The organism is Pseudoalteromonas sp. TAB23 (assembly GCF_000498075.1).
GTDB lineage: Bacteria > Pseudomonadota > Gammaproteobacteria > Enterobacterales > Alteromonadaceae > Pseudoalteromonas > Pseudoalteromonas arctica.
The window spans coordinates 1-52,268 of record NZ_AUTP01000128.1 but is presented as its reverse complement, the minus strand read 5'-3'; the positions used below and the strand labels follow the sequence as shown (position 1 = coordinate 52,268).

Sequence of the window (52,268 nt, the reverse complement as noted above, 5' to 3'; positions counted from 1 at the left end):
CCTGCCGCTGTAATTTGTCCGGTAAAAAACCGGCCAAAATGTTGAGCTGCTTCTACAATTGCACGATAGCCTGATATGTTGGCCATTGAGCTGCGGGCATCCATTTTTTGTGCCCGAGAAATACGAGGAATGCTATCTATTGCAATGGCGGTGATACCACGCTGAGTTAAATCTTTTAGCATCTCTGGGTTTTGTGCCGGCCATAAAAAACAGATTAATGTTTGTCCGCTTTTTAGTAATGTATTTTCATCACCTTCAGGTGCTTGTACTTTTAGTACAATATCAGACTGTGCCCATACATCTTGTGCTGAGTTAACTATTTTACAACCAGCTTCACCATACGCATCATCGGCGTAATTAGCCGCCATTCCTGCACCAGTTTCAATGACAACATCAAAACCAAGCTTTGTTAATTTACTTACTACATCAGGGGTCGTCGCGACTCGTCGCTCGCCAGTGTGGATTTCTTTTGGAACACCAATTTTCATTGTCGAACCTCGATTTAAATGCCATGAAGAGGAATTAATATGTATCTAGGCGTTATGGAATTAGCGATACGATGAAATATGTTATTTACTAACATGAATCCACCGTATTTATTACTGTTTAAAGTGTAAAATCAATAACTACACGAGATGGTACTTTGCCATGTTCGAGTCTTTCAAATATTTCATTAATAGCGCTTAAAGGCTGTAATTCAATATCCGCCTTAACTTTGCCTTGTGCCGCAAAAGCGAGCGCTTCGGCCATATCTTTGCGGTTCCCAACAAATGATCCTTTAATAGTGATGCAATTTGCTACTACATCAAATAATGGCGTCGGAAACTCACCAGGCGGTAAGCCAACTAAAACACATGTACCGTGTTTACGGGTCATATTAACCCCTTGCTCAAATGCTGGTAGGGAAGGAGCCGTAATAAGTACGCCATGGGCGCCACCTTGCGTTATTTCTTTGACGGTGTCTGCTGCATTATCTGTTTTAGCATTTACGACTGCATCGGCGCCAAGTAAGGTTGCGTGTTCAAGCTTACCGTCATCAATATCTATCGCACACACTTTAAGACCCATCGCCTTGGCATATTGAATCGCTAAATGACCAAGTCCACCACAACCTGAAATTGCTACCCACTCACCTGGTTTAGCATCGGTTTCTTTAATACCTTTGTAAGTTGTAATACCAGCACAAATTATAGGGGCCGCTTGTACTGCTGATAAGCCATCAGGAATAAGTGCAACGTAATTAGGATCGGCAATAATATACTCGGCAAAACCACCATCTTTAGTGTAGCCACCAAACTCAGCATCAGGACATACTGGTTCATAAGCACTTAAGCAAAATTCACAGTGTCCACAAGCTGAATATAGCCACGGAACACCGACTCTATCGCCTACTTTTACGCTTGTAACACCTTCGCCAATTTTGGTAACTAGCCCAATGCCTTCATGGCCAGGAGTAAATGGTGGAGTTGGTTTTAATGGCCAATCACCGTTTGCTGCATGTAAATCTGTGTGGCATACACCGCAGGCTTCTGTTTTAACTAATATTTGCCCTGCATTAGGTGATGGAATATCTAAATCGCGTAGAACTAAAGGTTTGCCAAATTGCTCAACAACGGCTGCTTTCATTTTGTTATTCATAATCGTTCCTATTAATATTTAAGGGGTTTTTATTAAACTGCGCTATTTAAAATGGCGCATCAATGTCAACAACGTCGATTAGTTTGTGGTTAACAAACTCTTTAATACCCAAGCCAATTAGTTCACGACCATAACCAGAACGGCGAACACCACCAAATGGTAAGTCGGCTTTTACCATCGTTGGATGGTTTACAAACACCATGCCGGTAGATATTTTTTTGGCAACTTCTAAGCCATGATCAGGGTTTGACGTAAATACAGAGCCACCTAAGCCAAATGGAGAGTCGTTCGCAATTCTAATTGCGTCATCTTCATTTTTTGCACGAAATAACATAGACACAGGACCAAAGAATTCCCAGTTGCGAGCCGGATTATCTTCGCTAATATTCGTTAAAATAGTGGGTTGTACAAAGGCGCCTTGACTAGGTACTTTAGGACCCACTTCAGTGGCTATTGCACCAAGCTTGATCGCTTCGTTAATTTTAACTTTTAGTTCATCAGCTGCACCTTGTGATGACAATGGCGCCAAAGTTGTAGTGGGATCAAGCGGATCACCTGCTTGCAACTTAGCAACACCAGCAGTATAAAGTTCAACAAACTCATCATAAACTTCATCTTCGATGATCATTCGTTTAGACGATACACATACTTGCCCACCGTTCCAGTGACGACCAAATACTGCCCAATTAACCGTTTTTTCCATTTCAGCGTCAGCAAGTACAACAAATGCATCTGCACCACCAAGCTCTAATGTAGACTTTTTAAGTGCTTTACCAGCGGTAGAAGCAACGATTGCACCAGCGCTTTCAGAACCGGTAAGTGCAACACCACGAACTAATGGATGAGAAATGATCATTTCTGTTTGGGAATGTGCGGCGTATAGGTTTTTAAAAGCGCCTTTTGGCAGACCAGCTTCGAGCATAAGTGCTTCAAATGCTGCTGCACATTGTGGAACAATACCCGCATGTTTTAGTAGCATAGTGTTACCCGCTGACAATTGCGGCGCAATAATACGAGCAACTTGATAATACGGGAAATTCCATGGCTCAATGGCAAGCAATACACCAAGTGGTTCATGGATAATAATTGCCTCGCCCTCAGCTGAATCTGCAACGGGTAATTTTTCTGATGCGAGAAGTCTCTCAGCATTATTCGCGTAGTACTCTAAAATAGCTGCGGATAATTCAACTTCAGCCTTTGCTTCTGATGTTATTTTACCCATTTCTAAAGTTAATAAGTTGGCGTAACTAACTACATCTTTACGTAATAAGTCAGCCGCTTTTTGCATTATTTTAGCGCGAGAAGAGAAAGGTGTTTTTTTCCATGATTGAAATGCAGAATCGGCATTTTCTATTGCTTGAGTAATTTCAGCATCAGTAGCATCAGGAAAAGTTTTTATAATCTCACCTGTATATGGATTTGTTGTTGCATAGCTCATGATAATATCCTCAGTTAAATTAAATAAGACTCTGATTTTAAAATTAATAACGCTTAGAAGCTGCGTGTATAATTATGGTAAAACAAGTACTAAAGTGAGGCTATTCGTGGTGTTACGTAAATACATGTGGGAATCCACATCTTGAAAGTATAACTGTTTGATTTATTTATTTTTAATCACTTAGTTAATCCTTGACGCGGATGGGAGTGATAACGGATTATAAAATAATGCAGTGCGTAGTGGGTAAACGCATTAGTTATTAATCAACGAGGCGCTAGTTTAAATTCATCATGAATTACAGTGATAAAAAATCGAAAGTATTTTCCTCATCCCAATTAGCTATTTTATTGTACGCAATAATGGTAGGAATACTGGTTACGTGTTTAATGATTTTTATAGTATTTCATATAGATTCCCAAGAGCGAATCCATATTGAACGAGTAACGCAAAATACTGCCCAAGGTATTAAAACACTGCTTAAAGATGATTTGGAAGGGCGAATAACATCACTGTCAGAGTTATCTAAGTTGTCTTCTATATCAAGCGATATGCCACAAGGTGATTGGGAAGTAATCAGTAAAACATTGTACGATTCGCAACATGGCTATCAAGCCATAGGTTGGATTGATAGATCATTACATGTGCGAAGAATAATACCAAAGCAAGGTAATGAGATCGCCATCGATTTTAATTTGGCATTAAATCTGCCTGCATTGTTAGCCGCAATAAAAGCACAAAATACAGAACAAGCAGTCGTCACAACACCTTTGCAATCTATTTATGGTGGAGAGGGTATCGGAATATATATTCCTGTTTTTAACACCAATAAAAAACTAGAGGGTTTTATTGCAAGTGCGTTGATTTTTGAACCTTACATTAAGACAGTTGTACCTGCATTTTTACTTAAGGAATATCATTTTACGCTGTTTATTGATGGGCAAAAAGTATATTCAGATCAAACAAATTCATTTCCTGTTACAAGCATTTGGGATAAAAAAGCATCCTATGATTTACAAGGTCATAAGTGGGAGATAAGCATATCGCCCAGTGATGAGTTTTTGTATATTGCTCACTATAAAATCATGAGAATTTTAATTTCACTTGGTATTTTTATTGCTTTTTTAATTGTGTTGGCTGCTTATACTTATTTATTTGCACGCAGTAAAATAAAAGACGGGCGTTATAAGATTGAATATTTATTAAAAAATCTTCCCGGCATGGCATATCAGTCTTTTAATACTATGAGCTGGCCTATGATACTGGTTAGTGATGGGTGCGAAAGTTTAACTGGTTATTCTCGAGCTGAGTTTAAAAAAAATAGAATGCTGTGGAGGGAAATAATACATTCAGGTGATTATGAGCGAGTACAGGCGTCACTTACAGAGGCTGTCAAAGAAAAACGCTCCTTTGAACTTGAATATAGAATTAATACCAAAAATAGTGGGATCAAATTAGTGTGGGAAAAAGGAGGACCGGTTAGTTCTATTTTTAATGGTGAAGTTATTATTGAAGGATTTATTAATGATATTACCTCTATTAAGCAGGCTGAAGCTGACCTAATTAGTAGTTATGCTTTCTCTGATGCGGTAGTAAATTCAGTTGTTGAAGCCGTTATTACCATTGATCAATACGGGCTTATACAAAGTTTTAATTTTGCTGCGCAAGCTATGTTTGGTTATACCTCAGATGAAGTAAAAGATAAAAACGTAACAATATTAATGCCTACATCATTTAGTAAACACCATGACCAGCATTTAGCTCAATATTTAAAAACGAAGCAGACGCATATTATTGGTGTGGGTCGTGAGCTTGTAGCTAAGCATAAAGATGGCACAACATTTCCAATTCACTTATCTGTAAGTGAAATACAGAATCATGAAAGTACAATGTTTGTAGGTTTGATTCGAGATATTACCAAGCAACGTGCGTCAGAAGACCAAGCCCGGCTTCATACTGAACAATTAGCGCATACCGAAAGGGTCAATGCATTGGGTGAAATGGCAGCAGGAATTGCACATGAAATAAATCAACCTCTGACGGCTATTTCTCTTTTCTCTCAGACGGCAAAAAACTTTTGTGAGAAAGGGAGGTTTGACAAACTCCCCTTAATATTTGAAAAACTAAGTTTACACTCTCGTCGAGCGGGAGCCGTTATTGAGCGTATGCAGTTAATGACCAAAAAAGGGCAACGATCAAAAGAAGTCATTGATTGTATATTTTTAATAAAAGAAGTAACAAACCTAGCAGAATCAGAAGCGCGACTTCGCAATATTACTGTCAGAATAATTACATGTGATGAACAAATTGATGTGTTTGTTGATCGGGTGCAAATAGAGCAGGTTATTCTTAATTTATTACGCAATGGTATGGAAGCTATGCAGTTAAATGCTTATAAAAATGATTCAAAAATAGAGCTCGAAATAAAATTGAATGAAGATAAATATGTTGAGATATCAGTGGCTGATACCGGTGCAGGGTTACCTGAAGAAATGAGAGAGAAGTTATTTAAACCCTTTTCATCAACCAAAGAAAATGGCACAGGCATCGGTCTATCTATATCTAAAAGCATTGTTGAAGAACATGGTGGGCATATTCACTTTTATGACAATAAGCCAACAGGAGCTATTTTTATGTTTACTTTGCCAACACATAATAGAGGAGTCGTTTATGAGCGATAAGCAAAGCGTTTTTATAATTGATGACGATGAAGGTATTCGTGAAGGGCTTGAAATACTACTAGACTCTATTGATATTGACGCTCAGAGCTTTAGTTCAGGCGCTGCGTTTTTGGATGTATATAATGAAACCATGGCTGGTTGCTTAGTATTGGATATACGCATGCCTAAAATGAGTGGTTTAGAGCTACAACAAAAACTTAAAGATTTAAATTGCTCATTACCAATAATATTTATTACCGGGCATGGTGATATCCCGATGGCTGTAGAAGCGATGCGTTTAGGAGCAATTGATTTTATTAGAAAACCATTTAATGAACAGCACTTGATTGACCGTATTAATGAGGCATTGGTACTTGATGAAAAACAACATGAAAAATCACTCGATAAGCATAAAAATAAGATTAATGTTGAATCGTTGTCGAGTCGAGAACGTGAAGTGTTTGAACGAGTGACTGATGGGGCAATGAATAAAGTAATCGCGTGCGATCTTAGTATTAGTGAACGCACAGTTGAAGTTCATCGCTCTCATGTAATGGAAAAATTAGGTGCTAAAACACTCGCTCAATTAGTGCGAAGTAAAATTATGTATGAGCAATTAAATTAATTATCAGTCCATCTATTTAATAATGCTGAAATGACACAGACTTTTAAACAGCCCCCATGTAGGCTTTTATCTAATACCTAACTAATTTAAACTATTATGTCTCGTTTATCCGAGGCTTTTTATTGAATGTAGTAATAAATGTTTAAACTTGCTTTACGACCTTGTACTTCTATAGATATTGAACAACACTTTAGTTAATAATTTAACGAGTGGCAGGCTATGCAAAAGAGTAAACTCTGGCTTTTAAAGTACTTCAAAGGTATCTCTTTTGTCTTATTTTTGATGATACTTATTAGTTTTAATTTTATTTTAAATGATGCATTACATCAAAAAGTTCATGCTTCTGGCCAGCAGTTCGTTAAACAAGTTTACGAGCTGAATTTATCTCCTTCTATAAACAATGAAGTGTTGGCCGCATTAGCTAAAAGTGAAGGTTTTGTGTTGGAAGTGCCAAAGCCTGCAGAGCATTTTAGGCATTTAGTGAATATAGAGCGCGAAGTTTTTTCTTACAAAACATTAAGTTTGAGCCTCTATCACTATCCTGCTTGGGTAACACAAAGTTACTTATTTATATTGCTAAACTTGATCATATTAGGCGCAGCTAGCTGGTCTTATCGCTGGTGGGGGTTATTGAATGTAAGCCGCAAAATTACGCCTAAAAATACAATGATACAACCTACTAAAATTATTAAACAAAAACAAAATAAAATACGATTAATTAAACAAGTAAAAAAATGCGAATTAAGTTCTTTGTATGGGGGTAATACAGCATCACATAGCTTATTTTTACTCATTGAATGTAACTTTGATAAGAAAACCGATAAAGAAGCTATTTTTAAAGTGTTAATCACTAGAAAATTGACTGAATTTAAAGATGTGTCGGTAAAAATACTAAATTCCAGTTACTTGGCCGTAACCTTGCCACACATTCCTATTCCCGAGTTAGATAGCTACGTTGAAAAGCTCCATAAAAGTGTGTTTTTACTATGCCAGAATCATCAAAAAAGTATGACTCATAAAAACATTAAAATAGGTGCGTGCGACTATCGATTAGGCGCAGATAAAATTGCGGTTTATCAGTTAGCAAAATCAGCACTTATGCTATCGCAAAACAGCTTAGTGCAGCATTCTCACCGCTTAGCGTTAAATTACTGTCAAGAAAAACCACTTTCTAGTAAGCAAGTTATCGAAAATATTAAAAAGAATAAATTTATATTATTCTTCCAGCCTTTATTTGAGCTCTCTAGCGGGGAAATTTTAGAACATGAAGCTCTTATCAGAGTTAGGCATAGCCAACTTGGATTACTAGCTGCTCGTTATTTTATTAATCAGGATTATAGTAATCAAGACGCTTTAATATTAGATAAAGCAGTAATAACACAAGTTAAAAAGCTAATGCTGAGTGAATCTTCGGCCTTAACAGTTAGTGTAAATCTACACCCTAAAAATTGGTTTAATAATGTATTTTGGGAATGGTTACCTAGTCAAATAGCAGAGCTTAAATTAAGTGCTAAATTACAATTTGAAATAAGTGAGGTTGAGTTTTTTACTCATAGAGAATCGATAACTAATGCACTAAATATAATTAAAAAAAGCCGTTCACAAGTTGTGATTGATAATGTAAAAAGTAGTGAGAAAATAGCTGTATTAGCTAATTATAACCAAGTATGCGGGCTTAAATTATCATACGAACTAATTCATTTATTAAATGAAAAAACTCAAAATCAAAGGCAAATAAAAAAGATAGTTGAAGCCGCAAACCTTTTAAATTTACCTGTATATGCCGTTGGTGTAGAAACTCAAAAAGAGTTATTTACGCTTGCCAAATTGGGAGTAGTGGGGGCTCAAGGGTTTTACTTTTCCGAGCCACTTCAAGAGTTTACGCAAGCGGTATTTAATTAAATTAATCCTCTATATTTAAGTCCATTTAGCCCCTGAAGCCCGCCAGTATGAACCGCAATAATTTTACTCCCAGGTGGGAAATAATCTTGCTCGATAAGTTGCCACAATGCATACATCATTTTTCCGCTATAAATAGGTTCAAGTGGCAGATTATAGGTGCGGCTCATATCTTGGCAGAACTGCCATAACTCAGGAGAAAACTTACCATAGCCACCACCATGAAACTCGGTGAGTAACTGCCAGTTGTTTTGATTATTAGCTTTAGCGCTCAGCTTTTTTATTTCTTCATTTAAATAATTAGCTTGTTTTAATACTGCTACACCAATCACTTGTGTTGTTGAAGCACTGCCTTCTATTAATCCAGCAAGCGTGCCACCACTACCGGTAGGGCACACTAAGTAGTTATGCTCAGGTAAGCTTTGTACTAACTCTTTACATCCTAATAAGGCGTGCTCGTTTGTACCACCTTCAGGAATAATATAAGCATTTGGAAAGCGCTCTTGCAGAGCATTAAGGTAATCGGTGTCGTGGCGTTTTCGATACTCTATACGATTAACTACATGTAGGTTCATACCACAATGTTTTGCAAATTGGATTGTTGGATTGTTGTTATCCAGTTCAGGTCCGCGAATAATCGCGCGAGTTTTTATATTAAATTCTTTTCCCGCAGCTGCACAGGCGTGAATATGGTTTGAAAACGCACCACCAAAAGTCAGAATTTCTGTTTTATTTATCTTTTGCATGTACGCTAAATTATATTTTAATTTACGCCATTTATTGCCACTTATTAGCGGGTGGAGCAAATCATCACGTTTTATACCTAAATAAATGTTTCTCTTTTTTAGAAACGAGCTATGTATTTGTTGAATATAGTTATTTTCATCTATTATGAATGTTTCATGCATTTTTTTGGTTTTCAATTTGGCAAAGTAGTTAAAATGTACGACACTTATTTCATACACAATTAACAATAGTAGCTATATGAAAGAAAAGCTGTTTTCATGGTTAAATCGTAGTTTAGATCCAAATACAGCTATTGGTGTTGCAACTTACGCAGATACTGTTAACGCAGTATGTTTAAAAAAACAACGCGACCAATGGATGGTTCACAGTTCTCACAGTGTAAATGTGTCTGAGCAAACCGATTATACCGCTGCAATTGTTGCTTGTACAAATGAGGTTTCTACTGATATTTGTGCAGTTAATTTAGTCATACCGCACTACTTTTATCAAATAGTGCAAATGGATAAACCAAACCTTAGTGATGAAGAAATCATTCAGTCACTCCCTTGGACTACAAAAGATTTAGTTGATATAGCGCCTGAAAATATTGTGGCTGATTTTATCGATTATCCAATAACATTACCGATGCAAAGCAGCAAAATGAATGTGTTTATTACGAATAAGCTGCAACTACTTCCGTTTATAGACAGTTTTGAACAAACTAAACCTGTTTTGCGTGCAATGACCTCTGAAGAAATGGTTTTAGTTACCTTGTTTGGCTCATACAAAGAGGCGCATATGCTGATTGTGCAACATGCTAATCATGAACCTCGAATCTTAATTATTCGTGATGGGCAATTAGTATTAGCTAGGCGATTAAATGGTTTTTTAGGTATTTCAGATAAGGATCAAAATCAAGAATTGGTAGAAGCGTTAGGATTAGAAATTCAGCGTTCTATGGACTTTTTTGAAAGCCAGCTCAAGCAACCACCAATTCGCAGCATTCAGTTACAGTGCGATGATTTATCCTCATTAACTCTTAGAGCCGGGCTTGCAGAGTTTTTACAAGTAAAAGTTGTAGATTTTGAGCCTAACTTAGAATTCGCGCAGCAATTAGAGCCAAATTTTTATTATGCGCTTGGGGCAGCCTATCAATTAACAGATCCTGAGTCTGTGCTATGAAAACCCGGATTAACTTTTATCAAAAAACCTTACGCGTACGGCGAGACCCAGTCCCTTTGTCTGGAATGATTACGTTGTGGTTAGGTGCGCTATTAATTATTGCAATCACGTGGGCTTTTTACAGTTATAAAACATATTCTAGTGAGCTTGATTTAGAACAAAATAGGCAATATCTCAAACAAGGAAAAGCTCAGTTAGAAGTTGTAAAACAGCAGTTAGCAGAGAAACAAAATAAAACACTCTTTATTAATGAGCTAAAAACACTTCAGCAAGAGGTTTTGCACAAGCAGCAAATATTTAGCTATTTAGAGCAAAGTTCAGATCAGTCTGCAACCGATTACGCACAGGTAATGCACGATTTAGCTAAGTATCATGAACCTAATATTTGGCTGACCCACATTAAGTTTGTAGGGCAAAGTGTGACGCTTCAAGGTCAAACATCACAATCAAAATTCTTACCAATTTGGTTTGATAATTTAAAACAGTCGCCATTTTTTATTGATAAAGAGTTTTCAGTTTTAGAGTTATCTACGCAAGCAGGTGTGAGTGAATTTAATGTAGCGACAGACCTTAGTGATGAGGGCGATAAACCATGAGCCAAACAACAAGTCGCCAGAATAATAAAAATAAAGGTTGGCCATTATGGGTCAAATACCAAGCTCAGTTTGCATCGCTGCAAAAACGTGAGAAGTATTCCACCTTATTTGTTGGTTTGTTTATAGTGATTTACCTCGGTCTCTGGTTCGTTATTTTTCCACAGCAAGATGAAGTTGCCAACATACGTTCAAAGCACAATACAACGCTGCAAGAGTTACAGCAGATAAATGCGCAACTCTCCATGTTAAACCAAGCACTAAACTACGACTACACTAAGGTTTTACGCGGTCAAATTGCACAAACCAGAGATGAATTAGCCGAAATAAATAATCAACTTAATAGTTTTAGCCAAGGCTTTGTAGCTGCTAAAAATGTACCTGCCGTTTTAAAAGATTTGCTCGTAGATAGTAGCGACGTAAAAGTGAGTAGCTTTAATGTAAAACCAGCACGGGCTATCGATGTAGAAAAACTAGGTGAACATGATACGCAAACATTATTTTTTGAGCATCAGATGGTAGTTACTTTGCAAGGTAGCTACTTTAGCTTACAAAAATATTTAGCCGCATTAAAAAATAATCAAGATAAGTTATTAATACAAGAGTTTAGTTATCAGGTACTAGAGTACCCTCAAGCTGAATTAACTTTACAAATTGCTACAGTGAGCGCTAATGAAAAATTTATCGCATTATAATTTATATTTTTTATTACTTTTGTTCGCTTTAGCACCGAGTGCGCTTGCGCAACTTCGCGATCCGACTCAGCCAAATATGTTCGTGAGTAACAATAGTCCAATTAAGCAAAGTACAGAACTTAAATTGCAATCTATTATTAAAAACAGTACAGCATTTAAGGCCATTATTTCAGGCCATATTTATCGAGTTGGTGATGCTGTAGATAATTTTCGGGTGCTAAGCATTAACTCAAAACAGGTTGTGTTAGCAAATGATGATAAACAAATAAAATTAGAATTATATGACTATGAAATTAAAAAATAATTTATCTCATCCGTGGCTTGTTCTTCTATTGTTACCTACATTTTTAACTGCGTGCCATAGCTTTAAACCAGGCAAAGAGGTTAAAAACCATATAGAGCAAGAATTATCTGAAAGACCTACAGAGCCTAAAGTAATTGCGCCTTTACAAATGCCAAGCGAACTTACACAAAGCTTATTGTCATCTATAAATAATGAGCAAACTATAAGTGATGATTTATCTATCAAGCGTTTTGATGTCGCAGCAAATGATGTCGAAATAGGCGCTTTTTTTGCAGGCTTAACAGACGATACCCCTTTTAGTGTTGCTGTGCATCCTGAGGTAAATGGCACAATTAATTTAAATCTTAAAAGCGTTACGTTTAATGAAGTCATTAATGTTATTAAGCGTATGTATCCTTTAGATATTGTTAATGAAGGACGAATTGTACAAGTACTACCAGCCAAAATGCGCACAGAAACAATACCTGTAAATTATTTAATGATGCAACGCCATGGTCAGTCTACAGTGAGTGTTGTTGCTGGTGGGGTGAGTCAATTTGCACAAAGTGGCAGTGGTTCGAGTGGTTCAAGTTCAGGTAGTAGTAACCAGCAAAATAGTGAGTTTGGCGGCGATAATCAAAGCTTAGATTTAAATGGTTCTCGAATCCAAACAATTAATAAAAACGATTTTTGGAAGGAATTAGAAGTTGCCCTTAAGTCTTTAATTGGCGCAAGCGATGGGCGATATGTTGTTGCAAGCCCACAAGCTAGTTTGGTAACCGTAAATGCATTACCAAGCGAAATTAGTCAGCTAAAAGAGTTTTTACGTCAAAGCCAAGAAAACCTACAACGCCAAGTTATTCTAGAAGCAAAAATAATAGAAGTAACCTTAAAAGATGAGTACCAACAAGGGGTCAACTGGGAGCGCATAGCCAGTGGTTTAGAAGGCGGTATTTCGTTTGCTACAACAGCGGGTTCTACAATTAGTAATAGCATTTCGGCTNGCCATTGGCGGAGCGTCATCGCTGACAATTCAAAAAGGTGACTTTAACGGGGTTATTAATTTGCTAGAAACCCAAGGTGATGTGCAAATGTTATCCAACCCTCGCGTTACGGCTACAAACAATCAAAAAGCAGTTATAAAAGTAGGGCAAGACGAATACTTTGTTACTAATGTATCAAGTACGACGGTAACAGGTACTGCTACAACTACCTCGCCTGAGATTGATTTAACGCCGTTCTTTTCTGGTATTGCCCTTGATGTAACGCCGCAAATTGACAAGTACGGCTCAGTTATTTTGCATGTTCACCCTTCAGTAACTGAAACAGAAGAGCAGCTAAAGGTAATTACTTTAGACGATCAACGTTTTGAGTTGCCTCTAGCGCAAAGCAACATTCGAGAGTCAGATACCGTTATTCGCGCTCAAAGTGGCGAAATAGTGGTTATTGGTGGTTTGATGCAAACGTCAACACAGGATGAAGAATCAAAAACACCCGTGCTGGGTGATATCCCCATATTTGGCAACTTATTCAAAAGTATTCGTAAACGCCAAGAGAAAAAAGAACTAATTATTTTAATCAAACCAACCGTTGTTATGCCCGATACTTGGAAAAAACAACAAGGTGAAAGCCGTCAGCTTTTAAAAACATGGTATGAAAATTAACTATGTATTTAAGCTTTTTTAATTTAAGTGAAATGCCTTTCACGCTAACCCCTAACACACAATTTTTTTGTGCACTTGAACCGCACCACGAAGCGATGCAAGTGCTAACAACAGCCATTGAGATGGGTGAAGGGTTTATTAAAGTCACCGGTGAAGTTGGGACAGGTAAAACGTTGCTTTGTAGAAAGCTATTAAACCAACTTGAGCCAGATTACATTGTGGCTTATTTACCTAACTCTTATTTAAGCCCTGAAGAGCTTAGATGGGCGATTGCAATTGAGCTGGGTATGGATGTGGATAAAGCATTGGATCAACAAGCACTAGGGCAGCTTATAAATCATCACTTACTCGACTTACAAGAAGATAATGAGCGCGTAGTGCTTTTGATTGATGAGGCGCAATGCTTGAGTTGGGAGACTCTAGAGGCGTTGAGATTATTTACAAACTTAGAAACAGAAAGCGAAAAGTTGATTCAAGTTGTGTTATTTGGGCAACCTGAACTTGATGAAAAACTGGCAAATAATAAAGTAAGGCAGTTACGCCAACGTATTAGTTTTTCGTATAAATTACGGGCGATGACTGGCGCTGAGGTTGTTTATTATATAAATCACCGCTTACAAGTTGCAGGATTTAATAGGCCTCCTTTATTTAATAATAGTATGGGGCTTAAGATTGCCAGAGCAAGCCGTGGAATTCCTAGGTTAGTTAATATTTTATGTCACAAAGCACTATTACAAGCTTACGGTGAAGGGTTAAATATAATAACAAATCGCCATATTCAGCTTGCCATAAAAGATACCGAAGACTGCGCAAAATATCGAACAGGCCAATATTGGAGCTACAGCGCGTTAATGTTTAGTGTTTTAGCTATTGCTGCCATATGGGTATGGAGGCAGTGGTTATGAGCGTTATAAATAATATGCTTAAAAATATTGAGCAACGTGAAGCTAAACAAGTGAATATTCAAGAAGGTATAAGCGTAAAGCCAATATATGATGTAAAAAACATTGTATTTAAAGCCGTAATTTTACTTATTATGCTAAGTGTCATTTTTTTAGCATACCTGTATTTACCGACCGCCGACAAAAAAGAAACTCAACGTGAGTCTGTTTTACCACAGCAAAAAATGGTCGCGGTTTTGAGCTCTAATTTATCTGATTCTCAAGATGAAAAAAGCACTGTAGAGCCTTTAGTTGAGCAAGAAGTTGTGAAGAAGGCTGTGCAAGTTGAGCAAATAAAACCAGAAGTGAATGATTTAGCTGAATCCAAGTTGAGTGAAGCAACATTACTGGTTTCTCAACCAACGGCTGAGCCGGTTGTAATTGCCGAGGTTAAACAAAGCCCTGCACTAGCTAAAGATAATGTGTTAGTGGCTAGCAAAGTTATTGTCAGCAAGCCAAAAATTACTTCAGTGACTAAAACTAAGCCACAAAATACTATGATCAAAAGCGCGGCAGAAACTAAGTCACCACAGGCTTTATTAGTCGAGCAATTAGCAGCAGCTAAACAGGCAATACAGTTTGGCTTATACAACGAAGCTATTAGTGATTTAAACATTATTTTAGCGCAATCGCCTTTACATGTTGAGGCTCGAAATTTACTGGCTGCAACTTACTTTAAACAACAAGATATAAATTCGGCAGAGCAGGTTTTGCAAGCGGGTATTCGCCAAAACCCTAACGTAGTTGAATGGCGTGTAATGCTAAGCAAAATACTCATTATGCAACAACAGTATGAAGGAGTATTACTGCTTTTAAGTGATGAATTTGAATCCCAGGCGAATCTTGATTTTTGGGTGCTGCAAGGTACTGCTGCGCAAAGTGCGAGTAAGCACCATAAAGCACTTGAAAGCTTTAAACATCTTACACAGCTCCAGCCTAGTCAAGCCAAGTGGTGGCTTGCACTTGCAACCTCAAAAGATGCACTAGGAGAGTACCTTGATGCTAAACAGCTTTATAAAGTAGCTCTAGATTTAGGTGGGTTAAATACCGCTATGACTCAGCATGCATTACAGCGTTTAGTTGCACTAAAGGAGGCCGTATGAGACCTAGTTTAAAAATGCGCTTAGGCGATTTACTTGTTCACGAACACATGATCACCGAAGCACAGCTAAGTGAAGCATTAAATGTTCAAGCGGCGACTGGTCGTAAATTAGGTTCGACGCTTATTACCCTTGAGTTTATTAGTGAACCACAATTATTACGCTTTTTAGCGCAGCAATTACAGGTACCTTTTTTAGATATATCACAGCGAAAAATATCACACGATGTATCTAAGCTTTTATCTGAGGTATATGCGCGTCGTTACAGAGCACTAGTAATCGAAGACAATGGTGACTCTGTTTTGGTCGGGATGAGCGATCCTGCTGATTTAAGGGGGCTTGATCAACTTGCGACTATGCTTGCTCCTAAACGAATAGATTTAGCTGTTGTACAAGAAAGCCAAATCATGGCTGCGTTTGACAACGTATATCGTCGTACAGATGAAATTACCAACTTTGCAGCACAACTCCATGAAGAATATCAAGACGTAGAAGAGTTTGATTTAAACTCTTTAGGTGATGAGACATCTGATGCAACCGTCGTAAAGTTACTGCAATCAATATTTGAGGATGCTGTGCAAGTTCGCGCATCTGATATTCATATTGAGCCAGATGAAGGTTTGCTTCGCATTCGTCAACGTGTAGATGGAATATTACAAGAGCACACTCTTAACCAAGTAAAAATAGCATCGGCACTAGTGCTACGTTTAAAGCTTATGTCGGGATTAGATATATCTGAAAAACGCCTCCCTCAAGATGGCCGGTTTAATATAAAAGTGCGCAGCCATAGTATTGATGTGCGCCTATCTACCATGCCGGTTCAGCATGGTGAATCAGTTGTAATGCGTTTGCTTGATCAATCTGCAGGATTATTATCGTTAGATGAAACAGGCATGCCGGCGCACATATTAAAACGTGTGCGCAGCATTATAAAACGTCCACATGGCATGGTTTTAGTTACTGGGCCAACAGGCTCGGGTAAAACAACCACACTTTATGGTGCATTAAGTGAGTTAAACCAACAAGAAAGTAAAATTATTACAGTAGAGGATCCCGTTGAGTATCGTATTGGCCGTATTAACCAGGTACAAATAAATAATAAAATAGGGCTAAGTTTTGCCAGTATTTTACGGACCGCTCTAAGGCAAGATCCTGACATCATAATGGTTGGCGAAATGCGTGACCAAGAAACCGTAGATATTGGATTAAGGGCCGCTTTAACAGGCCACCTAGTACTATCAACGTTACATACCAATGATGCAATTACCAGCGCTATGCGCTTAATTGATATGGGCGCACCGGCTTACTTAGTGGCAAGTTCACTGCGAGCGATTATTGCTCAGCGATTAGTAAGGCGAGTATGTAATGACTGTAGAGTACCGTACTTGCCAGATCGCCAAGAAATAAGTTGGTTAAAATATTTAGGCGAAGAGATTACAGATGCTCAATTTTCTAAAGGGCAAGGTTGCACAGCATGTAATCACACTGGTTATAAAGGACGTGTAGGTATTTTTGAGTTGCTCGAAATGGATGATGCAATGATGGATGCATTGCGCGCTAACGACACACAAGGTTTTGCGAAAGCCGCTAAAAATAGCGCAAACTTTTCGCCACTCTCAGCAATGGCATTAAATTACGCTAAGAAAGGTATTACCTCTTTAGATGAAGTATTTAAAGTGGCTGAATATATCCCAGAAATAGTAGGGGATATTGATGCAACTATATAGCTATAAAGCGAAAGACAGCAAAGGTGTTTTGGTAAAAGGCCAATTAGAAGCGAGTAACCAAGCTGGCGTAGCTGATAGTTTAATGAAGCGTCAATTTATACCAATATCAATTTCTTTAGTTGAAACAAAAAATAATATTAAAATTTTTGATAATTTATTTGTCGAAAAAATAACGCTAGACGACATGATTATGTTTTCTAGACAAATGTATTCGCTACTAAAAGCGGGTATTCCAATTATACGAGCAATGATTGGATTGGCAGATACAATACAAAATAAAGAATTTAAAAATGTATTGATGGAAGTTACCAGGCAACTTGAGCAAGGCCGTGACTTATCCAGTGCAATGGCAATTCATAACGAGGTATTTAGCCGCTTAACCGTGTCAATGGTGATGGTTGGTGAAGGTTCTGGCCGATTAGAAGATGCATTTTATCAACTCGCTATTTACTTTGAAAAAGAACAGGAAACTCGCAAACGGATAAAAGCAGCTATGCGCTACCCTACTTTTGTTATTTTGGCTCTTGTAGCAGCTATGGTTATTTTAAATATTTTTGTAATTCCTACCTTTGCTAGCATGTTTGCCAAATTCGATGCCGAATTGCCGTTAATGACTCAAATATTAATTGGTACTAGCAGCTTTTTTGTAAATTACTGGTGGTTATTGTTGGTAATGGGTATTGGAGCGGTATTTGCGTGGAAGCGTTATTTAAATACAGAACCAGGACGTTTTAAGTGGGATCAATATAAATTAAAAATTCCATTTATTGGAGATATTTTAAAACGCACATTGCTTGCGCGCTACAGCCAAAGTTTAGCTATGGTATTGCGCTCTGGTGTACCTATGACCACTGGATTATCGCTAACAGCGCATGCCGTAGATAATAGCTATATGGAAAAAGCGATTATTACTATGCGCCAAGATATAGAAAAAGGCGATAGCTTACTTAGAGCCTCAAAAAGTTCTGAGCTGTTTTCTCAGCTTGTATTACAGATGGTCGCTGTAGGTGAAGAAACCGGTCGGGTTGATGAGTTACTTCAAGAAGCAGCTGATTATTATGAGCGTGAAGTTGATTATGACTTACGAAGCTTAACTGCAAAAATAGAACCTATTTTAACTGTGTTTGTTGCCATTATGGTGCTGATTTTAGCGTTGGGTATTTTTATGCCTATGTGGAACATGATGTCGGCAATTAAAGGGAATTAAGGTGAACACAACCACAGCTTACTCAAAAGGTTTCTCATTATTTGAGTTAGTTATTGTTGTTATTTTACTGGCAGTAATTTTGAGCTTTGCTATACCTCAATATATAGGTATTAAAAATCAAGCGCATAATGCAAGCGTAGATGCTATTGCGGGTAGTTTTTCATCGGCTGTTGGGATGGTTAGAGGTCAATGGGAGTTAGAAGGGAGACCAAATAGTAAGTCAAATAAAACATTTGTTAATTATGGAGGAGTAATAGTTGGTGTTGATGGATCGTTAGGTACACCAACGAGTGACGAAACAGAAAAAAAAGATACTCGTGCAGAGTCTATAAATGCTCATAAATGCCGCCAAGTATTAAATGTAATTTTACAAGATGCACCAAGCAGTACCTTAAGTAGTGAAATATCGATAATAAAAAGTGTAAGTTTTTTAGTTAGGTACAATGCAGAAAGTACGCAATGCGTCTATTATTTAACTCATATCATTGATATTAAAAGTATACCTACCAATACGGGTGAAATATCAGGTTTAACAGGTTTTTCATACTTTGCTAAAACAGGCAAAGTAAAAATATTTAAAAACTAAGTAATTAAAAAGAGGCTTATTTATGAAAACGCAATCGTTAAAAAGTTTACCAATGAATAAACAAGCAGGTTTTACACTTGTTGAATTGATCATCGTAATTGTTATTTTGGGCATTTTAGCTGTTACTGCAGCACCTCGTTTTTTAAACTTGCAAGGTGATGCGAATGCTTCAACACTTGAAGGCTTACAAGGGTCGATTCGCAGTGGTATGAATATTGTAAATGGCAAATCTATTATTGCTAGTGATCACAAAAAGGCAACGGCTACAGTTACTGTAGATACTGGTGTACCAGTACCTACTGTTTATGGTTACCCAGCAGCAACACTTGCTGCATTTGAGGCATTTTTAGATGTTAGCTTTGCTCCATCTACAGCACCAGACACAGATGACTTTAATATTGATGCGACAACAACAGGAACAGTTATTATATACCCTAATAGTTACATTGCTGATGATGAGTGCAGAATTGAATACATACAAGCAACTGCAACTACAGGGCCTGTTGTAGTAACGCCTCCTACAATTAATATTTTTACTGATGAATGTTAATTAATATTAAATGATAAGCAGTAGTAGGCAACGATTGCGTGGCTTCACACTCATTGAGTTAATTATTACTCTAGTGATATTGGGAATACTGTCGGTAACGGCAGTTCCCAAATTTCTGGGCAGCTCAACAGAAGATGCATACTCATATCGAGACCGTACTTTAAATGCACTGAGAACAGTGCAGTTACGTGCAATGCAAAATACAGCGACAACAAGTTGCCATACTCTTTATATAACCTCCACACTTATTGCTCCCCCCACACCTGATACATGTATCGGTGGCGCTGATACCAACAACACCGATCATTTAGTGGTACAAATAAACACGCAAAGAAGTGATATAACATTTAGCGCTTTAGATAGTAACGCGAATATATTTACCCAAATTAGTTTTGATCCTTTAGGTAAATCAAATCAAACCTGTACTTCGCAGTGTCGAATAGATGTTGGATTAGCTGGCGTATGCATAAGTGGTGAAGGGCTTATCTATGCGTGCCCTTAAAGTAAAAGGTTTTACTCTAATAGAGCTTATTATTGGCATAGTGATGTTTGCTATTGCATTAAGCATTATTACCGCGCTCATTGCCCCACAAGCCAAAAAAAGTGCAGAGCCAATTATTGCTTTAAGAGCCTCTGAATTTGGTCAATCATTAATGAACGAAATTCAAAGTAAATCGTTTGATGAGCACAGCGATAGAAGCGCACCTTTTAGACGTTGCGGCGAAACAACCTTAGGTGCAGAGCCTTGTACCGCAGAGGGTGATTTAGGCGTCGATAACTTAGGGGCAGGCCTAGAAACCCGAACCAGTTATAACGATGTAGATGACTATATTGCATTGTCTAACCAGCCTATTACTAATAGCTTAGGTGAGGTGTTAAGCCAATACAGTGACTTTAACTTAGTTATTACAGTTGAGTACGATAGCGACTTTAACGAATTGACCATCAACGATGGCACAACCTTTAAGCGTATTACTATTGAAGTAACATCACCCTTAGGCGAAGTTTACGGATTTAGTGCATATAAAGGGAATTACTAATGCAAAGAGCTAAATACCAAAATGCATTTACCCTTATAGAACTATTACTTGTCATGGTTATTATTGGTATTTTAGCCGTAAGTGCATTTTCATTTATTGGTGCTGGGGTCAGTATTTACTCACAAGGGGTTGAACGCCAAGAAGCAGTAGCCCAGGCCCGTTTTTTAATAACGCGACTTAGTAAAGAATTGCGCCACGCTACGCCAAATTCATTAAGGCTTTCTTGTGATAATAATACTAGCGGGGCCTGTAGTGCTCAGCAGTGTTTAGAATTTACGCCGTTTTTATCGGCCACTCACTATACAAATTACCTACCTACCGTAGCGCCTTTTAATGTTAGCGCTGTTGATTTTGAACTTAATAACTTAACGCAGCCGCAAGCTGGAGATTGGGCAACGATATACCCATTAAGCAGTGCTGATATATACGATGAGAATAATAATAAGCGTTTGCAAGTATCAGCATTTAATAGTTCAGCGAGCGAAATTGATGAGTGGCAATTTAGCAAAGCATTTACCCAAGAGTCGCCGAGTAAACGCCTTTATTTACTTTCAGAACCTGTAAGTTTTTGCGTTGAAGGGCAGTATTTATATAGATATACCAATTACGGTTTTACTATTAATCAATCAGATGCTGTGAGCTTACAAATAAGCAGTGGTGTTAAACGTGATTTATTAGGTATTTACATTGCTAACAATTTAGCGAGCGATTTATTTTTTACTCTTGATTCACTCTCTCTACAAAGAAACGCTGTGCTTAATGTGAATGCGCAAATGCAATTTAACGATACTGAAGTAATGAACTTTAACCATGAGGTACATATTCCTAATGTACCTTAAAAAAAATCCTCACGGAAAAGCCTTACCCAGTAAACAAAAAGGGAACTTAATAATTGTTTCTTTAGTAATTATTGTTGCTTTATTAGCACTAGGATTAGCATTAGTTAAAGTGCTTTCTGGTGCATCTCAACAAAATACGATTGAGTATTATGGGGCTCGCGCTTTTATGGCAGCACAAAGCGGCCTAGAAAGTGGTTTAACGCAACTATTTCCAACAAATAGCTCAGTTCAAAGCTGTACATCAGTTACTACTGATTTAACCTTCCAAACTGCATATTTAGCTAACTGTAAAGTAGTGGTGAGTTGCGATGAATATATAGACTTACCTGATAGCAGTACAACAAACGGGCTTGTGAATATATATTACTTACAAAGCAGTGCAACATGCGCCGCAATTGATTGCCCTGCAGGGAGTAGCTGCAGAAAAGATTATTGGCAAACACAAAGAACGCTCAGTCTGGAGGCTAAAACTTTACCATGATGAAAAATGCATTGGTCACTATATTTTTTAGCTGCGTGTTACTTTGTAATTACGCAAATGCAGTGCCTCCAAAAATCGAAGGCCGTTATATAGAGCTGCAAGATACATATACATCGCCTGTTTGGACAAAAGTTAATTTTCAACAGCAATATATAACGCCTCCTGCTGTTTTTATGCTCTCAACAAACCAAGGCGGAAACCCTGCAATAATAAGAATACGTAATATAACCACAACTAGCTTTGAGGCCTTACCGCTTGAACCTTCAGGAGAGGATGGCGGGCATATTAGTATGGGAGCGCACTATTTAGCTATTGAGTATGGTGTGCATCAATTTCCAGACGGCACAATTATGGAAGTAGGTAATACTGATCTATTACTCGAATTACAGTATGGCTCTAAGTCTGGTTTTGCTCCACTAACACCTAAAAGCTATAAGCCTTTAACATTTGCTGAACCGTTTACTCAAAGGCCAAACTTTTTCCATTCCTTACAAACACTCAATAGCATAGACAGCAAACCACCTTCTGAGGCATTAATTCCGTTTTTAACAGTTGCAGTAGAAAGTAATTCTCTATCTGCCAGCGGCGTTAATATTGCTTTAGAAGCATCTGAAACAGCACTTGGGCTCATAAAAACCGAAACTGTTGCCTATATGGCTGTAGAGCCCGGAAGTAACCGCACATTTTCTGACGATAATGGCGTTGAGGTATCATGGGAAACTTTTTTCACAGGCTTTGAAGTTGACGGCTGGAGCAATGGCTGTAATTACTTTAGTTTTACTAATAATTTTAATGTGGCTCCGTTAGTTGTAGCAAGTAAAAACTCACGCCAAGAAGATGATGGCGGGTGGCTACGCAGCTGTAACCTTAGGACCGACAGGTTAGGGCTTGTTGTTGACGAAGATCGTGATGGCGATAACGAGCGCCGTCACGTAAACGAGGAAGCATCAATACTCGCCATGACCAGTACCTTTGTATTTAATGGTGATATTTTAGATTGTGATACGTTATTCCCGGGCGCTATTTCTACTTATAACAATGGTGAAGTGCAGCTGGTGCAGGGAGTAGAAATAACCGATGGTAATGCGCAGTTTGTCACCACCACAAGTTTAATTTCTACAGCGCTGACGAGCCCTCCTTTGTGTAATGGTCAGGCGTGTGTTGCTGGTGGTTATAACTCTTTAGAACCGAATCAAGCGGCGCAGGTGCCAACGGTTACAAATGATGGTAGCTCAACAGGGCCCGTACCTACTTCTTTAGCTGGCGACTATTATTACGATGAGTTGCAGTTAAGTATGCTGGAAACACAATACAGAGTAACAGCGCCTACACGTATTTTTTTAAAAGACACAACCTCACTTCTATCAACTTCATTTTTGAATATAGGTAAAACAAATATAGTAGTAGAAGCTGGCGCGTACTTGGCTATTTATGTGGATGGTGCGGNCAGCCGATGCAAATATTGCGGGCTATATTGTTGCAACTGGTGAGGTAAGAATCGCTCAAAATGTAACGTATCAGGGATCAATTACATCGGCTACTCAAATTATTACCGAAGGGAGTTCAACGTTTGACGCTCTACCAGTACCCGAAAGTATCCCTGGTTTTTGTGGTATTTATACACCAGAAACACTGGATCATTATCGTTTAACAATAAGCGATAACAAAGGTCTGACGTGTGAAGCTAAAGAAATGACACTAACAGCCTGCGCTAATGATGCCTGCGACTTATTATTTGCTGAGCCGTCTAGTTTAAACCTTTCTCCAGATAATAGTGGTCAGCAAAGTTGGGTTACGGGGGAGAATATTAATTTTACAGGATCAGCGGTTGTCGAATTTGCTAAACGCACCACAGGCAGTGTTACATTTGGATATAACACTGCTGATCCTTCTGCACCTCTTCGTTGTTATATCGGTGGTAATAATGTTGGTTTGAGTGGCTGTAAAGTTACGTTTTCTGATGCTGGATTTATTTTTAATAATGATACAGATGGAAATACTACAATTCCTACTCAGTTATCAGCAAAGCCTTCAAATACTGGATTTAATGCAAAAGCGCTATCTATCCAAGCGGTAAAAACAAATACCACTACGGGCGTATGCGAAGCTGCATTTCCCGCTGGTGGCGATGTAAGCTTAGATTTATCGTATACATGCAGTGCTGGTGCAAGTTGTTCTGATACGGTTTCACTTAGTAACAACAATAATACCTTTGCGGTCGAGCAAGCAGCTAAATCGTTCACGCTAAACTTTGATAGTGAGTCTAAAGCCCCGATTGTTATAAATTACCCCGATGCAGGAAAGTTGAGTTTAAATGTAAATACCAATTTAATTTTAGACCCACTAACTAATTTATCAGTAAATTTAACGGGTAGTTCAAATGAATATGTCGTAAAACCATTTGGATTAGCCATGGAAGTTGCAAGTGATGGTTATGCAGCAGATGCCAATGGGAGCTTATTTAGATTAACGGGCGAAGCATTCGATTTAAAAATGAATGCGGTGCAGTGGCAAACAGGGCAAGACACTAACAACGATGGTTTCCCAGACAACTACAGCAATATTACAAATAACAACATAGCTAAGCATTTTATTACAGAGCAACCGCTTGTAGAGGCATTACTTAAAGCGCCTACGCCAGGCATTCAAGGTACGCTTGAAGCGATGAGTACTGTTGCGTTTAGTGATACAGGTAGTTTGAGTGAATCTATATCGCAATATAATTACGACCAAGTTGGCATAATTGATTTAACAGCAGGCCTTCAAGATGCCGATTATTTTGGTGCGGGAGATGTAAAAGGTGAGCTATATAACGTTGGTCGTTTTGCACCTTCGCAGTTTCAGGTAGTGGGGGTTCAAGCCGCCGCGCAATGCACGCAATACGGCAGTAATTTAACTTATCTTGATCAACCTTTTGAACTTGGCTTTACAGTACAAGCACAAAATCAAAATGGTGAGCTAATGGCTAATTATAAAGAGGGCTTTGATAAGTCCAGTGTAGACGTTAATGCCGAAAATAATGAAGTAGGTAACTATGTACCTGCAACTAATTTTACTAGCCGCTTAGTAAACCTAGGAAATAACAACTGGGGAGATATAAGCGACGGCCAATGGCAAATGAGCCAACTCAACACGACACTTAAAAGATTAGGTGTAGGGCAAGCAGACGGACCGTTCGCTATGGTGAGCTTAATGGCAACGCTTTCTGACATAGAAGGGGCAACACTTATTGATGCAAATGATAAACCTAATACACAAACAGCATGCTCGGGTGGTTGTAATAGCGTACGACTAAATGCATTACCAATAGAGTTTAGATTTGGACGCTTAGTCCTTGGCAATAACGCAGGCTCCGATCTCGACCCTTTACTTATTCCTATGCAGGCTCAGTATTACAACGGCAGTGGATTTGTAAATAACACTGAAGATAACTGTAGTGTATTTGATCATACCCAAATCACTCAAATATCACCTAGCAGCCCACAATTAACCTATAAATATGGGACTGGTGTATCTGGCCAGCTAGAAGCGGGAGTGTATCCGGCAGATAACGGTATTTATGCACAGCCAAATGGTTTGGGTGAATTTACCTTAGAATATAATACTTATGGTTGGTTAAAGTGGGATTGGCAGGGCGATGGAACACAGCTTGATCCTCGTACTATTTTACAATTTGGACGCTTTAGAGGAAATGATCGGGTTATTTACTGGCGTGAAACACGCGAATAGTTGTAAACTAATATAATAATTGAACAAAGCTTGTGTTTTGTGCTGCAAGTACATAGCATAAGGCTTTAATTATAAAAAATAATAACGACCAAATAATTGCCGCTTTTTGGGACTGGAATATATGCGAATTACTCCTTTATCTCTGTTAATTTCAGCTAGTTTGTTAGCTAGTAGTGCATTTGCACAAGACACAGCTACAGTGACTGGAATTGACTCAGAGATTAGTGTTAAACAGACAGAATACGATAACTCGACAAGAATACTTGAAAAACATCTTAAAGAAGAAAGTCAGTTACAAAATCAATTAGAGCTACTTCGTTCTCGTTCTACAGAGCTAGATAAAGAAAAAAACCAAGCGCTCGATGCGATGAACGAAATGTACCGTCGTTTAATTGACGATCCCACAATTAATATTAGTGCGGCTCAATCACGCTATCAAAAAGCGGTGATTGATCATAAGCAAAATAAAGATGACATTTCTATGCAGTTGGCGGCAATTGCATCCCACCGTAAAGATATAGAACAAATTCGTGTTGCTAAGCATACGCTTTTAAATACATTAGAAAGTTTAAAAGAGCAGTTAACTACAGCCCGCGTAGAGCGTTTACGTAACGAGTTTACACGTGAAGGTACGCTTGAGGTTAACCACACTATTAACTGTAAGCGAACAGAAACGCTAGCAGCATGTGAGCAACGCGGTCAGCAAATGGGTCTACAAAAAGCAACTAAACGCTTTGTTGATCAAATTTTTGCAAATCTAACAGAAGAGCGCATTGTTGAGCCAAAACGTAATTTGGCGGGCGCTCAAGTACAAATATTAAGTAGCCATGTAGTTAACAGTGCATTTAGCGGCCAAGGTAATTACAACGTTAACTTAAGTGTAACTATGCGCGGCGAAGTTAATAGCAGCCGTTTATGTAGCTTATTAAGCATAGATAACCGCTATTGTTCTGAGTACGGCACGCCACTTACGGCTGCTTATCAACCAGCGTATAACAATACATTTACTGATAGTCAGTTAACATTCAGTAATAGCGCGGATAATAGCAACACGGTGTCGGTTTCTCGTTTAAATGAGCAGCCAGTACGTGATTATTCAGTTAAACCTGCATCGGTGAAAAAAGATTACCCTTCTATCCTTAATAAGAAGAAGGATCAATCAGTAGAGCTAACATTACGATCAAACGTATACGACGATGAAGTGTTTATCGATGGTGTAAGCTTTGGCTCAACACGCTTGATTACACGTTTACCGCCGGGCATTCATAACATTGAAATACGTAAACTTGGTTATAAACCTTATCAAGCACGTGTTGATTTGAATAAAGCGCAAACAATTAATGCAAATTTAGTAAAAAAGCCTAAGTCGATTGCTGCACCGACCTATACTCGAGAGCAACCAGAAGTAACAACACGCCAGGTTAGTGAAAACGTTAATGTATTAAATGCAAACGTTGAAACGCCGGTTGTCGTTATTCCTGCAGGCAAATTTAAAATGGGCGATATTAACGGCAATGGTTTAGCTAATGAACGTCCAGTAATTGAAAAAGCAATAGCAAATTCTTTCGCTATGCAAAGTAAAGAAGTAACCGTAGGTGCCTACGAAAAATTTGTAGCAAATACAGGTTATAAAACTCAAGCGGAAAAAAATAAAGGGTGTGCGTATTATTTAAATGGCGAACCAGTATGGGAAGCAAATTTAAATTGGCGTAATCCTGGTTTTGAGCAAGGCAGTGACTTTCCTGCTGTATGTTTAACTTATAACGATGCAAAAGCTTACGCTGAGTGGTTATCTGGTCAAACAGGACAGCAATTTCGTTTACCTAACGAAGTTGAGTGGGAATACGCAGCACGTGCAGGAACTGAAACAGAATACCCTTGGGGTAACGAAATTGGTAAAAACCTAGCTAACTGTGGTTGGTGTGGTAGTGAATGGTCAAACAGACGTGCATCACCAGTAGGTTCTTTTTCTCCAAATGCATTTGGATTATACGATACCGTAGGCAATGTATGGGAATGGACCGATAAAGAATCAGGTGAGTCTGATGTAGCAGTAAGAGGCGGAGCGTGGAACTTTGCACCAAGCCTTGCTCGTGCATCTACGCGTTTAATTTTAGCGCCTGATTTTAGATCTAACTACATTGGTTTTCGCTTAGTTCGCGAACGATAAAACTCAATTAAGGAAGCTTTGCTTCCTTTTTTCACAAATTCACAAAGGCGCTGCGCTTTATATTGCTCATATAGTTGAGCATGTTAAAGTGAGGCAGCTAATATAAGAACGTATTTCAAAGGTCATCCAGCCTCATGTTTAAAAAACTCCGTGGTATTTTTTCTAACGATCTATCGATCGACTTGGGTACAGCCAATACCCTAATTTATGTAAAAGACGAAGGCATTGTATTAAATGAACCTTCTGTTGTTGCTATCCGCCAAGAGCGTGCTGGTGGACCTAAAAGTGTTGCATCTGTAGGTACAGAAGCAAAGCTTATGTTAGGTCGTACACCGGGTAATATAAAAGCGATTCGTCCAATGAAAGACGGTGTTATTGCTGACTTTTTTGTAACAGAAAAAATGTTACAACACTTCATTAAACAAGTGCATAACAATAACTTTATGCGTCCAAGTCCACGTGTACTAATTTGTGTACCGTGTGGTGCTACTCAAGTAGAAAAACGTGCAATACGTGAATCTGCAATGGGTGCAGGTGCTCGTGAAGTTTACTTAATTGAAGAACCAATGGCAGCAGCTATTGGCGCAGGCTTACCAGTATCAGAAGCAACCGGTTCTATGGTTGTTGATATTGGTGGCGGTACAACTGAAGTTGCTATTATTTCACTTAACGGCGTTGTTTACTCATCATCTGTTCGTATTGGTGGTGATAAGTTTGACGAAGCTATCATTAATTATGTACGCCGTAACTTTGGTAGCTTAATTGGTGAAGCGACAGCTGAAAATATTAAGCATCAAATTGGTTCTGCGTTTAAAACTGATGAGCCAATCGAAATTGAAGTGCGCGGTCGTAACCTTGCTGAAGGTGTTCCGCGTTCATTCACACTTAACTCACACGAAATCCTAGAAGCTCTACAAGAGCCATTAATGGGTATTGTGAGTGCAGTAATGGTTGCGCTTGAGCAATCACCACCAGAGCTGGCATCAGATATTTCTGCACACGGTATGGTACTTACTGGCGGTGGCGCATTGTTAAAAGATTTAGACCGTTTATTAATGGAAGAAACGGGTATTCCGGTTGTTGTTGCTGATGATCCACTTACATGTGTTGCACGTGGTGGTGGTAAAGCACTTGAAATGATCGATGTTCATGGTGGTGACGTTTTTAGTTACGACTAATGAAATTAATGTTTGGACGCACAGTCTCTTTGCAACTGCGACTTTTTGTCGCAGTGCTTTTGAGTATCGCACTCATTGTTGGAGACAGATATACGCAAGGTGGTACCGTTGTTCGTACCAGCCTCAATACCTTAGTTAGCCCACTAATTTATGTTGCTAATTTACCCTACGAATTATTTAGCTTAAGTGCTAAAAGCCTGCATACACGAGAGCAACTTCTTACTGAAAATGAAGCGCTGAAAAAAAAGCAAATGCTACAAAGTGAGCAACTTCAGCAGTATCAATTTCTAGCCAGAGAAAATCAAAAACTACGCGCCTTATTAGGCTCATCTGCAAAGCAATCAAATCGTAAAATTATTGCTCAAGTACTTTCTGTGCATTCAAACCCGTATAGCCATCAAGTTGTTATAAATCGTGGTACCACCGATGGACTTAGTGAAAGCCAAGCCGTCATTGATGAGATGGGTGTAGTAGGGCAATTAACTAAAGTAGGGTCAACTACGTCACGCGTATTACTCATGACCGACACTACGCATGCCACACCTGTGCGTATACTGCGTAACGATGTGCGAACTGTTGTTGAGGGCATAGGTAAAATTAACGTCGTTAAGCTCTCTCACGTTCCGCACAGCTTAGATGTGCGAATTGGCGATGTACTTGTTACATCAGGATTAGGTGGCACATTCCCAGAGGGATACCCGGTGGCTGTAGTAACCGAAATAAACCGTGATGAAGGCCGCCCGTTTGCACAAGTTTTTGCAGAACCTATTGCGCAATTAGATCGCATTCGTTTGCTGGTTATTTTATGGCGTAATCAACAGGAGCAAATCAGCGATGATTAACCGTTATTCATTGTTAATTGCGCTAAGCATCTTTTTTGCTTTAATAATGGCATTAATGCCGCTCCCTTTTTCGTTTGAACCATTTAGACCTGACTGGGTTTTACTTGTACTTATGTATTGGTCGTTGGCAGTACCGCATCGTTTAAATATTGGTACTGCTTGGGTTGTTGGTTTATTAATAGATTTAGCATCTGGCTCACCGTTAGGTGTGAACTCGCTTACATTTTCAATATGTATATTTGTAACCGCGAGCAACTTTCAAAAAATTCGTAACTTTTCGCTTTGGCAACAGAGCTTATTAATTGGTTTGTTTTTAACGCTGTATCATTTAATGCAGTTTTGGCTAAATCACTTTTTGTTAGGGGTTTACTTTAATCCACAGTATTTATGGCCAGTAGCAACCGGAATGGTTAGTTGGTTTTGGGTGTTTTTACTACTTCGTAAATATCGCAGACATTTTAGGATCAGGTAATGACTACCGCAGTATATTTGGCATCAGCCTCTCCCCGTCGTAAAGAGTTATTAAGCCAATTAGGTGTCGAATTTACACAATTTAGTGTTGATGCAGATGAAAGCCCACTTCCAAACGAGCAACCTAGAGCACTTGTTGAGCGTTTAGCTCGCTTAAAAGCCCAAAGCGGTGTAGAGCTTGGATATACCGATCGCCCTGTACTTGGTAGTGATACCGTGGTTGTTATCGATAACGAATCACTGGGTAAACCTCGTGATAAAAACGATTTTATACACACATTAAAACGTTTATCAGGTAACACACATCAAGTACTTACCGCAGTAGCATTTGCGACGCAAAATGATGTGCTTAGCTGTGTTGTAAGCACAGATGTCACCTTTAAAACTTTAACTGATGAAGAAATAAATACCTACTGGGATTCTAATGAGCCACAAGATAAAGCTGGTGGCTACGGTATCCAAGGTTTAGGCGGCCGCTTTGTAACTCACATTGCGGGTAGCTATTTTTCTGTTGTAGGCTTACCTTTATATGAAACCGAACAATTATTAAAAACATTCTTAAGAAGGTAACATGAGTACAGAATTACTGATCAATGTCACACCGAGCGAAAGCCGTGTTGCCCTAATAGAAAACGGTGTACTGCAAGAAATACAGCTAGAGCGAATTGGTAATCTAGGTATTGTAGGCAATATTTACCTAGGAAAAATAAGCCGTGTACTTCCGGGTATGCAGGCTGCTTTTGTTGATATCGGCCTTGAAAAAGCAGCATTTTTGCATGCATCCGATATTGTAAATAGTGCCTCTATTGTTGAAGGCGTAGACGACGTACCAATAAAAAAAGTACAAGATATTAGAGAGTTAGTTCGTCAAGGCCAATACATTATGGTGCAAGTGGTAAAAGATCCGCTAGGCACTAAAGGTGCAAGACTCACCACTGATATAACTATTCCTTCTCGCTATTTAGTGTTTATGCCAGATGCGACCCATGTAGGGGTTAGTCAGCGTATTGAAACTGAAGAAGAACGCTCACGCCTTAAAAAAATAGTCGCAGAATATGGCGATGAAAATGGCAGCNGGCTCGTCGCAAAAAAACCAGTAAGGCCAGCATCCTTCACGAAGATTTAACGCTTGCCTTTAGAACCCTACGTGACTATGTAGGCGAAGATATGGAGCGCATTCGTGTTGACTCTAAACTTACTCATGAAGAGCTAAAGTTATTTACTGAAGAGTTTGTTCCACAACTGTCTCAAGTACTCGAATACTACCCAGGTGAGCGACCTATATTTGATTTGTTTGACGTTGAAAACGAAATTCAAAAAGCACTACATCGTAAAGTCACGCTAAAATCTGGTGGTTATATAATTATTGACCAAACAGAAGCAATGACGACTGTTGATGTTAATACTGGTGCATTTGTGGGACATCGTAATTTAGAAGAAACAATTTTTAATACCAACGTAGAAGCAACCTCTGCAATTGCTCGCCAGCTTAGGCTGCGTAATTTAGGCGGTATTATCATTATCGACTTTATCGATATGGTAAGTGAGGATCATAAGCGCCGAGTATTACATTCACTTGAATCAGCACTTGCAAAAGATCGCACTAAAACAAATATCAATGGGCTTTCAGCACTTGGGCTTGTTGAAATGACGCGTAAACGTACACGCGAAAGCTTAGAGCATATTTTATGTGATGTATGCCCTGCGTGTTCTGGTCGTGGTTCACAAAAAACAGTTGAAACGGTTTGCTACGAAATACTACGTGAAATAGTGCGTGTTAACCGAGCATACGCTGCCGATAAGTTTATGGTGTACGCAGCGCCTGCTGTGAGCGAAGCCTTACTAAACGATGAGTACCATAACCTTGCCGAGCTTGAACTATTTATTGGTAAGCAAGTCAATATTCAAACAGAGAGCTTATACAGCCAAGAACAGTTTGATGTGGTAATGATGTAATGAAAGCAAAAGCGGTCTGTTTTTTTTGTTTTAGAAAGTTATGGCAGACCTGCGCCATAATTTTGGTATTACTGGCCGTTATTGTTTCAATTTTAAAATATACCCTCCCGTATGCAAACGAATACAAAGGGAATATAGAAAGCTATTTACACGAAAAGTTTGAAATAAGCTTATCTATAGGTGAAATATCAGCTAGTTGGCAGGGCAGTGGTCCTGCATTAGTATTAGAGAATTTATCGTTTAAAGATAACGAAACTGCACCAATATCACTCACCATTGCTAAAACCAGCTTAGAGCTAAACTTATGGGAAAGCTTAAAAGCGCTGCAACTTAGATCTAATTATTTTGTTATTAATGGTTTTCATACCAGTGTAAATATCACCAACTTATTTAAAACCGGTGACGACGAAGTCTCTTTTGAGCAAAAAGAGCTAATTGAAGAACTGTTTTTGGGTAAAACGGGTCATTTTGCAATAGAAAATTCCAGTATTAACTTTGTTCTAGAAGACGGTAAAGAGCGTAAGTTACTCCTCAAAAATATTGTTTGGCAAAATGAAGATGAGCAGCATCTTGGTAGTGGGAGCTTAGCACTGCCGGGTATTTCGGTCGGTGATTTTGATGCGCGCATAGCACTCACTGGCGATACCCTAGAGCAAGTTGCGGGCGACATTTATGTGCAGGCTAACAAAGTCGATGTATCTAACTGGTTAGCGCAATATATAAATACGCAAAAGCAACAACTGCATAGCGATATTAATTTACAAGCGTGGCTAAAACTAGATAAAGGTTTTGTAAGCGATATAAAAATGCAGTGGCTACCAAGCTTTGTGCGTTGGCAGCGAGAAGAGCAAAGCCAACAAGTTAGCTTGAGTGAAGGTGGATTCCATCTATATCCCGAGCAAAATAGCTGGCACTTAAAAAGCACCGGTTTAACATTTAATAGTAACGATAAAGCATGGCCAAGTTTAGAGTTTGAAGCTCAATTAGGGGCGACAAATGAAGTGTGGCTCCATCAAGTTGATTTTGAATTACTGAGTAACCTAGCAGGGCTAAGTAATTTTAATGCACTTGAACCATTTTTAGAGCGCCAACCTAGCGGGCAAATAGATCAAGCTTATTTAAATTTTTCCAATGCACAGCAATGGCAATTATGGTTTGAGGCTGACAATATTGGTTGGCAAGAATTAAGATCAGTACCTGCAGCACAAGGACTTAGAGTAAATGGTTTACTTAATCAAAGTAGTGGTCGAATAAATTTATTTGGCGAAAATGGCACATTAGTTACAGGCGAAAGCTTTAGTAACGACATAAATTATAATCAGCTAAATGTAGAGCTAGATTTAGCTAAGCGAGATGATGGCTGGCATATAAGTAGTGACAATATATGGTTTGATAATGATGAAGTCACTCTTGCTGCAGAATTACAAATTAGTCTAACAGATGATCCTCGATTAGATCTTTACGCTGAAGCGTTCGCCCCAGATGCCAAAATTGCAGGTCATTATTTCCCATTAAAAGCAATGAGCCCTGAGCTCGTTAGCTATTTAAATGGCGCAATTAAAGGCGGAGAAATATCTAAAGCACAAGTCTTATTTGCAGGACCTTTATCGGGCTTTCCATTCACCGATGGTAGTGGCCAGTTTGGTGTATTAGCGCAAATAGACAACGCAACCTATGAGTTTGATCCTGATTGGCCTTTGGTCACCAATGCCGACGTACAGCTACATTTTGATAATGAGCGTATGGACATATATAGCCAGCAAGGTAAGTTGGTTAATTTAGATATTGGTAATAGTGTACAGGTAAGCATTGCAGATTTAATGCATGCTGATGAACTTATTGTGCAAATTGATAAAAAAGCACAAATGGAAAAGTTACATGACTTTTTTGCAGCGACACCTATTGCCAAACCTCTTGCTGAAATTTTTAAAGTTGTGCAGGGCAAAGGCGAAGCCGATGCCAGTATTGAGCTTTTAGTAGGCTCAAAGTTTAAAGGCGGAGCCAGTGTTAGCGGCAAGGTTAATTTAAATGACTTGCCAGTATTTATAGCAACACCAGGTATTGAGTTTAAAAATTTAACTGGCGAGCTTAATTTTAAAAACGACAATATCACACTTAAAAATGCGACTGCGAAATGGCTGGGTATGCCGCTAACTATTAATTACAGCAGTAAAAGTGATGCAAAAAATTACCAAGCAAACATAGATATAAACGCCAAAATTGACGCCGATACACTAATAGATAGTGGACAAGGTATATTAAAAAATTATTTAAGCGGGCAAAGTGATGTTGATATTGGCTTAGTACTTAACTTTACCGAGCAAGGCTTTAATTACCGTGCACAGGTAAACTCAGAACTACTTGGCTTAACGAGTAACTTACCCGCACCTTATAATAAAAATAGTGAACAAGTGTGGGCGCTTGATGCAATAGTACAAGGTGATGATATTTCTAATCTCATTACAGCAAACGCTAATCAACAGTTTTACTTTAATGCTATTTTAGAAAATGGTAAATCACAGTTTAGCAATGTCCATTTTGTGCTCGGAAAACAAGATTTAGGATTAAACCAAAAAGATTTAAGCGTAAATATAAATCTTGAACAGAGTGAATTAGCGCCTTGGTTTGAGCTGATTGATCAAATAATTAAAGCTGGTAAAGCAAACCCAGATCAAGAATCAAAAGGGATTATGCCACCGCTTAATGAGGTGGTCGCAAATATAGGTTTACTTGATGCGAGTAACATCATTTTTAATGATTTTGAAATGCGTTTAGCACCATCAAAAGACGATTTATACCTAAAGCTAAATGCTAAAGAACTTAGAGCTGGGGTTTTTATTCCTACATCACAGCCTAGCCAGCCCATACGAATTAATGCCGATTACTTAAGGCTTAATTTTGCACCGCACAATGAGCAAGCACTTGAAATAACAGATGTACTTCCTGAGAAAGACTTGAGCTGGCTTACTAAAATACCTGCTATTGAGTTTGAATGTAGTGATTGCAAAATTGACCGCTACCAACTTGATAAAGTGAGTGCGTCATTATTAGGAGATGGAGAGCGTTTATCAATATCAGAACTTGTAGTCGATAAAGGCGATCATGTACTGCGCACTAAAGGGCAGTGGCAAAATGGATTAACAACGCTAAGTGGCGAGCTTAAAAGTGATGACATAGGCGCACTGTTTGGTGAGTTTGATATAACCTCCGCGATTAAAGATTCAAAAGCCGATCTAAATTATGATCTTACTTGGCAAGCAGCACCTTATGATTTTGATGTGAAAAGTTTAAGTGGCGAGATAGCTTGGGATTTAGGAGAAGGTCACTTAACTGAAGTTAGCGATGGCGGGGCACGCGTATTTTCGTTACTGAGCCTTGATTCATTAGTACGCAAGCTGAAACTTGATTTTAGAGATGTATTTTCAAAGGGCTTTTTTTATAACAGCATGCAAGGCACTATGCAGTTAGAAAACGGTATTGCTTACACTAAAGATACCAAAATGGACGGTGTACCTGCCGATTTAACCATTAAAGGTTATGCAAATTTAAACACGCTTGATATAGATTATGACCTTGCTGTAGCGCCGCAGGTAACCTCGAGTATTCCGGTTATAGTTGCATGGATGGTAAACCCAGTAACAGGGCTTGCTGCCTTAGCAATTGATAAAGTTATTCATTCTGCGCGCGTCATCTCAGAGATCAACTTTAAAGTAACGGGTAAAATGAACGATCCCATTGTTCAAGAACTCGACAGAAAAAGTCGTGAAGTTACGCTTCCTCAAGCTGCGCAAAATCAGCCACAAGCATCAGTCGATTTAAAACTTAAAGATGCACAAGTAACAGTAACGCAATGAACAAAACTGAAATACTAAGCACTCCCACAATAGTTGCCCTGCAAATGTGTTCAGGGCTAAACCCTGATGACAACATAGCAAGCTTAAAGCGTGCACTTAAAACACTTCCAGCAACAAGACCATTACTTGTTTGTTTGCCTGAGGCTTTTTTAGTGTTTAGTAAAAGTGGTAACGATACGTTACGTGTTGCTAAGCAAGTTAAGCGATACAAACTACAACTTAGTGAATTGTGCCAACACCATAATATTTGGTTAAATGCAGGGACAATGCCTGAGCCATTTAACGAACATAAATATTATGCAGCATCGCACTTATATAATAATCAAGGCGAGCTGGTTGCAACGTATAACAAAATACATTTATTTGATGTAAACGTAGATGATCAAACAGGTAGCTATCGAGAGTCAGATTTTACCCAAGCAGGTAGCGATGTGGTTGTTGTTGATTCTCCCTTTGGTAAAATAGGCTTAACAGTATGTTATGATCTGCGCTTTAGTGGCTTATTCAACGAACTAGTACGCCAAGGCGCCGATATTATTTTAGTACCAAGTGCATTTACAGTCGTCACAGGACAAGCGCATTGGCAGCCATTATTAGCAGCTCGCGCAATAGAAACACAATGTTATGTAGTTGCAGCAGCTCAGTACGGTACACATGAAAATGGCCGACAAACATATGGCCACAGTATTATTATTTCGCCTTGGGGAAATATCCTGAGTGAATTGCCAACAGGCACCGGTTTTATAAGCTGCAACGCAGATTTAGACCAGTTACAAAAAATTAGACGAGATATGCCCGTGCAGTCTCATCAACGATTTAGAGAGCATTTATTATGAATTCGGTTGAACAGCATTTACTACACGACAGCCAGCTAAATAGAGAAGAGCTCGAAAAAACGCTCGCTTACATACATCAGCATAAAGTGGATTACGCCGATTTATATTTTCAATCAAGCCACCACGAATCATGGGTGCTTGAAGACGGCTTAGTTAAAGAAGGCTCTTATAACGTTGAACGTGGCGTTGGTGTACGTGCTGTAAGCGGCGAAAAAACAGGTTTCTCTTACTCTGATGCAATAAATCTCGAAGCGCTAAATAAAGCGGCAACAGCAGCACGTAGCATTGCAGATGCTGGCGAAGATAGAGCGATTAAAGTATTTAGTGATGTTAAAGCTAAAGAGCAGTTTGCACCGCACCAGCCAATTTCGAGTATGAGCGATACCGACAAGGTGAGCTTATTACGCGAACTCGAAAACTATATTCGTGAGCTAGCACCCGATGCAGAGCAAGTAATTAGCTCAATGTCAGCGGTTTACGAAGAAGTATTAATCGCAGCAAGTGATGGTACGTTTGCCACCGATATTCGCCCGCTTATTCGTTTAAACTGCTCAGTACTGCTTGAAAAAAATGGTCGCCGTGAACGCGGTGGCGCAGGTGGTGGTGCACGTTTAGATTATGGTTACTTTAAAGAGCTTGTTGACGGTAAACCGCGTTGGATGGAATTTGCTGAAGAAGCAGTACGCCAAGCTAAAGTAAATCTTGAGGCTATTGATGCCCCAGCAGGTACTATGGAAGTTGTACTTGGTAATGGTTGGCCTGGCGTGCTTTTACACGAAGCGGTAGGGCACGGACTTGAAGGCGACTTTAATCGTAAAGGCGCGTCTGCGTTTAGTGGTAAAGTGGGCCAAAAAGTAGCATCTGAGCTGTGTACAGTTGTTGATGATGGCACAATGGCTGATCGCCGTGGCTCACTTAATGTAGATGACGAAGGCACACCAGCCGCTTACAACGTACTTATCGAAAACGGTATTTTAAAAGGCTATATGCAAGATAAGCTAAACGCGCGTTTAATGGGTGTAAGCCCTACAGGTAACGCACGCCGTGAGTCGTATGCACATTTACCAATGCCTCGCATGACTAATACCTACATGTTAGGTGGTGAGCACAGCCAAGNATTATCAGCTCAGTAAAAAAAGGTGTATTCGCGCCTAACTTTGGCGGCGGACAAGTTGATATAACGTCAGGTAAGTTTGTATTTAGCGCATCAGAAGCGTATTTAATCGAAAATGGTAAAATTACCCAACCAATTAAAGGCGCAACGCTTATTGGTAATGGCCCAGAAGTAATGCAGCAAATATCTATGGTTGGTAACGACTTAGCACTTGATAAAGGTGTTGGTGTTTGTGGTAAAGATGGTCAAAGCGTACCGGTAGGCGTAGGCCAACCAAGCCTTAAAATTGATCAGTTAACAGTCGGTGGTACAGCTTAAATATTACTCAAGCGCGAAGTAAATTCGCACCTATATGCTTGATGTTTATTGTAGGTGAGGTTTTACACCTCGCTTTTTACTTTTAAGCTGGGCTCTATGCGCGAAGTAAATTCGCACCTACGTGCTTGATGTTTATTGTAGGAGAGGTTTTACACCTCGCTTTTTAAATACAGACTTAGAAATAGAGCGCGAAATAAATTCGCACCTACGGTTTGTATTTTTACTTTGTGTAGGCGAGGTTTAGGCTTCTCCTTCATCCTCTTTATTTTTTTCAGCCTCTTTGTACCATAACGCAAAAAAGCATTCTGTTAATTTGTGCTCTATCTCAAGCGCTTTTTCTGTTGGGCAAAACAAGGTAAAGCTTGCTTTAAATTCACCTAAATCGGTTGTACCAAAGTGAATTACCGGTTCTGGGCCAGATATTTTTGCATCAAGTTTGCGCTCAATCATCGAATTATAACGGCTTGCTACTTCTTGAAACTCTTCGCAGTACAGTTTAGCTTGCTCAGTCAATGTGTCGTGAATAGGGTACGGGTTAAAGCTCTCTCTTCGGACAATAATAAAATGATGTGTAACAAAGCGTTTTACAAAGTTTAAGTTTTTAATAGAACTGGTAATCAGCTTATTATTAGGTATGTATATGGTTTTTCTAGAAAATTGATAAGTGTGTATATCAATTTCATGCATGGTTGTTTTAATCCAATCAGTTTCAGCTACTTCACCAAAGTAATCACCTACTTGTATCCAATCACCGACTCTAAACGGGCGGGTTGTTACGAGGTAAAAAAAGCCTATTACACACTGAATAAACTCACGCGTTGCAAGCACAATCGCCACAGCAAAAGCAGCAATAGAAAGTGCAAAGTTTTGAATTTCGGTAGACCACACAAACAGCAGCGATATCATCATTACAAAATTAATAAAATGCTTAATATTGTGTGCGATATAACGAATATCTTTTTCTTTTTTTTCTGCGCGATTTTTAGCCAGCTTATCAACAAGTACTTTTAGTACAAATGCAATTGTGATCATTACAATTGAAAGAAGAAACGGATGCAGCAATATATCTTTAGTCATAATATCCAATTAAACGCGAGTTGATAAAAACAGGCTCAGTATATTGATTTATTAAACCAATTAGCAAATTTAGTGCAAAAAAGTAACCAATAAAAATGGAGCGACGCTATTGAGTTACTTCATCAGTGCAATGTTTGTGATTTTTAGCCATTCTTTTTCGGCATATGAGTACAAGCTCAATGGCTGAAATAAAGATTAGAGTATAGCCAAGCGTTTCTATACCCTCTTCAACAATGTTTTTTACTGCACGTACGTAGTCATCGCCCATTACTGAATGCCAAAATGCGCCTTTGCCCATCATTCGCGAAAATGCGAGTAAAGTAACCATGCCTGATAAGCAAATACCATAACTAGGAGTGAGGCTATAGGCTTTTAAAGAGTTAAAAATACTTCCTCTCTTTGTTATTAAATAAACAAACACGCCAGCTAAAATTGAATAGACGATACTTTGCCAAGCGCCATCAAAAAAGTATAAGTCGAGGTAGGTATCAAACTCTCTTACAAACATCATTGCCGATAACGCAGCAAGTAATACTGCCGGTATTTTGAGTTGAAAGTTAATTCGCGAAGCATAGAAAAACAAAATACAGCTTAAAAAAGTTAAAACATCTTGCATATGTTCAGTAAGAGTTTCTTCACTGTAAAGTGCATACTGTTTTAATTCAAAACCTTCAAGTTGAATTAAATGAGCAACACCCGCTAGGCATAATAAATAAATAAAAGATCGCAGTAAAAACATAAATAACCAAGAGAAACTATAAATGCGCGAGATTCTAATTGTAAAAATGCCTTAAAGCCAAAACAAAATTTAAACTTTTAATATTTTTATCGGACTAATATTTTTGCTGTTAAAATAATGACTTAGATATTTATTTAATGTTGAATGGATGTTTTTAATGTGACGTTTTAAGTAGTTTGTTGTGCAAAATATAACAAGCATTAAAAAGCCCTTACTAATTACTTAACAAGGGCTTTTTATAATTGAGCGCTTAGAGTTTAGCGCCTAGCGCATAGTTACAAATTCTTCCGAGCCTGTCGGGTGAATAGCCACAACGGCATCAAAATCAGCTTTAGTTGCGCCCATTTTCATGGCAACGGCAAAACCTTGAATCATTTCATCAACCGCAAAACCAATACCATGTAGGCCAACTACTTTTTCGTCTGGGCCGGCACATACAAGTTTCATTTTACAAGGCTGGCGATGTTTAGTTACCGCTGTGTACATAGCCGTAAAACCAGATTGGTAAATTTTAACGTTTTCTTCGCCGTACTGAGAAATAGCTTCTTGCTCAGTTAAACCAATAGTACCAATAGGTGGATGACTAAATACAACAGTAGGGACTAAGCTGTAATCCATTTTTAAATCATCTGGTAGTTCTTTATTAAATAAACGCTCTGATAAAGTACGCCCTGCTTTAACTGCTACAGGCGTAAGTTCAATACCGTTTTCGATAATATCACCAACAGCATAAACGTTTTTAGCTGTGGTATTTTGAAACTCATCAACTTTAACAAAACCATCGCTGTTAACTTCTACGCCGGCAGCAGCGACATTAATTGCGTCTGTTGTTGGCTGGCGGCCAATGGCCCAAATTACTTGGTCAACATTATGAGTTTTGCCGTTATCTAAATGTAGCGTTACAGAGCCATCATCTTCTTTTACCAATTTATTTGGTACAGAGTGAGTATGTAAAGTAGGGCCTTCGGCGGCCATTACTTCAACAAGCGTATCTACAATATATGGGTCAAAACTACGAAGTGGGGCATGCTTACGTACAAATAAATGTGTCTCAGTACCTAAACCATGTAATACACCAGCAAGCTCAACGGCTATGTAGCCTGCGCCTATTACTGCAACGCGTTTAGGTTGCTCTTTTAATTCAAAAAAGCCGTTTGAATCAATGCCGTGCTCAGCACCTTCAATATGCGGAATGCTTGGGCGGCCGCCTACTGCAATTAATATATGGTCGGCTGTGTAGTGCTCGCCGTTTACTTCAACTGTTTTATTATCTACAAATTTAGCAAAGCCTTTAATTACAGTCACGCCATTGCTAGCAAGGCCACTGTCATAACCTTTATGAATTCGGCCAATGTAGGCTTCACGGCTTTCTACTAGTTTGCTCCAATCAAAGCCTTTTACTTCAACATTAAAGCCGTAATCTGGGGCATATAAATTAATTGCTTCAGCAACCTGAGCACCGTGCCACATTACTTTTTTAGGTACGCAGCCTACGTTTACACACGTGCCGCCCATGTGTTTTGCTTCTATAAGTGCTACTTTAGCGCCACGCATTGCCGCTCTATTTGCAGAGGCAATACCACCACTGCCACCACCGATTGCAATATAATCAAAGTGTTGTGTCATTTTATGTCCTTAGGCGTTGAGTTTTATGCGCATTAGCATAACATTAAGTTTTAAAAATAAAGAGTGTTTAGGTGACCTATGTTTAGTAAAAAAACATTCGAATTTCTTGCTCAGCTTGATAAAAACAATAATAGAGACTGGTTTAACGACCATAAATCACAGTATGAGGAATACGTAAGAGAGCCCGCTTTAGATTTCATTAGGCAAATGCAAGCACCACTTGCTGAGGTTTCTAGCCATTTTGTCGCATCAGATAAAAAAGTGGGCGGTAGTTTAATGAGAATCCATAAAGACGCGCGTTTTAGTAAAGATAAAACCCCATATAAAATTAATGTAGGGATTCAATTTCGCCATTTTATGGGAAAAGACGTACACGCCCCGGGTTTTTACTTTCACTTAGCAAATGACGAATGTTTTGTAGGTGCTGGTATTTGGCGACCAGAATCAAAGGCGCTTAACGCAATTAGAACCTGCATAGATGAAAACCCAAATAGCTATAAAAAAGCAATTTATGATGAGCAATTTAAATCTATATTTGAAATGTCAGGAGAATCGCTAAAACGCCCGCCAAGAGGTTTTGAAAAAGAGCATCCCTTAATAGATGAGCTCAAACGAAAAGACTTTATAGCCATTAGCCCACTTACTCAAAAGCAAATATGCAGTAATAACCTAGTTGATACGGTATTAGAGCGTTATAAAGTGGCCGACTCATTAATGGGTTATTTGTGTTTTGCTCTGGAGCAACCTTATTAAAATTAAACAACTTAAAAGCAGTTGAGTTGTTTTTTTACTTTTAGACCCAATTTAAAATGTAATGCATTAACGCAAAGAGAGTATTTATGAGCAACCCATTAATTGGCCTTGAAGGCTTACCACCATTTTCAAAAATAAAGCCGGAGTACGTAGTACCAGCACTAAAAGACGGTATCGAGCTTTGTCGTAAAGCCATTGATGACGTGTTAGCTAAAGGCTCGTATACGTGGGATGACTTAGTATTACCCCTTGAAGAAGCCGACGATAAATTATCGCGTATGTTCTCCCCTGTATCGCATTTAAATTCAGTAATGAATAACGACGAATTACGCGAAGCTTACGAGCAGTGCTTACCGTTAATATCTGAATATTCAACATTTGTAGGTCAGCATCAAGGTTTATACAACGCGTATAATACGCTTTATAACAGTGACGAATTTAAAACGCTGACTACAGCACAACAAAAAACAATTACTAATGCGCTACGTGATTTTAAATTATCGGGTATTGCTCTGGCGGCAGAACAGCAAACACGTTACGGCGAAATTAGCGCGCGTTTATCAGAGCTTGCCTCAAAATTTGGTAACAACGTAATGGATGCCACACTTGCTTGGCACAAACATATTACTGATGAGAGTGATTTAGCAGGCTTGCCAGAATCTGCTTTAGCACTTGCAGCTGACACAGCAAAAAGTAAAGAATTAGATGGTTGGTTATTTACACTCGATTTTCCATCGTATTTACCAATAATGGCTTACGCAGATAACCGCGAATTACGCAAAGAAACTTACACCGCGTTTTCTACGCGCGCATCAGATCAAGGCCCTAACGCCGGTGAGTTTGATAACTCTGATATTATGAGCGAGGAGCTTGCGCTTCGCCATGAACTTGCACAGTTACTAGGGTTTAGCAGCTACGCTGAAAAGTCACTCGCGACTAAAATGGCCGAAACACCAGAACAAGTATTCTCATTTTTAGAAGACCTAGCAGCTAAATCAAAACCACAAGCAGAGCAAGAAGTGGCCGAGCTAAAAGCGTATGCTGAGCAAAAACACGGTATTTCTGAATTAGAAGCATGGGATTTTGGTTACTACAGCGAAAAGCTTAAGCAAGAAAAGTATGCAATTTCAGACGAAGTACTACGTCCTTACTTCCCAGCAAATAAAGTGCTTAGCGGCTTATTCGAAACCGTTAATCGCTTATTTGGTATTAGCGTAAAAGAAGTTACTGACTTTGATACTTATCACAAAGATGTACGCTTTTTTGAAATTGTAGATAGTAGCAATACTCTACGCGGACGTTTTTATCTCGATTTATATGCACGCGACCACAAACGTGGCGGCGCGTGGATGGATGACTGTATGGGTCGTAAAGTACGCGCTAACGGCGAACTACAAACTCCAGTGGCTTATTTAGTGTGTAACTTTAATAAGGCGGTTGGCGATAAACCGGCACTGTTTACTCATGACGAAGTAACTACTTTATTTCATGAGTTTGGTCATGGTATTCACCACATGCTTACACAAGTTGATGCCGCGCCAGTGGCTGGCATTAATGGTGTAGCGTGGGATGCGGTAGAGCTTCCTAGTCAGTTTTTAGAAAATTGGTGTTATGACGAAGAAGCCCTGAGCTTTATTTCAGGTCATTATGAAACGGGTGAGCCGTTACCTAAAGAGTTACTTGATAAATTACTAGCGGCTAAAAACTATAACTCAGGCGTACAAATGCTACGTCAAATTGAGTTTTCGTTATTCGATTTTAAAATCCATAACGATTACAAAGTGGGTGAGCAATGCCAAATTCAAGCAGTACTAAACGATGTACGTAGCCGCACATCAATCGTTAAACCGCCTGAGTTTAACCGTTTTCAAAATGGTTTTAGCCATATTTTTGCCGGTGGTTATAGTGCAGGTTACTACTCGTATAAATGGGCTGAAGTACTTTCTGCTGATGCATTTTCTAAATTTGAAGAAGAAGGTATTTTTAACGCTGAAACAGGGCAAGCCTTCATGCAAAATATTTTAGAAAAAGGCGGTAGCGAAGAGCCAATGGAATTATTTAAAAAGTTCCGTGGTCGTGAGCCAAATGTCGACGCGTTACTACGCCATAGCGGTATTGCTGTTTAAAAATTAATATTTAGCACAAACCAAATTAAAGCGCCTATATGGCGCTTTTTTATTATTTTAAAATTATTATCTAATAATTTTTAGTAATTTCATCCTACCGTACTATGCTTTTAGCACACCTAATAAAATGGACTAAGGCATGGCAAAGTTGGTATTGGCAATTGATGACGACAAGTATGTTCATCATATAATTGAAGAGTCTTTAGCAGGGTTTTGTAAAATAATTCATGCAAAAGATGGCGATGAAGGATTAAGGCTAACCAATAAATACAACCCAGATATTATTTTACTCGATATTGAAATGCCAGGTATGTCAGGTTATGACGTATGTAAAACTATAAAGCAGAGTCAAAATACTCAGGATATTCCCGTTATGTTTCTCTCATCCAAAATAGAGCTGAGCGATCGGGTAAAAGGTTATAGCGTCGGCGCATCTGATTACATTACAAAACCTTTTAACGCAGAAGAGTTAATAGCGCGAATAAAGGTACTTTACGAATATAGGCAAAAATGCGCAAAACTAAAATTGGATATAGTAAAAGCGAATAAAACAGCTGAAATAGCAATGACAGAGTCGGGCGATATGGGGCGTATAATGCGCTACGTTGGACAAAGTTATCACGCTAATAACTTTCAATCGTTGAGTGAATACTTTTTTACTTTTTTTGCTCCTTTAAATTTAGATGTTGTGGTGGTGTTTTGGTATCAAGGGAAAGGTATTTTTTACAGCCAGCAAAGTGGTGTTTGCCCGTTAGAGCAAGAGCTGCTTGAGCAACATCGACATGCTCAACGATTTGTTGATATTGGTAGCAGTACTATTATTAATTATCCCAAAGTATCCCTTTTGATAAAAAATATGCCTGTTGATAACGATGCTTTGTACGGGCGCTATAAAGATCTTTTCCCGCATATATTAGAAGTGACCAACGAGAAGGTTGTTACCATGGAAAGAAGCGAAAGCAGTTATGAGCAGGCAGCTCAAATAAGTACAGCCCTTCAAGACATTGTTAAGCAGTTAACTACTCAAAATATAGAGCAAAACAAAAGTACTAAAGAGTTTATAGAGCAGCTACATGAACTTGACTGCGCTATTAAGATACAACAAACACAAGCAAATCCTGCGGATCTCACTTTATATATATCTCAATTGGATCAAACAATGCAGTTATTTGTATCGGCTAATAGTGATTTAGCCTTTATCAAATATCAGCTTAAGCAAGTTGCCGAAAGCCGCAATGAACTTATATCTAATTTACGTACTAAAGCGGAAGCCGCAAAGGTCAATACGAATCATCATAGTGATATAGAGCTATTTTAGTGCTTTAAAGTAAAGCGGTTGATATACTACAGGCGTATTTTATCGTCGGAGTTTATTGTGGTTATTCAGTGTGCTTTTAAAGAGTTACGCCCTTATTTAAATGAATTAGAAACACGCTTTGGTTTAGCCCAATGGGCGCAAAATTGCAGTGGCTTTAGCTTACATTACGATGATAAAGGGTTAAGTCTATTTAAAACCGACGAGCCTAAACTAGGTGCAATTAACGTTGATTTTGTAACCGGTGCTGCCGCCCATAGGCGTAAGTTTGGCGGTGGTAAAGGGCAAGCAATTGCCAAAGCGGTGGGTTTAAATAAAGGCGCAACGCCTGTTGTACTTGATGCTACCGCTGGTTTAGGGCGAGATGGTTTTGTACTTGCCTCGCTAGGGTGCAAAGTTATATTACATGAACGTCACCCGGTTGTAGCTGCACTTTTATACGATGGGTTAAAGCGAGCCTATAGCGATATTGAAATTGGTTTGTGGATGAAAGAAAACATGAGCCTAATATTTGGCTCAAGCCATACTTTGCTCTCTCAATGCGAAAGCATGCCCGATGTTGTTTATTTAGATCCCATGTTCCCGCATCGCGAAAAATCAGCATTAGTAAAAAAAGAAATGCGCGTATTTCAAGAGCTTGTTGGTGCAGACAACGACGCTGACGACCTACTTGATTTTGCCTACCCACTTGCCAGTAAGCGCGTCGTTGTAAAACGCCCCGATTACGCCCCATTCTTAAACGAAAAAACCCCAAGTATGCAAATCAAAACCAAAAAGAACCGTTTTGATGTCTATGTAAAAGCGGCAATGGTTTAAGCATCAAAACAAATCGGCGTTATATCCCTAGAACTTATGTCGCTGAAACCATACTTTGACATAATACAAGCATACTGTGACATAATTAAACCATACTTTGACATAAAACTTACTTAAGAAAATGCAGGGAAAATAAATTTATTTACTATCATGAACTTATATTTTTATTTAAGCATAGTGTGACATAACCATTTTTTATTTGTATATTATGTATACAATGATAATAAAAATACTGGTTTAGCGCATGTATATACGTAACTTAAGAAAACCTTCCCCTAATAAGAATGTATTCAAATTTGCTAGCACTAAAGTTGGCAATGTAATTATGTGTGAAAGTACATTAGAGTTTAATGCTTGTTTTCATAATGAATATAACGATTTAATCGAAAGCTATGGTAGTCAACCAGAGGGTTTTAAGTATGAGTTCATGGGTAAAAGCTTGCCTTATACCCCTGACACGGTAGTCGTATACAAAGATAAATGTGTAAAATATCATGAGTATAAGTATGAAACAGAAACAGCTGAGCCTTTATTTAGAGAAAGGTTCTCTGCAAAAAGAGCCGCTTGTCTAAAAATGGGCGTTCAGTTGATTTTAGTAACTGAAAACCAGATTACAAAAGGACTTGCTTTGAATAACTTTAAGCTATTGCATCGATACTCGGGTGTTTACGGTATTAAAAATATTCAGAGTGAAATGCTTAATTTTATTAATAAATCAGGAGCAATAAACTTAGTTGATGTAAAATCTCAATTTAATTTGTCAATTGGTGAAGCACGGTCTTTTTTATATGCATTGCTTCATAAAGGTTTGTTGAAAGCAGATTTAGAGGATGATGATCTAAGTAATAACCCAACATTATGGGTTACACCATGACAGATTTTTTCGATGAATTTAATGAATCATTAGCGCCACTCAAACCGCAAACACCTACACGATATGTCAAATTAGATGACGCTAACTTAATCAAACGTGATTTGGATACTTTTTCAGATACTTTAAAAACGAAGCGCTACAAAGATATAAACTAATTATCTCTATAGATAAAAAGCTTTCAGCTGGGTGGACCCAGCGAAATTTAGATCCTATTTTAGATGAGATTTTTAAAGAGGATGAGCAAGCTCGGCCAAATTGGCGCACTATTGCTCGCTGGCGTAAAAAGTACCTTGAAAGTAATGGAGACCTAGCGTCTCTTGTGGTTAAGAACCATAGAATGGGTAACCGAATCAAGCGTATAGAAGGCGATGAAAGTTTTTTTGATAAAGCATTAGAGCGTTTTTTAGATGCTAAAAGGCCTACTATAGCCACTGCATACCTGTATTATAAAGACCTTATTATTATTGAGAATGAGAGTATTGTTGAAGGCAAGATTCCAATCATATCCTACAATGCTTTTAATAAAAGAATCAAAGCCATCCCTCCATATGCGGTTGCGGTCGCAAGGCATGGTAAGTTTAAAGCAGATCAATGGTTTGCTTACTGTGCTGCTCATGTACCCCCTACAAGAATATTAGAGCGTGTAGAGATTGATCATACCCCACTTGATTTAATTCTACTTGATGATGAGTTACTTATCCCTATAGGGAGACCTTATTTAACATTACTTATTGATGTATTTAGTGGTTGCGTTCTTGGTTTTCATCTTAGTTATAAATCTCCTTCGTATGTATCTGCGGCTAAGGCTATTGCTCATGCGATTAAGCCAAAGTAACTTGATTCTCTGAATATACAACTACAAAATGATTGGCCTTGCTTTGGTAAATTTGAAAATTTAGTAGTAGATAATGGTGCTGAGTTTTGGTCAAAAAACTTAGAGCATGCTTGTCAGTCAGCAGGAATCAACATTCAATATAGCCCTGTACGCAAGCCTTGGCTCAAACCATTTATAGAGCGTTTTTTTGGAGTGATGAACCAATATTTCTTGCCGGAAGTTCCAGGTAAAACATTTTCAAATATATTAGAAAAAGAAGAATACAAACCTGAGAAAGATGCAATTATGCGTTTCTCAACTTTTGTTGAAGAATTTCACCGCTGGATTGTAGACGTATACCACCAAGATAGTAATTCACGTGAAACTCGTATCCCAATTAAGCGATGGCAACAAGGGTTTGACGTTTATCCTCCTTTAACTATGAGTGAAGAAGATGAGGCGCGTTTTACTATGCTAATGCGCATCTCAGACTCAAGAAAGTTAACTAGAAACGGTATAAAATTTCAAGAATTAATGTATGACTCGACTGCTTTAGCTGATTATCGTAAATATCATCCGCAAACAAAAGAAACTTTAAAAAAATTGATTAAAGTTGACCCTGATGATATTTCAAAAATTTATGTTTACTTAGAAGAACTGGAAAGCTACCTAGAAGTACCGTGTACAGATCCTACCGGTTATACGGATGGGTTAAGTATTTATGAGCATAAAACAATAAAAAAAGTTAACAGAGAAACCATCAGGGAATCTAAAAATAGTTTGGGTTTGGCTAAAGCTCGTATGGCTATACATGAGCGAGTAAAACAAGAGCAAGAGGTTTTTATTGCATCAAAAACTAAAGCTAAGATAACGGCCGTTAAAAAGCAGGCTCAAATAGCTGATGTAAGTAATACAGGAAAGGGTACCATTAAGGTCTCTGAAGAAAGTGCAGCCCCTGTGCACAAAAATATTAGTAACGATGCTTTCGATGATTGGGATGATGACTTAGAGGCATTTGAATGAATGCCTTAACAGAAATAAAGATAGAACAGTTACGCAACTTTAGCGATTGCATCGTTATGCACCCACAAATTAAAGCAATTTTTAATGACTTTGATGAATTAAGATTAAACCGTAAATTCCAATCAGATCAGCAATGTATGCTTTTAATTGGTGATACAGGAGTTGGAAAAAGCCACACCATTAATCACTACAAAAAAAGAGTTCTAGCTACTCAGAATTATAGTCGAAACACTATGCCAGTCCTAATAAGTCGTATATCAAGAGGTAAAGGCTTAGATGCAACTTTAATCCAAATGCTGGCAGATCTGGAGCTATTCGGAAGTAGCCAAATGAAAAAGCGAGGCTACAAAACAGAGCTTACTAAAAAGCTTGTAGAAAGCTTAATTAAAGCCCAAGTTGAGTTACTCATCATTAACGAGTTTCAGGAGTTAATAGAGTTTAAAAGTGTACAAGAACGACAACAAATCGCAAATGGGTTAAAGTTTATTAGTGAAGAAGCCAAAGTGCCAATAGTACTGGTTGGTATGCCTTGGGCTGCAAAAATAGCTGAAGAACCACAATGGGCTTCTCGCTTAGTTAGAAAAAGAAAACTTGAATACTTTAGCTTAAAGAACGACAGCAAGTACTTTCGCCAATATTTAATGGGCCTAGCGAAGCAAATGCCATTTGATGAGCCACCTAAGCTTGAAAGTAAACATACTACAATGGCGCTATTTGCTGCATGCAGAGGGGAAAATAGAGCTCTTAAACATCTACTGATGGAGACTTTAAAATTAGCACTAAGTTGTAATGAGTACCTTGAAAATAAACACCTTATTACAGCTTATGGCAAGTTTGATTTTTTTAATGACAAAGAGTCACTAAAGTTAAAAAATCCCTTTAAACAAGATATTAAAGATATTAAAATTTATGAGGTAATTAAAAACTCATCGTATAACCCAAATGCATTGGACCCTGAGGATACGCTCATAGGTCGAGAGTTTTCGATAGTAAAGTAAGCAGGCCTTAATTATGGGAGAGTAATAAAGATATTCCTACTCAAATCACATAATCAAAACTAACTTTTAGGGCTTATCTTTTTATTGAGTAACAGTTATCGAAACCAAAGTTCATTCACTTTATCTTAAACCGTGTTTTCACGACAACCCCCCTAGATAGAAGCCTGATGTGTTAGTAGCGCACATTCGGACCTGTTCGAGGGATCATTAATACTCATTTCTACCGCGGTTATCAAAGGCACAAAAAATGAGTTTTATAAGCCGAGGTAGCTATATCTATAACGTATAAAATTTCTCAATTTAATGTATAACTTTATCAAGGTTTACTTCTTTAATCAGCTTATCAAGTACTTCAAAAGTACTATTTAGATCATCTTTATAAAAAGCAATATAGTTAACTGAAACAACTTCTCTATCAAGATATGATTGCGCTGTTTCTTTTACCGTACTCCCGTACTTTCCCCAATATTTAGCAAGCATATTTTTATCTAGTACACTAGTAAGGCTATCTAAAGTTGGAACATAGCCTTTATCGGTTTGTTCGGTAAAGTAACTATCACTAAAATTAGAAAGACAATAGTCTAAAAAATAGATAGGGTTTTTTGCATTTTTTTCGGGGTTAAAGCAGATATCAAAAAGATATCTATTCATTAAAACTGAGATATTATGATTATCATATTCTCCACTCTCATCGTAGTATCCACAACCAATACCAGCTCTGCTTGAAGCTGCTTTATTACTTAGCTGGTAAATTACGAAAGACTTAATTGATGTCTTAGCCTCATTTATATCCCTATTTGTTTCCATTTTAGTCTTAAATCTTATTTCTTTAAATCTTCTATCACCTAAAAACATTTCTTTCGGTGTTTCATCAAGAATACATAAAAAGTTTTTTTGTTTATCAATATACTCCAATTTGAATAACGTAAAGATAGCTTGAGAGATTTTTCTCATTTCTAATATCTCTAATTTATCAACAGCACCCGTAGTTTCAGCATTAGGATCTTGGTCTAGAATTAGAGCATCATATAAGTTAAAGATTTGTCCACCCCTAGCGATTGAACATAGTAGCCTAAATAGCATAAGATCCTTCCAACCTATAGCTCCTCTCTCTTGGATAATTAAAGACCGGATTATTGATAGGTGGTTGTTTTTTTTACCAAAAATTAGTTGAGCAATTTTTTGATTGCAAGCTTTAGTGTTTTGCCGACGTCCATCTGACAGTTTCGCCCAATTCGCTTTTGCTAATATAAGAATTATAGAGTGTATTGATCTATGTCTTAAACCTTGTCCGTTGTCTGAAAGCGATGGGTAGTTAGGTAATTCTTGAATAATCGCCTTTATTGCTTCACAGGCAGTTTTTTCATCTAATTGGCGAGCTTTGCTTATAAGCATGCTCCAAAATTGTTCATGTGTATCTATCGAGTCAAAGTCATCTGAAGCTAAGATTAATCTTATGTCGGCTCCTCCTAGAACTCTATTAATCGCTGTATTGTAAAATGAAAATGTTTTTTGAATCTCAGGCTTAGTGTAGTGGTCAATAAAATTTGGCCACAGTTTTAGAGTCTTTGTATCTAATCTCAGATTCATTTGGCGCTAAACCAGCATTATAATGATGCGGTCTAACATTGTTGTAATATCCGTTGATATAATCACTCACACTATATTTAGCGTCTATAAAATTCCCATATCCAACCTTTGGCATCCATTCTGTTTTAAAGCTTCTAAAAAATCGCTCCATTGGCGCATTATCCCAACAATTTCCGCG

Annotated in this window: 45 protein-coding genes and 2 pseudogenes (1 of these 47 running past the window's edge); 38 read left to right on the top strand and 9 right to left on the bottom strand. The window is 38.4% G+C overall.

What is annotated here, in order from left to right; translation table 11 throughout:
• The 3 genes from L654_RS0104670 to L654_RS0104660 all read right to left on the bottom strand — a co-directional run.
• Positions 1–488, bottom strand: the 5' portion of a protein-coding gene (locus L654_RS0104670; protein ID WP_024607427.1) for a Re/Si-specific NAD(P)(+) transhydrogenase subunit alpha. The gene continues 1,048 nt to the left of window position 1, outside the view; 488 of the gene's 1,536 nt are visible here — the first part of the coding sequence; the start codon lies at positions 486–488; the stop codon falls past the left edge of the window.
• Positions 489–606: 118 nt separating this feature from the next.
• Positions 607–1,626, bottom strand: a complete 1,020-nt coding sequence (gene adhP, locus L654_RS0104665) for an alcohol dehydrogenase AdhP (protein WP_197173245.1) — start codon at positions 1,624–1,626, stop codon at positions 607–609.
• Between the two features lie 58 nt (positions 1,627–1,684).
• Positions 1,685–3,076 carry an NAD-dependent succinate-semialdehyde dehydrogenase gene (locus L654_RS0104660; protein WP_024607425.1) on the bottom strand — a complete coding sequence of 464 codons (1,392 nt, stop codon included), beginning with the start codon at positions 3,074–3,076 and terminating at the stop codon, positions 1,685–1,687.
• Positions 3,077–3,462: 386 nt separating this feature from the next.
• On the opposite strand from L654_RS0104660, the gene L654_RS0104655 reads away from it, so the two are divergent.
• The 3 genes from L654_RS0104655 to L654_RS0104645 all read left to right on the top strand — a co-directional run bounded on the left by L654_RS0104655 (position 3,463) and on the right by L654_RS0104645 (position 8,260).
• The gene (locus L654_RS0104655) at positions 3,463–5,754 is read left to right on the top strand and encodes a PAS domain S-box protein (RefSeq protein WP_225305714.1); all 2,292 of its coding nucleotides are present in this window, start codon (positions 3,463–3,465) and stop codon (positions 5,752–5,754) included.
• On the top strand, positions 5,744–6,358 hold the full coding sequence (locus tag L654_RS0104650) for a response regulator (RefSeq protein WP_024589873.1): 615 nt from the start codon (positions 5,744–5,746) through the stop codon (positions 6,356–6,358). The genes L654_RS0104655 and L654_RS0104650 overlap by 11 nt, the downstream gene beginning before the upstream one ends.
• A gap of 219 nt (positions 6,359–6,577) precedes the next feature.
• Entirely contained in the window at positions 6,578–8,260 is a 1,683-nt protein-coding gene (locus L654_RS0104645) for an EAL domain-containing protein (RefSeq protein WP_024607423.1), read from the top strand.
• Here the strand turns inward: L654_RS0104645 and L654_RS0104640 are convergent.
• Positions 8,257–9,165 (bottom strand): pyridoxal-phosphate dependent enzyme, encoded by a 909-nt coding sequence (locus L654_RS0104640; protein ID WP_024607422.1) that lies wholly within the window; start codon positions 9,163–9,165, stop codon positions 8,257–8,259. The two genes, L654_RS0104645 and L654_RS0104640, sit on opposite strands and share 4 nt — an antisense overlap.
• Positions 9,166–9,241: 76 nt before the next feature.
• On the opposite strand from L654_RS0104640, the gene L654_RS0104635 reads away from it, so the two are divergent.
• The 26 genes and pseudogenes from L654_RS0104635 (at position 9,242) to tldD (ending at position 38,339) form a co-directional block, all read left to right on the top strand.
• Positions 9,242–10,165: a hypothetical protein gene (locus L654_RS0104635; RefSeq protein WP_024607421.1), complete on the top strand. Its 924-nt coding sequence runs from the start codon at positions 9,242–9,244 to the stop codon at positions 10,163–10,165.
• Positions 10,162–10,761: a PilN domain-containing protein gene (locus L654_RS0104630; RefSeq protein ID WP_225305713.1), complete on the top strand. Its 600-nt coding sequence runs from the start codon at positions 10,162–10,164 to the stop codon at positions 10,759–10,761. The genes L654_RS0104635 and L654_RS0104630 overlap by 4 nt, the downstream gene beginning before the upstream one ends.
• On the top strand, positions 10,758–11,453 hold the full coding sequence (locus L654_RS0104625; RefSeq protein ID WP_024607420.1) for a hypothetical protein: 696 nt from the start codon (positions 10,758–10,760) through the stop codon (positions 11,451–11,453). Before L654_RS0104630 ends, L654_RS0104625 begins: the two co-directional genes overlap by 4 nt.
• Positions 11,431–11,757 (top strand): hypothetical protein, encoded by a 327-nt coding sequence (locus L654_RS0104620; RefSeq protein WP_024607419.1) that lies wholly within the window; start codon positions 11,431–11,433, stop codon positions 11,755–11,757. The genes L654_RS0104625 and L654_RS0104620 overlap by 23 nt, the downstream gene beginning before the upstream one ends.
• Entirely contained in the window at positions 11,735–12,781 is a 1,047-nt protein-coding gene (locus L654_RS1000000128525) for a pilus (MSHA type) biogenesis protein MshL (protein WP_263640619.1), read from the top strand. The genes L654_RS0104620 and L654_RS1000000128525 overlap by 23 nt, the downstream gene beginning before the upstream one ends.
• A 46-nt stretch (positions 12,782–12,827) precedes the next feature.
• Positions 12,828–13,400 carry a hypothetical protein gene (locus L654_RS1000000128520; RefSeq protein WP_263640618.1) on the top strand — a complete coding sequence of 191 codons (573 nt, stop codon included), beginning with the start codon at positions 12,828–12,830 and terminating at the stop codon, positions 13,398–13,400.
• A 2-nt stretch (positions 13,401–13,402) separates the two neighbouring features.
• Entirely contained in the window at positions 13,403–14,305 is a 903-nt protein-coding gene (locus L654_RS0104610; protein WP_024607418.1) for an AAA family ATPase, read from the top strand.
• The gene (locus L654_RS0104605) at positions 14,302–15,444 is read left to right on the top strand and encodes a tetratricopeptide repeat protein (protein WP_024607417.1); all 1,143 of its coding nucleotides are present in this window, start codon (positions 14,302–14,304) and stop codon (positions 15,442–15,444) included. The genes L654_RS0104610 and L654_RS0104605 overlap by 4 nt, the downstream gene beginning before the upstream one ends.
• Complete coding sequence (locus tag L654_RS0104600; protein ID WP_024594461.1) at positions 15,441–17,168, top strand: GspE/PulE family protein; 1,728 nt, start codon at positions 15,441–15,443, stop codon at positions 17,166–17,168. The genes L654_RS0104605 and L654_RS0104600 overlap by 4 nt, the downstream gene beginning before the upstream one ends.
• Positions 17,155–18,375, top strand: coding sequence for a type II secretion system F family protein (locus L654_RS0104595; RefSeq protein ID WP_024607416.1), 1,221 nt, complete (start codon positions 17,155–17,157; stop codon positions 18,373–18,375). Before L654_RS0104600 ends, L654_RS0104595 begins: the two co-directional genes overlap by 14 nt.
• 1 nt (position 18,376) lies before the next feature.
• Positions 18,377–18,961 (top strand): prepilin-type N-terminal cleavage/methylation domain-containing protein, encoded by a 585-nt coding sequence (locus L654_RS0104590; RefSeq protein WP_024607415.1) that lies wholly within the window; start codon positions 18,377–18,379, stop codon positions 18,959–18,961.
• A gap of 22 nt (positions 18,962–18,983) precedes the next feature.
• Positions 18,984–19,511, top strand: a complete 528-nt coding sequence (locus L654_RS0104585) for a prepilin-type N-terminal cleavage/methylation domain-containing protein (protein WP_024607414.1) — start codon at positions 18,984–18,986, stop codon at positions 19,509–19,511.
• 34 nt (positions 19,512–19,545) lie between these two features.
• On the top strand, positions 19,546–20,013 hold the full coding sequence (locus L654_RS0104580; RefSeq protein WP_021032133.1) for a type II secretion system protein: 468 nt from the start codon (positions 19,546–19,548) through the stop codon (positions 20,011–20,013).
• Positions 20,000–20,551 (top strand): type II secretion system protein, encoded by a 552-nt coding sequence (locus L654_RS0104575; RefSeq protein ID WP_024607412.1) that lies wholly within the window; start codon positions 20,000–20,002, stop codon positions 20,549–20,551. Before L654_RS0104580 ends, L654_RS0104575 begins: the two co-directional genes overlap by 14 nt.
• The gene (locus L654_RS0104570; RefSeq protein ID WP_024607411.1) at positions 20,551–21,390 is read left to right on the top strand and encodes a type II secretion system protein; all 840 of its coding nucleotides are present in this window, start codon (positions 20,551–20,553) and stop codon (positions 21,388–21,390) included. Before L654_RS0104575 ends, L654_RS0104570 begins: the two co-directional genes overlap by 1 nt.
• The gene (locus L654_RS0104565) at positions 21,380–21,871 is read left to right on the top strand and encodes a hypothetical protein (protein WP_024607410.1); all 492 of its coding nucleotides are present in this window, start codon (positions 21,380–21,382) and stop codon (positions 21,869–21,871) included. The genes L654_RS0104570 and L654_RS0104565 overlap by 11 nt, the downstream gene beginning before the upstream one ends.
• A gap of 1,431 nt (positions 21,872–23,302) precedes the next feature.
• Entirely contained in the window at positions 23,303–25,600 is a 2,298-nt protein-coding gene (locus L654_RS1000000128645) for a DUF6701 domain-containing protein (protein ID WP_343223515.1), read from the top strand.
• A gap of 121 nt (positions 25,601–25,721) precedes the next feature.
• Positions 25,722–27,770, top strand: coding sequence for a formylglycine-generating enzyme family protein (locus L654_RS0104555; RefSeq protein WP_024607409.1), 2,049 nt, complete (start codon positions 25,722–25,724; stop codon positions 27,768–27,770).
• Positions 27,771–27,904: 134 nt separating this feature from the next.
• Positions 27,905–28,948: a rod shape-determining protein gene (locus tag L654_RS0104550; RefSeq protein ID WP_007586338.1), complete on the top strand. Its 1,044-nt coding sequence runs from the start codon at positions 27,905–27,907 to the stop codon at positions 28,946–28,948.
• Positions 28,948–29,790: a rod shape-determining protein MreC gene (gene mreC, locus L654_RS0104545; RefSeq protein WP_193371825.1), complete on the top strand. Its 843-nt coding sequence runs from the start codon at positions 28,948–28,950 to the stop codon at positions 29,788–29,790. Before L654_RS0104550 ends, mreC begins: the two co-directional genes overlap by 1 nt.
• A complete protein-coding gene (mreD, locus tag L654_RS0104540) occupies positions 29,783–30,262 on the top strand; it encodes a rod shape-determining protein MreD (protein WP_007586341.1) in 480 nt (159 codons plus the stop codon). Before mreC ends, mreD begins: the two co-directional genes overlap by 8 nt.
• Entirely contained in the window at positions 30,262–30,831 is a 570-nt protein-coding gene (locus tag L654_RS0104535; RefSeq protein WP_007586343.1) for a Maf family protein, read from the top strand. Before mreD ends, L654_RS0104535 begins: the two co-directional genes overlap by 1 nt.
• A gap of 1 nt (position 30,832) precedes the next feature.
• Positions 30,833–32,217 (top strand): annotated as a pseudogene (locus L654_RS01000000125470) (ribonuclease E/G).
• Complete coding sequence (locus L654_RS0104525; RefSeq protein WP_024607408.1) at positions 32,217–36,071, top strand: YhdP family protein; 3,855 nt, start codon at positions 32,217–32,219, stop codon at positions 36,069–36,071. The pseudogene L654_RS01000000125470 and the gene L654_RS0104525 overlap by 1 nt, the downstream one beginning before the upstream one ends.
• Entirely contained in the window at positions 36,068–36,907 is an 840-nt protein-coding gene (locus tag L654_RS0104520) for a carbon-nitrogen hydrolase family protein (RefSeq protein ID WP_024607407.1), read from the top strand. Before L654_RS0104525 ends, L654_RS0104520 begins: the two co-directional genes overlap by 4 nt.
• Positions 36,904–38,339: pseudogene (gene tldD / locus L654_RS01000000125465) on the top strand (metalloprotease TldD). The gene L654_RS0104520 and the pseudogene tldD overlap by 4 nt, the downstream one beginning before the upstream one ends.
• A gap of 240 nt (positions 38,340–38,579) precedes the next feature.
• On the opposite strand, the gene L654_RS0104510 reads toward tldD, so the two are convergent.
• The 3 genes from L654_RS0104510 to gorA form a co-directional block, all read right to left on the bottom strand.
• Positions 38,580–39,416 (bottom strand): mechanosensitive ion channel family protein, encoded by an 837-nt coding sequence (locus L654_RS0104510; protein WP_024594472.1) that lies wholly within the window; start codon positions 39,414–39,416, stop codon positions 38,580–38,582.
• 106 nt (positions 39,417–39,522) lie between these two features.
• Positions 39,523–40,155: a hypothetical protein gene (locus tag L654_RS0104505; RefSeq protein ID WP_024607406.1), complete on the bottom strand. Its 633-nt coding sequence runs from the start codon at positions 40,153–40,155 to the stop codon at positions 39,523–39,525.
• 264 nt (positions 40,156–40,419) lie between these two features.
• Positions 40,420–41,781, bottom strand: a complete 1,362-nt coding sequence (gene gorA, locus L654_RS0104500; RefSeq protein ID WP_024607405.1) for a glutathione-disulfide reductase — start codon at positions 41,779–41,781, stop codon at positions 40,420–40,422.
• A 78-nt stretch (positions 41,782–41,859) separates the two neighbouring features.
• Here gorA and L654_RS0104495 point away from each other — a divergent pair, with 78 nt between their 5' ends.
• The 9 genes from L654_RS0104495 to L654_RS0104465 all read left to right on the top strand — a co-directional run bounded on the left by L654_RS0104495 (position 41,860) and on the right by L654_RS0104465 (position 50,500).
• Positions 41,860–42,534: a DUF2461 domain-containing protein gene (locus tag L654_RS0104495; RefSeq protein ID WP_024607404.1), complete on the top strand. Its 675-nt coding sequence runs from the start codon at positions 41,860–41,862 to the stop codon at positions 42,532–42,534.
• Positions 42,535–42,620: 86 nt separating this feature from the next.
• Complete coding sequence (gene prlC / locus L654_RS0104490) at positions 42,621–44,660, top strand: oligopeptidase A (RefSeq protein ID WP_024607403.1); 2,040 nt, start codon at positions 42,621–42,623, stop codon at positions 44,658–44,660.
• A 139-nt stretch (positions 44,661–44,799) separates the two neighbouring features.
• Complete coding sequence (locus L654_RS0104485) at positions 44,800–45,978, top strand: response regulator (protein WP_024607402.1); 1,179 nt, start codon at positions 44,800–44,802, stop codon at positions 45,976–45,978.
• A 57-nt stretch (positions 45,979–46,035) separates the two neighbouring features.
• Positions 46,036–46,791 (top strand): class I SAM-dependent methyltransferase, encoded by a 756-nt coding sequence (locus tag L654_RS0104480; RefSeq protein WP_010554084.1) that lies wholly within the window; start codon positions 46,036–46,038, stop codon positions 46,789–46,791.
• A 244-nt stretch (positions 46,792–47,035) separates the two neighbouring features.
• Complete coding sequence (locus L654_RS0104475) at positions 47,036–47,665, top strand: TnsA endonuclease N-terminal domain-containing protein (protein ID WP_024607401.1); 630 nt, start codon at positions 47,036–47,038, stop codon at positions 47,663–47,665.
• Complete coding sequence (locus L654_RS1000000128130; RefSeq protein ID WP_225305711.1) at positions 47,662–47,820, top strand: hypothetical protein; 159 nt, start codon at positions 47,662–47,664, stop codon at positions 47,818–47,820. The genes L654_RS0104475 and L654_RS1000000128130 overlap by 4 nt, the downstream gene beginning before the upstream one ends.
• Before the next feature lie 182 nt (positions 47,821–48,002).
• Positions 48,003–48,500, top strand: a complete 498-nt coding sequence (locus L654_RS1000000128125) for a hypothetical protein (RefSeq protein WP_225305710.1) — start codon at positions 48,003–48,005, stop codon at positions 48,498–48,500.
• 195 nt (positions 48,501–48,695) lie between these two features.
• Positions 48,696–49,502 (top strand): Mu transposase C-terminal domain-containing protein, encoded by an 807-nt coding sequence (locus L654_RS1000000128120; protein WP_225305709.1) that lies wholly within the window; start codon positions 48,696–48,698, stop codon positions 49,500–49,502.
• Positions 49,499–50,500 (top strand): TniB family NTP-binding protein, encoded by a 1,002-nt coding sequence (locus tag L654_RS0104465; RefSeq protein WP_024607400.1) that lies wholly within the window; start codon positions 49,499–49,501, stop codon positions 50,498–50,500. Before L654_RS1000000128120 ends, L654_RS0104465 begins: the two co-directional genes overlap by 4 nt.
• A gap of 300 nt (positions 50,501–50,800) precedes the next feature.
• Here the strand turns inward: L654_RS0104465 and L654_RS0104460 are convergent, their stop codons facing one another.
• Positions 50,801–52,090 carry a hypothetical protein gene (locus L654_RS0104460; protein ID WP_024607399.1) on the bottom strand — a complete coding sequence of 430 codons (1,290 nt, stop codon included), beginning with the start codon at positions 52,088–52,090 and terminating at the stop codon, positions 50,801–50,803.
• A partial coding sequence (locus L654_RS1000000127215; RefSeq protein ID WP_024607460.1) for an integrase core domain-containing protein occupies positions 52,038–52,268 on the bottom strand: 231 nt, incomplete at its 5' end. The genes L654_RS1000000127215 and L654_RS0104460, both read right to left, overlap by 53 nt.

Coding starts and splice junctions, on each gene's coding strand:
- gorA (WP_024607405.1), bottom strand. CDS start 41,781: ATGACACAACACTTTGATTATATTGCAATCGGTGGTGGCAGTGGTGGT.
- L654_RS0104485 (WP_024607402.1), top strand. CDS start 44,800: ATGGCAAAGTTGGTATTGGCAATTGATGACGACAAGTATGTTCATCAT.
- mreD (WP_007586341.1), top strand. CDS start 29,783: ATGATTAACCGTTATTCATTGTTAATTGCGCTAAGCATCTTTTTTGCT.
- L654_RS1000000128125 (WP_225305710.1), top strand. CDS start 48,003: ATGGGTAACCGAATCAAGCGTATAGAAGGCGATGAAAGTTTTTTTGAT.
- L654_RS0104600 (WP_024594461.1), top strand. CDS start 15,441: ATGAGACCTAGTTTAAAAATGCGCTTAGGCGATTTACTTGTTCACGAA.
- L654_RS0104640 (WP_024607422.1), bottom strand. CDS start 9,165: ATGCATGAAACATTCATAATAGATGAAAATAACTATATTCAACAAATA.
- L654_RS1000000128120 (WP_225305709.1), top strand. CDS start 48,696: ATGAACCAATATTTCTTGCCGGAAGTTCCAGGTAAAACATTTTCAAAT.
- L654_RS0104505 (WP_024607406.1), bottom strand. CDS start 40,155: ATGTTTTTACTGCGATCTTTTATTTATTTATTATGCCTAGCGGGTGTT.
- L654_RS0104570 (WP_024607411.1), top strand. CDS start 20,551: ATGCAAAGAGCTAAATACCAAAATGCATTTACCCTTATAGAACTATTA.
- L654_RS0104605 (WP_024607417.1), top strand. CDS start 14,302: ATGAGCGTTATAAATAATATGCTTAAAAATATTGAGCAACGTGAAGCT.
- L654_RS0104555 (WP_024607409.1), top strand. CDS start 25,722: ATGCGAATTACTCCTTTATCTCTGTTAATTTCAGCTAGTTTGTTAGCT.
- L654_RS0104465 (WP_024607400.1), top strand. CDS start 49,499: ATGAATGCCTTAACAGAAATAAAGATAGAACAGTTACGCAACTTTAGC.
- L654_RS0104510 (WP_024594472.1), bottom strand. CDS start 39,416: ATGACTAAAGATATATTGCTGCATCCGTTTCTTCTTTCAATTGTAATG.
- L654_RS0104660 (WP_024607425.1), bottom strand. CDS start 3,076: ATGAGCTATGCAACAACAAATCCATATACAGGTGAGATTATAAAAACT.
- L654_RS0104495 (WP_024607404.1), top strand. CDS start 41,860: ATGTTTAGTAAAAAAACATTCGAATTTCTTGCTCAGCTTGATAAAAAC.
- L654_RS0104655 (WP_225305714.1), top strand. CDS start 3,463: ATGATTTTTATAGTATTTCATATAGATTCCCAAGAGCGAATCCATATT.
- L654_RS0104620 (WP_024607419.1), top strand. CDS start 11,431: ATGAAAAATTTATCGCATTATAATTTATATTTTTTATTACTTTTGTTC.
- L654_RS0104460 (WP_024607399.1), bottom strand. CDS start 52,090: ATGAATCTGAGATTAGATACAAAGACTCTAAAACTGTGGCCAAATTTT.
- L654_RS0104610 (WP_024607418.1), top strand. CDS start 13,403: ATGTATTTAAGCTTTTTTAATTTAAGTGAAATGCCTTTCACGCTAACC.
- L654_RS0104550 (WP_007586338.1), top strand. CDS start 27,905: ATGTTTAAAAAACTCCGTGGTATTTTTTCTAACGATCTATCGATCGAC.
- L654_RS1000000128130 (WP_225305711.1), top strand. CDS start 47,662: ATGACAGATTTTTTCGATGAATTTAATGAATCATTAGCGCCACTCAAA.
- L654_RS0104575 (WP_024607412.1), top strand. CDS start 20,000: ATGCGTGCCCTTAAAGTAAAAGGTTTTACTCTAATAGAGCTTATTATT.
- L654_RS0104630 (WP_225305713.1), top strand. CDS start 10,162: ATGAAAACCCGGATTAACTTTTATCAAAAAACCTTACGCGTACGGCGA.
- L654_RS0104520 (WP_024607407.1), top strand. CDS start 36,068: ATGAACAAAACTGAAATACTAAGCACTCCCACAATAGTTGCCCTGCAA.
- prlC (WP_024607403.1), top strand. CDS start 42,621: ATGAGCAACCCATTAATTGGCCTTGAAGGCTTACCACCATTTTCAAAA.
- L654_RS0104535 (WP_007586343.1), top strand. CDS start 30,262: ATGACTACCGCAGTATATTTGGCATCAGCCTCTCCCCGTCGTAAAGAG.
- L654_RS0104625 (WP_024607420.1), top strand. CDS start 10,758: ATGAGCCAAACAACAAGTCGCCAGAATAATAAAAATAAAGGTTGGCCA.
- L654_RS0104565 (WP_024607410.1), top strand. CDS start 21,380: ATGTACCTTAAAAAAAATCCTCACGGAAAAGCCTTACCCAGTAAACAA.
- L654_RS0104645 (WP_024607423.1), top strand. CDS start 6,578: ATGCAAAAGAGTAAACTCTGGCTTTTAAAGTACTTCAAAGGTATCTCT.
- mreC (WP_193371825.1), top strand. CDS start 28,948: ATGAAATTAATGTTTGGACGCACAGTCTCTTTGCAACTGCGACTTTTT.
- L654_RS0104525 (WP_024607408.1), top strand. CDS start 32,217: ATGAAAGCAAAAGCGGTCTGTTTTTTTTGTTTTAGAAAGTTATGGCAG.
- L654_RS0104595 (WP_024607416.1), top strand. CDS start 17,155: ATGCAACTATATAGCTATAAAGCGAAAGACAGCAAAGGTGTTTTGGTA.
- L654_RS1000000128520 (WP_263640618.1), top strand. CDS start 12,828: ATGTTATCCAACCCTCGCGTTACGGCTACAAACAATCAAAAAGCAGTT.
- L654_RS0104635 (WP_024607421.1), top strand. CDS start 9,242: ATGAAAGAAAAGCTGTTTTCATGGTTAAATCGTAGTTTAGATCCAAAT.
- L654_RS0104650 (WP_024589873.1), top strand. CDS start 5,744: ATGAGCGATAAGCAAAGCGTTTTTATAATTGATGACGATGAAGGTATT.
- adhP (WP_197173245.1), bottom strand. CDS start 1,626: ATGAAAGCAGCCGTTGTTGAGCAATTTGGCAAACCTTTAGTTCTACGC.
- L654_RS0104475 (WP_024607401.1), top strand. CDS start 47,036: ATGTATATACGTAACTTAAGAAAACCTTCCCCTAATAAGAATGTATTC.
- L654_RS0104585 (WP_024607414.1), top strand. CDS start 18,984: ATGAAAACGCAATCGTTAAAAAGTTTACCAATGAATAAACAAGCAGGT.